The organism is Parvibacter caecicola, assembly GCF_003725335.1.
Classification (GTDB): domain Bacteria; phylum Actinomycetota; class Coriobacteriia; order Coriobacteriales; family Eggerthellaceae; genus Parvibacter; species Parvibacter caecicola.
This window is the reverse complement of record NZ_QIBY01000018.1, coordinates 1-44063: the sequence shown is the minus strand read 5'-3', so window position 1 is coordinate 44063 and position 44063 is coordinate 1. Positions and strand designations below refer to the sequence as shown.

Annotated in this window: 33 protein-coding genes and 1 tRNA gene; 21 read left to right on the top strand and 13 right to left on the bottom strand. The window is 63.6% G+C overall.

All coding sequences use genetic code 11. From position 1 onward, the window contains the following. The first annotated feature begins 500 nt into the window (after window positions 1-500). The gene (locus tag DMP11_RS08755) at window positions 501-1865 is read left to right on the top strand and encodes a CCA tRNA nucleotidyltransferase (protein ID WP_123186111.1); all 1365 of its coding nucleotides are present in this window, start codon (window positions 501-503) and stop codon (window positions 1863-1865) included. Between the two features lie 19 nt (window positions 1866-1884). Here the strand turns inward: DMP11_RS08755 and DMP11_RS08750 are convergent, their stop codons facing one another. Beyond that, window positions 1885-2247: a histidine triad nucleotide-binding protein gene (locus tag DMP11_RS08750; RefSeq protein WP_123186110.1), complete on the bottom strand. Its 363-nt coding sequence runs from the start codon at window positions 2245-2247 to the stop codon at window positions 1885-1887. 119 nt (window positions 2248-2366) lie between these two features. Here DMP11_RS08750 and DMP11_RS08745 point away from each other — a divergent pair, with 119 nt between their 5' ends. Continuing rightward, window positions 2367-2675: a CxxCxxCC domain-containing protein gene (locus DMP11_RS08745; protein ID WP_123186109.1), complete on the top strand. Its 309-nt coding sequence runs from the start codon at window positions 2367-2369 to the stop codon at window positions 2673-2675. Here DMP11_RS08745 and DMP11_RS08740 read toward each other — a convergent pair. From DMP11_RS08740 to menB, 5 genes are all read right to left on the bottom strand, one after another. Continuing rightward, entirely contained in the window at window positions 2672-3472 is an 801-nt protein-coding gene (locus tag DMP11_RS08740; protein ID WP_123186108.1) for an amidohydrolase family protein, read from the bottom strand. The genes DMP11_RS08745 and DMP11_RS08740 overlap by 4 nt on opposite strands. Before the next feature lie 108 nt (window positions 3473-3580). After that, entirely contained in the window at window positions 3581-4888 is a 1308-nt protein-coding gene (locus DMP11_RS08735; protein ID WP_123186107.1) for a hemolysin family protein, read from the bottom strand. Window positions 4889-5008: 120 nt separating this feature from the next. Continuing rightward, complete coding sequence (locus DMP11_RS08730) at window positions 5009-6967, bottom strand: MDR family MFS transporter (RefSeq protein WP_123186106.1); 1959 nt, start codon at window positions 6965-6967, stop codon at window positions 5009-5011. A 193-nt stretch (window positions 6968-7160) separates the two neighbouring features. Next, window positions 7161-9890, bottom strand: a complete 2730-nt coding sequence (locus DMP11_RS08725) for an AMP-binding protein (protein ID WP_123186105.1) — start codon at window positions 9888-9890, stop codon at window positions 7161-7163. Window positions 9891-9908: 18 nt separating this feature from the next. After that, window positions 9909-10748 (bottom strand): 1,4-dihydroxy-2-naphthoyl-CoA synthase, encoded by an 840-nt coding sequence (gene menB, locus DMP11_RS08720; protein ID WP_123186104.1) that lies wholly within the window; start codon window positions 10746-10748, stop codon window positions 9909-9911. 325 nt (window positions 10749-11073) lie between these two features. Here menB and DMP11_RS08715 point away from each other — a divergent pair, with 325 nt between their 5' ends. Beyond that, window positions 11074-11352, top strand: coding sequence for a helix-turn-helix transcriptional regulator (locus tag DMP11_RS08715; RefSeq protein ID WP_161555346.1), 279 nt, complete (start codon window positions 11074-11076; stop codon window positions 11350-11352). Window positions 11353-11505: 153 nt separating this feature from the next. Here DMP11_RS08715 and DMP11_RS08710 read toward each other — a convergent pair whose 3' ends face one another. After that, window positions 11506-13074, bottom strand: a complete 1569-nt coding sequence (locus DMP11_RS08710) for an amino acid permease (RefSeq protein ID WP_214647013.1) — start codon at window positions 13072-13074, stop codon at window positions 11506-11508. Window positions 13075-13252: 178 nt separating this feature from the next. On the opposite strand from DMP11_RS08710, the gene DMP11_RS08705 reads away from it, so the two are divergent. The 6 genes from DMP11_RS08705 to DMP11_RS08680 all read left to right on the top strand — a co-directional run bounded on the left by DMP11_RS08705 (window position 13253) and on the right by DMP11_RS08680 (window position 19689). Then, window positions 13253-13528, top strand: a complete 276-nt coding sequence (locus tag DMP11_RS08705) for an ACT domain-containing protein (RefSeq protein WP_123186102.1) — start codon at window positions 13253-13255, stop codon at window positions 13526-13528. Window positions 13529-13543: 15 nt separating this feature from the next. Further along, window positions 13544-14788 (top strand): isochorismate synthase, encoded by a 1245-nt coding sequence (locus DMP11_RS08700; protein ID WP_123186101.1) that lies wholly within the window; start codon window positions 13544-13546, stop codon window positions 14786-14788. Between the two features lie 71 nt (window positions 14789-14859). Beyond that, window positions 14860-16716 carry a 2-succinyl-5-enolpyruvyl-6-hydroxy-3-cyclohexene-1-carboxylate synthase gene (gene menD, locus DMP11_RS08695; RefSeq protein WP_123186100.1) on the top strand — a complete coding sequence of 619 codons (1857 nt, stop codon included), beginning with the start codon at window positions 14860-14862 and terminating at the stop codon, window positions 16714-16716. A 3-nt stretch (window positions 16717-16719) separates the two neighbouring features. Next, window positions 16720-17640 carry an alpha/beta fold hydrolase gene (locus DMP11_RS08690; RefSeq protein WP_123186099.1) on the top strand — a complete coding sequence of 307 codons (921 nt, stop codon included), beginning with the start codon at window positions 16720-16722 and terminating at the stop codon, window positions 17638-17640. A gap of 142 nt (window positions 17641-17782) precedes the next feature. Continuing rightward, window positions 17783-18622 (top strand): deoxyribonuclease IV, encoded by an 840-nt coding sequence (locus DMP11_RS08685; RefSeq protein ID WP_123186098.1) that lies wholly within the window; start codon window positions 17783-17785, stop codon window positions 18620-18622. Window positions 18623-18903: 281 nt separating this feature from the next. Continuing rightward, entirely contained in the window at window positions 18904-19689 is a 786-nt protein-coding gene (locus DMP11_RS08680) for an exodeoxyribonuclease III (protein WP_123186097.1), read from the top strand. 80 nt (window positions 19690-19769) lie between these two features. On the opposite strand, the gene folE is transcribed toward DMP11_RS08680, so the two are convergent. The 4 genes from folE to DMP11_RS08660 form a co-directional block, all read right to left on the bottom strand. Then, on the bottom strand, window positions 19770-20336 hold the full coding sequence (gene folE / locus DMP11_RS08675; protein ID WP_123186096.1) for a GTP cyclohydrolase I FolE: 567 nt from the start codon (window positions 20334-20336) through the stop codon (window positions 19770-19772). Window positions 20337-20571: 235 nt separating this feature from the next. Continuing rightward, window positions 20572-21042 (bottom strand): 23S rRNA (pseudouridine(1915)-N(3))-methyltransferase RlmH, encoded by a 471-nt coding sequence (rlmH, locus tag DMP11_RS08670; RefSeq protein WP_123186095.1) that lies wholly within the window; start codon window positions 21040-21042, stop codon window positions 20572-20574. Between the two features lie 157 nt (window positions 21043-21199). Beyond that, window positions 21200-22810: an LCP family protein gene (locus DMP11_RS08665; protein WP_214647012.1), complete on the bottom strand. Its 1611-nt coding sequence runs from the start codon at window positions 22808-22810 to the stop codon at window positions 21200-21202. 152 nt (window positions 22811-22962) lie between these two features. Continuing rightward, the gene (locus tag DMP11_RS08660) at window positions 22963-25224 is read right to left on the bottom strand and encodes a MurT ligase domain-containing protein (protein WP_123186094.1); all 2262 of its coding nucleotides are present in this window, start codon (window positions 25222-25224) and stop codon (window positions 22963-22965) included. A 364-nt stretch (window positions 25225-25588) separates the two neighbouring features. Here DMP11_RS08660 and DMP11_RS08655 point away from each other — a divergent pair, with 364 nt between their 5' ends. From DMP11_RS08655 to DMP11_RS08625, 7 genes are all read left to right on the top strand, one after another. Then, entirely contained in the window at window positions 25589-26059 is a 471-nt protein-coding gene (locus DMP11_RS08655) for a universal stress protein (RefSeq protein ID WP_161555345.1), read from the top strand. 185 nt (window positions 26060-26244) lie between these two features. Then, a tRNA-Thr gene (locus DMP11_RS08650) sits at window positions 26245-26320 on the top strand. A gap of 459 nt (window positions 26321-26779) precedes the next feature. Then, window positions 26780-27148, top strand: coding sequence for a DUF488 domain-containing protein (locus DMP11_RS08645; protein ID WP_123186092.1), 369 nt, complete (start codon window positions 26780-26782; stop codon window positions 27146-27148). A 142-nt stretch (window positions 27149-27290) separates the two neighbouring features. After that, complete coding sequence (locus DMP11_RS08640; RefSeq protein ID WP_123186091.1) at window positions 27291-28217, top strand: SPFH domain-containing protein; 927 nt, start codon at window positions 27291-27293, stop codon at window positions 28215-28217. A 6-nt stretch (window positions 28218-28223) separates the two neighbouring features. Continuing rightward, window positions 28224-31001 (top strand): excinuclease ABC subunit UvrA, encoded by a 2778-nt coding sequence (locus DMP11_RS08635; RefSeq protein WP_161555344.1) that lies wholly within the window; start codon window positions 28224-28226, stop codon window positions 30999-31001. A gap of 4 nt (window positions 31002-31005) precedes the next feature. Then, on the top strand, window positions 31006-31887 hold the full coding sequence (locus tag DMP11_RS08630) for an energy-coupling factor transporter transmembrane component T (RefSeq protein ID WP_123186090.1): 882 nt from the start codon (window positions 31006-31008) through the stop codon (window positions 31885-31887). Continuing rightward, window positions 31866-32582, top strand: a complete 717-nt coding sequence (locus DMP11_RS08625) for an ECF transporter S component (RefSeq protein ID WP_123186089.1) — start codon at window positions 31866-31868, stop codon at window positions 32580-32582. Before DMP11_RS08630 ends, DMP11_RS08625 begins: the two co-directional genes overlap by 22 nt. A 209-nt stretch (window positions 32583-32791) precedes the next feature. On the opposite strand, the gene DMP11_RS08620 is transcribed toward DMP11_RS08625, so the two are convergent. Further along, complete coding sequence (locus DMP11_RS08620; protein ID WP_123186088.1) at window positions 32792-34444, bottom strand: ABC1 kinase family protein; 1653 nt, start codon at window positions 34442-34444, stop codon at window positions 32792-32794. 399 nt (window positions 34445-34843) lie between these two features. After that, a complete protein-coding gene (locus DMP11_RS08615; RefSeq protein ID WP_123186087.1) occupies window positions 34844-35380 on the bottom strand; it encodes a GNAT family N-acetyltransferase in 537 nt (178 codons plus the stop codon). Between the two features lie 999 nt (window positions 35381-36379). Between DMP11_RS08615 and DMP11_RS08610 the strand changes: the two genes are divergently transcribed. From DMP11_RS08610 to pknB, 5 genes are all read left to right on the top strand, one after another. Next, a complete protein-coding gene (locus DMP11_RS08610) occupies window positions 36380-37246 on the top strand; it encodes an FHA domain-containing protein (RefSeq protein WP_123186086.1) in 867 nt (288 codons plus the stop codon). A 54-nt stretch (window positions 37247-37300) separates the two neighbouring features. Beyond that, window positions 37301-37714 (top strand): FHA domain-containing protein, encoded by a 414-nt coding sequence (locus DMP11_RS08605; RefSeq protein ID WP_123186085.1) that lies wholly within the window; start codon window positions 37301-37303, stop codon window positions 37712-37714. Continuing rightward, window positions 37714-39018, top strand: a complete 1305-nt coding sequence (locus tag DMP11_RS08600) for a Stp1/IreP family PP2C-type Ser/Thr phosphatase (protein ID WP_211329097.1) — start codon at window positions 37714-37716, stop codon at window positions 39016-39018. Before DMP11_RS08605 ends, DMP11_RS08600 begins: the two co-directional genes overlap by 1 nt. Beyond that, the gene (locus DMP11_RS08595) at window positions 39015-41777 is read left to right on the top strand and encodes an FtsW/RodA/SpoVE family cell cycle protein (protein WP_123186084.1); all 2763 of its coding nucleotides are present in this window, start codon (window positions 39015-39017) and stop codon (window positions 41775-41777) included. The genes DMP11_RS08600 and DMP11_RS08595 overlap by 4 nt, the downstream gene beginning before the upstream one ends. Window positions 41778-41903: 126 nt before the next feature. Continuing rightward, the gene (pknB, locus tag DMP11_RS08590; protein ID WP_214647077.1) at window positions 41904-43970 is read left to right on the top strand and encodes a Stk1 family PASTA domain-containing Ser/Thr kinase; all 2067 of its coding nucleotides are present in this window, start codon (window positions 41904-41906) and stop codon (window positions 43968-43970) included. The last annotated feature ends 93 nt before the right edge of the window (window positions 43971-44063 follow it).

Sequence of the window (44063 nt, the reverse complement as noted above, 5' to 3'; positions counted from 1 at the left end):
ATTGGAAAGCCGATTGGCTTTCATAAGTTGTCTCTCAAATGGAATCTGCCCTGCCCTCTCGGGCGGGCGGGTCTTCCTAAATCGAAAGTGATGTCACTCTGACTTCTCTCGCGCTCCCCCTCTCGGGAAAGCGCTCTGCAGTATCCGGTTCTCAAGGTGCCGCGGGATGCTCCCGCCGCGCTGCTCTCGCGAGCGGCGCAAGGAATAATATTACTCTGTTTACCTCTTGTGTTCAAGTGATTCACAGAATCTCAACAATTCTTTTTTCCATCCCATTTACCGTTGCCGGCTGTAGTGCGATTTCCAAGAGAGCTGTTGGCTGTCCCTTCCTTCAAAGACAGCTTGTCTATAATACTCCCCTCAACCGCCATTGCAAGAACTATTTGAGCGCAACACATTTTTACCAGTAAGCGGCGCCTGAGAAAGATGAACGGCAAAACCCCTGGTAAACAGTGGGGGCAAAATGCCCTACACTGGTGCAAACAGCCAAAGGAGCGCCCATGATCACCCCTCTGCCCGCCATAGACGTGCCCTCTCCCGCCCGCACAGTTATCCAGCTTTTGGAAGACGCCGGCTTCGAGGCCTGGTGCGTGGGGGGGTTTGTGCGCGACGCGGTTATGGGGCGGCCCGCCCACGATGTGGATCTGGCCTCCAACGCCTCCTGGCAGCAGCTGAAAGCCCTCTGCGACAGCGCCCGCATTCCCGTGCGCGAGATTGGCGTGAAGCACGGCACCCTTACGGTACTTCTGGAGGGCGAAGCGCTGGAGGTGACCACCTATCGCATCGACGGCGCCTACAGCGACGGACGCCATCCCGACCAGGTGAGCGCCGCCCGCAACATAGAGGAAGATCTGAAGCGCCGCGATTTCACCATCAACGCCATGGCCTATCACCCCGAGCGCGGGCTTTTAGACCCGTTCGGCGGCCAGCGCGACATCGAAGCCGGCGTCATCCGCACAGTGGGCAATCCGCGGGAGCGGTTCAAGGAAGACGCGCTGCGCATTCTGCGCGCCTGCCGGTTCGTTTCGCAACTGGGATTTCAGATGGACGAGGCCACCTTCCAAGCAACGCTGTCTCAGAAAAGCCTGCTGGGGGGCGTGGCGGTGGAACGGGTGCGCGACGAGATGGAGCGCTTCTTGCTAGGAGCCCACGTACACGATGCTCTTTTGGGCACGGTGGACATCCTGGCCTTTCCCTTCCCGGAGCTGGTGGCCATGAAGGGATGCCAACAGCACACCCCCTATCATATATATGACGTACTTGAGCACACCGCCTGGGCGGTACAGAACATAGCGGCCGATCCCATCCTGCGCTGGACCATGCTGTTCCACGACATGGGCAAGCCGGGGGCCAAGTTCGAAGGGCCCGACGGCATCAGCCATTTCTACGGCCATGCGAAGATAAGCGTGACGCTGGCGGCGGCCGTCATGGAACGGCTAGGGTTCTCGAACCATCGGCAGGCGCAGATCCTGGCGCTGGTAAAGCGCCACGACGACGTGATAGAACCGCAGCGACGGCCGGTGCGCCGCGCCCTTTCGCGACTGGAGGGCAACCCGGAGCTGTTCCGCAAGCTGTGCGCCGTGAAAAAGGCGGATGCCAGCGCCCAGGCTCCCCAGTGCGCCCCCCGCATGCAGCTGGCCGACCAGCTGGTGCAGGTGATGGAGGCGGTGCTAGCGGAAGGCGAGGCGTTTTCCCTGAAGTCGCTGGCGGCAAACGGCCGCGACGCCATGGACGCCGGCATACCCCAGGGGCCGGCGGTGGGTGAAGCCCTGAGTGCGGCGCTGGAGGCGGTAATAGAAGGAGCCCTCCCCAACCAACGGGAAGAGCTCCTGGCATTTTTGCAGAATTGGGCGATTGGCCGTTAAGCGGCTCCGCTGCGCCGCGCTATTCGCAGCGCTGGGAATTCTCGAAGGTGAAGCGGCCCATCTTGGTGCCCCCCAAGATGTGGATGTGCAGATGGCCCACCGTGGCGGCCGAATCGGGGCCGGTGTTGATAACGGTGCGATAGCCGCTCTCCCCCACGCCCTTCAGCTTTGCCACCTCGGGCACCACCGACAGCATGTGCCCCAGCACCTCCGCCGGCACTCCGTCCTGCAGGTTGTCGTAGTGCACCTTCGGCACCAGCAGCGTGTGCACCGGCGCCTCCGGCTCGATGTCGTCGAAAGCGTAGCAGATATCGTCTTCGTACACCTTGGCCGAGGGAATCTCGCCGGAAACCAGTTTGCAGAACAGGCAATCTTGCGCCATGGGGGCTCCTTTCCTACCTATATATAATAGTTGCAGAATACCACAGGAACCCGGCCCGCGCCGCGCACCCGCGCCAAGGCGGCGGGCCGGCACAGCATGCCGTTTGGGAAGGGGCCGCCGTGGGGCTTTGGGCCGTTTGGAAAAAGTACCGGGAAGTGAAGCCCCGGTGGGAGCAGCTGTGCCATGGCTGCGGCCAGTGCTGCTACGAGCGCACCCCCGCCAAGGGCGGCCGCTTCACGCCCATCCGCCCCTGTGAGTTCTTAGACGAGGAAACCCTGCGCTGCGTGGTGTACCCGCACCGCTTCGAGGCCTGCCCCTATTGCCGCAAAGTGACGCTGCGCCACGCCCTCTCCCGCCGCTACCTGCCGGACAGCTGCGGCTACGTGCAAACCTTCCGCCCTCTGCTGCGCAGCGGGAAGCGCCCCTAGGCAGGCAGCTGGTTGGCCAGGAAGCGCTCGGCGTTGCCGCTGGTCATGGCGGCGAATTCCTGGTCTGAAAACGGCAGCGCCCAGAAGGCGTCCAGCTCTTCCACCGGGTTCCACATGGGGAAATCCGAACCGAACATGATGCGATGGGTGCCGTGGATGCGCACCAGCTCGGCGGTGCGGCGCGGCCCCAGAAACGCCTGGGCGCTGGACATGTCCATGTAGCAGTTCTCGTTTTCCAGGTACTCCACCGCCAAATCGAAAATGGACCAGCCGCCGAAATGGGCGGCGTCCACCACCAGCCGGGGAAAACGGCGCAGCACCTGCTGCATGCGGCGCGGATGCGAGAAATCGTAGCGGTAGTCGCCGCAGTGCATGATCACCGGGAAGCGTCCCTCCGCCATTTCCAGTATGGCCATGATGCGGGGGTCGTCCATGTTCACCTGCTGCGAATCCGGGTGCAGTTTCAGCCCCACCAGCCCCAGAGAAAGCGCCCGCTCGATTTCCGCCTCGGGATTCGGGAAATCTTGATGGAGGGTGAAAAAGCCGGTGAACTGGGGATGCGCGACGCACTGGGCGGCGATGAAATCGTTGATGGAGGTAACCTGGTGGGGGCTGAGGGCCACCGAATGCACCACCTGGCGCTCGATGGGCGAACCGGCGCATACCGCCAGCAGCGCCTCGCCCGATCCGTCGGCCACATCCATGGGGATGTTGTAAAAGCGCCCCACGCTCTGAACCGCCTTCTCTTTGATGGCGTCGGGGTAAATATGGCAATGGACATCAATAACCGGGCTCACGGCAAACCTTTCATCGCGCGGGGATTCTCTCCCACACCATAGCAAATGCCCGGCTCTTGCGGGCCGGGCATTCGGTGGTCACAAATATGAGGGGTGCTCGCGCGCGGCCTACTCTTCGGGCCGCTGCACCACCATGCGGATGCGGTCGATGCGCAATCGGTCCATGGCAATGACGGTGAAGCTCACCTTCGTGCCCTTGTGCTCCAGCACCACCATGTCCCCCTCGTCGGGAATGCGGTCGAACAGCGCCAGCAGCAGGCCTCCGGCAGTTTCCACCTCTTCCGCCTCTTCGGGGGTAAAGCCCAGGATGTCCTCCAGATCGCCGATGGCCAGAGCGCCGTCGATGAGGTATGACCCGTCCGGCTCTTTCACCACGTCGTCGTCGGTGTCGTGCACGTACTCGTCGTCGATGCGGCCCACGATCTGCTCCATCACGTCCGACATGGTAACGATGCCGGCCGTGCCGCCGTGCTCGTCGATCACCACGCAAATCTCGGTGTGGCGCTGTTGCAGGGTTTCCAGCAGCCGCGCGATGGCCAGCCCTTCCGGCACCGCGGGCATCTCGCGAATCTTCCACTGGGACAGCGGCGTGTCGGGGGCCATGCCGTAGAGGTCCTTCACGTGCACGAAGCCCACCACGTGGTCTTTCGAACCGCGCACCACCGGGTAACGGGTGTACTTGTAGCGATGGATGGTGTCCAAGTTCTCCTGCAGCGAATCTTCCAAATCGATGCACACCACATCGGTGCGGGGGGTCATGATGGCCTCGGCATCCTTCTCGCCCAGGTCGAAGATGTTGTCCACGAACTCGTTTTGCTCCGGCTCGATGAGGCCGCTTTCGGTGGACTCGTCGATGAGCAGCTTGATCTCGTCGCCAGTGTACACCTCGTGCTCGTCGGCGGCGTCATGGCCGAACAGCCGCATCACGCCGTTGGTGATGCCGTTGAACACCACCATGATGGGATAGGTGACCTTGTAAAACACCCGCAGCGGCCCCGCCGTGTGCAGGGCGTACTTCTCGGTGGAGAAGATGGCGAATGATTTGGGAATCAGCTCGCCCACAATGACGTGCAGCGCCGTGATGAGCACGAAGCCCACCGCCACGCAGATGGGGGCCACCGCCCCTTCCGGCAAACCGGCCGCCAGAAGCGGCGCCTCTAGCACGGCCGACACCGCCGGCTCGCCCAACCAACCGATGGCCAGCGATGCCAGGGTGATGCCCAGCTGGCAGGCGGACAGGTAGGCGTTGATGTGGGTGGTAACCTCCTGGGCCGCCTCGGCGCCGCGGCGCTTCTCCGCCACCGCCACCTCCACTTGGCTCTTTCGCACGCGCACCAACGCAAACTCGGCCACTACGAAAAAGGCGTTCATGGCAAGGAAGAACACCACCAGCAGCAGACATATAACAGTTGTCATTAAAATCAGCTTCCTTGTTTTCGGCGCCGTCTGCAACGGCGCGCGGGTACAGACCCTCCTATTTTGCCGCATTTTGCAGCGGCATTCACCGTGAATCGGCTAGTTATACAGGGTTGTTTCTTAGCGCGACGGCGATGCCGAGGCCGCCGCAGCGGCCTCCAAGTCGGCCACAGCGGCGGCCGCTTCCTCGGAAGGCTGGCCGCTCAGATAGGCCTGCATGGAGTACTGGGTGATGTCGCTGCGGTTGATGATGCCCACCAGCTTGCCGTTGTCCACCACCGGCACCTTCTTCAGGTGGCTCTCCGCCAGCACGCGGCACACCTGCGGCAAATCGGCGTGCACGCTGACGTTGATGGAACGAGGGGCGCCAATTTCGCACACGTTGGCGCTCATCAGGTTCTGCAGCCGCTCGTCGTAGGTGCGGCCGTCACGGGCCGAGCTCATGATAAGCACGATGGGGTCGATGAACGAGCCTTGGCGTGGCGAAAGACGCTTCAGGATATCGCCATCGGAGATGAAACCCACCGCTTCCCCTTTATCGTTCACAATGGGGGCCGCAGAGATGTGCTTGGTAACGAACAATCGCATGGCATCTTCTACCGTGGCGGTGCGAGGCAGCGAGTACACATCAGTTTTCATGATGGACTCCAGCAGGGTGCGGTGGCTGCCGTCCGTATCGCGCTGGGCGTCCTCTCCCTTCCTATCGCGCACCAGCGCGATGGTGAGAATGAGGCCGACCAGACACAGGGCCGTGCACACGCCGAAGGCCACATTGATGCCATAAAGGGTGGCTGAGGCGGTATCCATGGTGCCGGTGAGGCTGTTGGTGATGATGGTGGACACCGAGATGATCACCGCAGTACCCAGCGATCCCGCCACCTGACGCAGCGTATTGTTCACCGAGGTACCGTGGTTCATGAGGTCGTTGGGCAGTGCGTTCATGCCCCAAGTGGTGATGGGCATGTTCACCAGCGCCGTCGAGAACATGCGCACCGTATAGAGCGCCGTCAGCCACATGATGGGGGTGCTTAAGGTAAGCACGGCGAAGCCTGCAGTGGTAAGGGTAAGCAGCCCCATGCCGATGATGGCCAGCTTACGGGGGCCCGAGCGGTCGAACCACTTGCCGGCCACCGGGTTCATGATGCCCATGAGGATGGCGCCGGGCATCAGCACCAGACCCGAAACCGTAGCGGATTGCCCCAGCAGCGTTTGCAGGTAGATGGGCATGAGGATGCCGGCCGCCAACAGCGCCCCCTGCACCAGCATGCCGATGATGGTGGCCACCAAGAAACGGCGGTTCTCCAGAACTCGCACCTGCAGCATGGGTTCTTCCAAATGGGTTTGGCGGATGAAGAACCACACCACGCCGGCGATGCCCAGCGCGATGGCCGCCGCCGTGAGCAGGGTGAGCCCCGCCGAACCCACTGCCGAGAAGCCGTACAGCATAAGGCCGAAACCCAGCGTGGACAGCACCAGCGAAAGCGGGTCGAGCTTTGCCGTGCCGTCCCCGGTGCCCAAGTGACGCTCCATGAAGAACAGCGATGCCAGCACGATGAGCGCCGAGAGCACCGTAATGGCCATGAACATGATGTGCCAGTCGAACTGGTCGATGACGAAGCCGGCAACGGTGGGGCCAATGGCGGGCGCGAAGGCGATGACCAGGCCGAAGATGCCCATGGCCGAACCGCGCTTGTCCACTGGGAAGGTGATCAGCAGCACCGTCATGGTCATGGGCATGAGGATGCCGGCGCCCGCCGCTTGGATAAGGCGGCCGGCTAGGATAACCGGGAAGCTGAGGGCCAAGCCACACATGGCCGAACCGGCGGCGAACAGCGACATGGAAACCACGAACAGGCCTTTGGTGGTAAAGCGGTCTTGCAGGTAGGCGGTAATGGGGATCATGATGGCGTTCACCAGGGTAAAGCCGGTGGTAAGCCACTGGGCCGTGGCTGCGTCCACTCCCATCTCCTCCATGATGGAGGGCAGGGCCGGGGTCACCACCGTCTGATTGAGCACCGTTACAAACGCCCCGAACACCAGAACGCCGATTACCATCCACTGCCGTCGCGCCAAATTCATTACTCTTCGCCTCTTTCCGCTTGCCCCAATGGCCCGAAAACGCACGTTTACCGGACGGCACAACCGCCTGCTAAGGATTATGCTGCTTGAAAGCAACGTTCTTACACTAGCGTTACCCAGCCATTAAGCAAGGGAATTTCCGCGAAGCAAACCGACTGTTTCATAACCGGGTGCGCCAAGCTTGGGGCGGCCCTCAGCCCAGCAGCTCCTCGTTCAGAACGCAGCCAAGGCCCGCCGGGTAATCGGGCGGGTTCAGCGTGACGCGAGAGCCAGAGAATTCATACGGGGGAATGGTGATGTCGGCTGGGAAAAACTGGGTGACCGACCCCACGTCGCCCGGCGTGCCCAGCCCCGGAAGCACCTCGAAGGCGGCCAGCACCCGGCGGGAAACGCCGGTGTCGTACATGCCACTCATCCACACCAACGCGCCAACACGCTGGGCAGCGATCGCGAACTCCAGGCTGGACTGAATGCCGCCGAACTTCCCCGGCTTCAAAGCAAACACCCGCAACTGCGGGAAGCGAAGGGCCAAATAACCGTCGGCCGCGCAGGTGACGGACTCGTCCAGGCACACGGGGCAGCCGATCTGCTGTTGCAACGCCGATAGCTGCCGGTACATCTCGGCCGGGTTTTCCTTCTGGCGATCAGCGAAGGCCAGGGGCTCTTCAATCCAAGCCACCGGCAACGCGCACAGGGCCAAAAGCTCGCCCATGTCGGCGGCCGAAAAGCTCTGGTTGGCGTCGAGAGTAACCATGAGCTGGGGAAACTGTGCGTGCACCGCCTGCACCACCGTCAGCGCACCGCTGCGCGGCGCTACCTTCAGCTTCACCCGCTTGCAGCCTTCCTCCACCAGAAGGCGCACCTTCAACAATGTGTCTTCCACCGAAGAAATACCCAGCACCGCGCCGGCCCCCACATAAGCGCTCGGGTAGTCGGTAAGGGCCCCGGCAACGCGGGGGATGCGCAGCACCGTCCCCTCGTGGCCCGGCTGCAAGTTAGCCCGGCTCGGCAACGACGCGCCGGCCGCTCCCAGCCGCTGGTGCTCCGCCTTCATGGCAGCCCAAAGCGGCGTGCCGGTAATTTTGCCCTGCAAGTCCCACAGGGCCTCCTCCACCGCGGCGCAGGCCATAGGGGCGCCGGCCGCCGCCGGCACCGTGGCGCACCAGCGGCTAAATTCGCGAGGATGCACCATAACCTCAGAGGTGACCATGGGGGCCAGCACTTCGCGGATGATTCGCTGGTCGTGGGAGATAATCTCGGGCAGATACCACGGAGTGGAAAACGCGTTGCACTCTCCCAGACCAACACGACCCTGATGGTCCTCAACCTCCACCAGAAGCAAATCGCGGTACTTCAGCACCCCTTTGGCAGTGCGGAAAGGATGCTTGAAGGGAATGCGCACCGAGCGCAGCCGAACGTCTTTGACCTGCAACCGCGATTGCCATAACTGGCCTGCGGCCCTTCGGTCTATTTTGCCGATTCCTTGGCGCGGCAGCTGGTCCACCGCCGCAATGTACTGGGGCATGGCCACTCGCGAAAGCACCGAAGCCAACTTGGAACGCATCTCCCACGGGGTGGGCAGCTGCCGCCCCGCCTGGGCTTCCACCAATGCCACCGGACGCCGGCCCCACTTTTCATCACGGATGCCGAACACGTGGGCCTCTGCCACTCCCGGCAGGCCCTGCAAAGCCCGGGCCACCTCGGCAGGATAGATGTTCTCGCCGCCGGAAACGAACATGTCCACCGTGCGCTCCCGCACGTGGATTTTCTGGCCGCGCAGAGCCGCCACGTCACCGGTGAGGAAAAACCCGTCCACCGTACGGGGAGCGCGGGCGTTCATGTAGCCGTCGAACACTCCCGGCCCCTGCACCGCTAGCGCCCCAAAGCCCATAGGGTCGGGGTCTACGATACGGGCCACATAGCCCTGAAGCAGCTGCAGGTTGCCATCAAAACCGGAGCGTACCCGACTGGCTGCCATCAAGCTGGAGGTTTCCGTCATGCCGTAGCTGGTGTACAGCGCAATGCCCCGCTGACAGGCCCGCTGCAGTGTGGCTTGATTAGGGGCCGCACCACCCAACAAAATGCACTGGTAGCGAGAGAGCGCGTCTTCCTTGTCAGCATCCAGCAGGTCTTGCAACATCTTGTCCACCACCGAAACGTGGCTGATGCGGCACTGGCGCACATCTCGCAGCACCTGGGCGGGGTCGAACTTCTGGTAAACCACCAGCGGCGTACCGGCGCATATGCTGCGCACCAGCACCTGGAACCCCCCGATGTGGAAAAACGGCAGCACCGCCTGCCATTGGGATCCACGGCCGAAATCTAACGCCTGGTTGGCAGCGTGGGCTGCCGTCTCCAGCATGCGCCAGGTTAAGGGCACCGCCTTCGGGCGCCCCGTGGTGCCAGAGGTAAACATGATGATGGCTCGGGCGTCTTTGTCGAACAGGTGAGCCGCACGCTCGGCAAAGTGGATGGCGTCGTCGTGCACGTCTTGCTTCTCGCCCATAATGGAGCGGTGGCTCAGCTGGTAATTGCCGGTAGCCAGCGCCTTTTCCGCGAACGATAGCATCTGGGCGGCCCGCGTGCTGTCCACCATAGCGGCAACCCGAACCCCCAACGCGCCCAGCTCGTGCACGCGGGCCTTTTTCTCGAGCGGGGTAAGCCGCTGGTTAATGCAGGCCAGCGTGAAGCCGCCGTAGGCGGCTGCCAGCGCCAGACACACGAAAGCCGGGCCATTGGGCAAATCCACCGCCACCGCATCGCCCGGCTGCACCCCTTTTTCCTGCAGATGGAACGCAAGGAAAGCCGAGAGCATCCGCACCCGGCGGTAGGAGAAAAGCTCCTTGTGCCGGGAGGCGTCCACGAAGGTGAGAAAATCCTTCGCCGGGGCTATGCGTGCGGTGCGCTCGAAAAGCTCAATCATAGGCTAGCAGGCAGGATATCAGGGGAATTTCGGGAACTGGGTGAAGTCGGGCACCCGCTTCTCCTTGAAGGCGTCGCGCCCTTCCTTTGCCTCGTCGGAGGTGTAGTAGAGCAGCGTGGCGTCGCCCCCCAGCTGCGCGATGCCGGCCAGACCATCGGTGGCGGCGTTGAAGGAAGCCTTCATCAGCCGCAGCGCCGTGGGGGAAAGGGCCAGCATCTCATCGGCCCAGCTGCAGCACTCTTCTTCCAGCTGCTCGAAGGGCACCACTTTGTTCACCAGGCCCATTTCCAGCGCCTCGGCGGCACTGTATTGGCGGCACAGGTACCAGATTTCCCGCGCCTTCTTCTGGCCCACGATGGCGGCCAGATACCCGGCGCCGTAACCGGCGTCGAACGAGCCCACCCGCGGCCCGGTTTGGCCGAACTTGGCGGTTTCGGCGGCGATGGACAGGTCGCACAGGATGTGCAGTACATGGCCCCCACCGATGGCATAGCCGTTCACCATGGCGATGACCGGCTTAGGCACGATGCGAATGAGCCGCTGCAGATCCAGCACATTCAGGCGCGGAATGTTGTCCTCGCCCACATAACCGCCGTTGCCGCGGATTTTCTGGTCGCCACCAGAGCAGAACGCCTCGTCCTCGTAGCGGCCACCGTGGTTTTTGCCGGTGAGGATGATGACGCCGATGGAGGCATCGTCGCGCGCCACGGTGAAAGCGTCGTACAACTCGTTCACCGTGAGGGGGGTGAAGGCGTTGCGGCGCTCGGGGCGATTGATGGTTATCTTCGCAATGCCGTTAGAGGTTTCGTAAATTATCTCGCGGTAGGCCTTGCCCACCTGCCATACACGTTCGGACATGGGTCTCCAATTCCCTAGGGAAATAACAATATGCTGCGTTGAGAGTGGGTTTAAGCTACGAAATAAGCGCATCTATCATATTAGCGCGGGACGGGCCCCTACGCGGGAAAAACCCAAGAGAAATATCGCAAAAACAGCGAGCGGAAGCGGGCAGCAGCCGAAGCGAAACCAGCACGATGGTTACGGCAAAGTTGGCACGACGGACGAAAGGGGCCCAATAATGCGACCTCCGCAATACGGCACTGTGTAGAAGTGACAAGTGTGACGTATATGACACTATGTCTGAGGACGGCCGCCTTACGCTCTTCCCATGGGAGAGACGAAGGTGAAAATAGGCGACCAAATACGACGGCTGAGAATACAGTCGGGGCTCACCCAGCAGCAACTGGCGCACATGGTGGGTCTAAGCCGCGAACAGGTGAACCGACTGGAAAACGGCATGGGAAACCCGGGCCTCAGCCAGTTGGACAAAGTGCTGGGCGGGCTGGGGTGCCCCGTCGAAAAGCTGTTCGATGAACGCAGCTGGTACGAGATGGGCCTCACGGCCGTACCCCCCGACGATTACCCCCGCGAGCAATTCCGCATAAACTACCGCGTAATGTAGCAGTGAGACAAAGGGACAACCCTAATGTCTCATTCCTAACATCTCCCTCGCGGCATGACAGGGGAACGGGGGGGATAATGCCGCAGCTGGCGAATAAGCCATCAGAATGAGACATTAGGGTTGTCCCTTTGTCTCACTTTGTCTCAGCGGAGGCTAGATGGTCACGATTCCAAGCGCCAGCAGCAGCACTGCCACCACGCCTACTACCAGAAAGAAGGCAAAACCGGCTTTGTCGGCGAAGGCGGGCAGGGGCACGCGGCCGCGCTTATGCCGCTGCCACAGGTACAGGGGCAGCCCCACCAGGTACAGGGCGAACATGAGCGCCAGGCCGTTGTTGCCGGCGGCGAAACCCAGAAACAGGCTGTAAATCACCCCCAGCACCGCCACGGTGCGCCACAGGATGATGGGCCCGCCCAGATGCTCGGCGAACAGCGCCTTCTCTCGCAAAGTGACCACGGCGAAAAACGCCGCCGAGAGCAAGTAGGGCACCAAAATCATGGCGGCGCAAATGACGTAGAAGAACTGATATGCCTCGCCTGTAAGCACCCAGAAGCACAGGCACACCTGTACCACGGCGGTGGTGGCCAAAATGGTAACCACCGGCGCCCCCCGCTTGTTGGTGCGCGAAAACTCTGGCGGGAAGATGCCCTGCAGCGCTGCCGAATACGGCGCCTCGGTGGCCAGGATGGTGTAGCCCAGCATGGCTCCCACCAGCGACAGCGACACCGCGAAGTTGATGAAGCCGGCGCCCCACGGCCCCACCACCGCCTCCATCACGTAAGCCAGGCTGGGGTTTTGCAGGTTCGCCAAATCGGAAAGCGGCATGATGCCCATGGACAACATGGAAACCGCCAGGTAGATGGCCATTACACCGCAAAATGCGATGAGGGTGGCCTTGCCCACGTCCGACTGGCGCTTGGCGCGGCCGGAAACCGCCACCGCGCCCTCGATGCCCACGAACACCCACATGGTAAGCATGAGGGCCGACTTGATTTGATCGAAGAAGGCCAGGTTGGGGTCGGCGCCGGTGTGGAAGTTCTGCCAGAACAGATCGGGGCTGAACTTCCCCAGCAAAATGATGAGGATGATGGAAAACAGGATGGGCACGATCTTCGATACGGTGATTACGGCATTCACCAGGGAAATTTCCCCGATGCCGCGGGCGGCCAGCGCTGCGTAGCCCCACACCAGCACCGTGGCCCCCGCCAAGCACCACAGGTTGTCCCCCTCCCCCAGGATGGGGAAGAAAAACGCCAACGACTCGAACAACAGCGCGCAGAAGGTTACCGTGGTGAGCAACGAGGCCCACCAGTAACCCCAGGCGCTGGCGAAGCCCAGAAACTCGCCGAAGCCTTTGCGGGCGTACACGAAGATACCGCCGGTGATGTGGGGCTTCAGCCTTGACAGCGCAAAGAAGGTGAGCACCAGGCACAGCACCCCCACGCCGGAAATGCCCCAAGCGGTGGCGATGGCGGCGCCGCTGGCCCCGCCGGCCGCCTGGTCGCCCGACATGGTGAACACGCCGGCTCCCACGATGAGGGTAATGACCGTGGTGGACAGGCGAAACAGCCCCATGCCCTGGGGGTTCTCTTTGCCGAACAACTGCGCCCCCACCGGCACGGGCGGCCTGTCGATGGCCGGGGGCGCAGAAGCCTTGGCGGTGGGCTTGGAGTTGGGTGATGCCGTTTTCTTGAAGCTTCGCTTTTTGTTGAAGGTTCCCATCAGCTGACCTTTCCCGGCGCAGACAAATCGCGCTTATGGGATTCGCATTTTCTCCATGATAGTGCCGATGGGGTCTGGAGGGATTTTCGGCCCGAAGCTGTTAGCCGAATGATGAACAGCGGGGGCCTTGGACTACAATAGCCCAACAAACGCAACCCCTCATATACAGGAGGCTTTCATGAAGTGCGTCATCTCGGTTCTGGGCAAAGACCGCAGCGGCATCGTGGCGGCGGTGGCCACTACCCTGGCCCAATGCAACGCCAACATCGACGACATCTCCCAAACCATCCTAGGCGACGACGAGATTTTCTCCATGACCATGCTGGTTACGCTGGACCCTGAAACCGCCGGCTTCAACGAAGTGCAGCAGCAGCTGGAACAATGCGGGCAGGCGCTGGGGGTGCAAGTGATCATCCAGCGGGAGGACGTGTTCCAGTTCATGTACAAAATCTAGCAGCGGGCCCCTGCCATGACCAGGATTTACTCCTACACCCAGGCCATCGACGCCGACATTGTGGACGCGTTCTGCCTGCTGCAAAAGGGCTTCACCGACCAATTCGTCTACTACCGCAAAGAGGCGCCGGTGCGTTTCATGGGGCTAGGCCGTTGCGTGGCGCTGCCCACCCTCGATGAGGCGGAAATAACTTTGGAAGGGCCCGTTCACGCCCAGCCGGTGTTCTTCTCGTTCAACCGCTTCGACGGCGCCAACCCCGCGCTGGCCGACGAGCTGTTCTCATCGTTCCCGCGGCTTAGGCTGATGCTGCCGGAAGTGGTGCTAATCGAGAACGAACGCGGGACGTTTCTGCAGGTGAACTCGCTGGGGCCGGTGTACGCCGGCCGCGTGCAGCGTTTCTCCCGCGACTGCGAGCGAGCCCCCGAGCGCAGCGCCGCCCCCATCCCGTACCAGTTGGAAATGGACTCCCGCGAGCAATGGCAAGAGGCCATGGCGCAGGCGGGCGAGGCTCTGAGCGAAGGGCGCGTGCGGAAGGTGGTGCTGTCGCGGCGGCTGCGGCTGCAAGCGGGCCATCCCTTCTCGTCGAAAGACGTGCTGGTGAACCTCATCGACGGCGACGCGGTGGGCACAGTGCTGCTATACCGCTACGCCGACGTGTTCTTCTGCGGTTGCACCCCCGAGCTTTTGGTGCGCAAGAACGGCTGCACGGTGGAATCGATGTGCCTGGCGGGCACCTGTCCTGCCGACGCGGACGGCGAAGAGAGCGCAGTACTGGCCCGCCAGCTGATGGCCGACCGCAAGAATCGCGAAGAGCACCAGTTCGTGGTGGACTTCATACGCACCGTGTTCGAGCGCATCTGCTACAACGTGGAGATTCCCGCCGAGCCGCGCATCATGCGGCTGGCCCACGTGCAGCACCTGTTCACGCCGGTGAAGGCCCAGGTGCTTGAAGGGGTGAGCCTGTGGCAGCTGGCGGAAGATTTGCACCCCACCCCCGCCACCGCCGGCGCGCCGGTGGGCGAGGCCACCATGCTCATCCGCCGCATTGAGCCCTACAACCGCGGTTTTTACGCCGGCGCTTGCGGCTATGTGGACGGCGCGGGCGATGGCGAGTTTTCCGTGGCGCTGCGCACCGGCGTGTTCGACGGCGAAATGGGGTATGTGTACGGCGGCTGCGGCATCGTGGAGGAAAGCGACGCCCAGGCGGAATACGAGGAAATCAACCTGAAACTGCGCACCATCCTTTCGGCTTTCGGATGATGACGTTGCCGGATTGAGCCGCAACCCCTCCCCGACCCGTTTCGGAGAACCAAGAAGATAGGACGCACCGCATGGCTGCTACGCACGCGCAAACTACCGCCCTGTACTTGGGGGCGTTTTTCGATGAGCTGATGAAGTGGGGGGTGCACGATGTGGTGGTGAGCCCCGGCTCCCGCTCCACCGGCCTTGCCATGACCGCGCTGGAGCTGGCCGCCCGCCGCTCCTCGCAGCTGCGGGTGCTGGTGGATGTGGACGAGCGCGGCGCGGCGTTTCTGGCGCTGGGGATGGCGAAGGCACACGGCCGGCCGGTGGCGGCCGTGTGCACCTCCGGCACAGCGGTGGCCAACTATCTGCCGGCGGTGGTGGAGGCGGAAACCTCCCGCGTGCCATTGCTGCTGCTCACCGGCGACCGCCCGCTGCGGCTGCAGCAGCTGGGGGCGCCCCAAACCACCGATCAACTGAAGATCTTCGGCCACCATGTGCGCCAGTTCCGCCAAATGCCCGAGCCCTCGGCCCAGCCGCAGCTGCTGGCCTTTGCACGCCAAGCAGCCCGCGAGGCGGTACTGGCGGCGGTGGGGCCGCAAGGGCGCCAAGGGGCAACCGGGCCCGCGGCGCAGGCGGACCCCTTCGCCTTGCCCGCCCATGACGGCAACTTCCCCGTAGCGGCCCAGGGCTGCAGCGGCGGGGCCGGCCCGGTGCACCTGAACTTTCCTCTGGAAGAACCGCTGAAGCCGGACTTCTCGGTGCTAGATTTGAGCGACGATGCCAGCGATACGCGCGAGACCCGGGCGCCGCTGGTGCCCGTGACCAGCCAGCTCACCCCCGCCGCCGCGCAACAGCTGCAACAGCTAATTGCCGGCAACCGCACGGTGGTGTTCGCCGGCGAAGGCAGCTGCGACACCTTGCAGCAAGCCAACGACCTGACCCAATGGGCCCAAAAGTGGCAGCTGCCGCTTTTGGCCGACCCCCTGTCGGGGCTGCGAAGCCAGGTGGCCGATGCCGTGATCGACAACTACGACAACCTGTTCCCCCTGCCCGACGAGCTGAAGCCTCAACTGGTAATTCGCTTCGGCCGTTGGCCCGTTTCCAAGGGGGCTTCGCTTTCGGTGCCCGGCTGGGAAGACGGCCGGCCGCTGCAGCTTGTGGTGGATGAGCAGCAAACCCGCGACTTCAACTCCGCCACCGACTTCTTCGCCGCCCTTGCGCCGCAGGATTTCATCGCCTCCTTCCAGCCCCCGGCCGCCACCAATGAGCAACAGCGGTTTTTCCGCACGTGGGTTGAAGCCAACAACGCCCAACGGGAAGCCGTAGCGGCCGCCTCCAGCGCCAAGGCCGAAGAGGGCGCGGTGCACGAGGGAGCGCTCGCCCGCGAGCTGCTGGCCCTCATCCCCGCCTACAGCTGCCTGTTCAGCGCCAACTCCATGGCCATCCGCTGCCTGGACACCTTCTGCACGAAAACGGACAAACCGCTGGCGCTGCTGGCCAACCGCGGCCAAAACGGCATCGACGGCACGCTATCCTCCGCCATCGGCGCCGCCATCGCGTTCGGGCAAGCCACTTTCTTCACTGGCGACCTTACCTTGCTGCACGATGTGAACGCTTTGGCGCTGCAGCGGGAACTGCTGGCTATGGAGCGGCCGCCCAGCCTGGCAGTGGTGCTGATGAACAACAACGGCGGCGCCATCTTCGACATGCTGCCGCAGCGCTCGAACGAGCCCTACTTTCAGCGGCTGTTCCTCACTCCCCAGGATGTGGATTTCCAGGCGGCGGCCGCGGCCTTCGCCGTACCGGCAGTGCGGGCGCGCTGCCTGGAGCAGTTCCGCAGCGCTTACCTCGAAGCGCTGGAGCGGCCCGGCATCAGCCTGATCGAAGTGCCCACCGCGCTGCGGGACGTGCGGAGGCGTTATGCCCCCTACCAGGGGAAATAGCCCATGGACGCGGCGCCTCTGCTGCTGATTCACGGCTTTGCCCAAACCGCCGATTCCTGGGAAGAGGTGGCCCGCCTGAAGGGTTGGCCCTTTTTCCGCATGCCCCTGTTCGGCTTTGAAGGGGCGCTGGAGGCGCTGCCGAATGCATCGGGAGAACCCTTTGCCATCGCGGTAGACGTTCCCGGCAATGCCCAGCGCGCCGCCGCCAGCCGAGGGCCCCTCAAATCGGCAACGGCGCCGGACGCAACCCCGCAGCTGAACCCTGCCCATTTCCAGCTGGACGCGGCTGCCGCCCAACTGCGGGCGCTGGCCCGCGCGCTGGAGAAGGCAGCAGGGAACGCCCCCGTGACCGTGGGCTATTCCCAAGGAGGCCGGCTGCTGCTGCACGCCCTGGCCACCCAACAGCCGGCCGCAGGCGATCAACTGCCCCTTTCCGCCTGCGTGCTGGAAAGCGCCGGGCTGGGGCCTGAAACCGACGGGCAACGGGCCGCCTTCGCCCAGCGCAGCCAGCAGTGGGCCGCCCGCGCCCGCACTCAGGGGACGGAGCTTTTCATGGACTGGTGGGCAGGGCTTCCCCTCTTCGCCAGTCAACGGCAACTGCCCCCCGAACGCCAACAGCTGCTGAGGAAAGGGCGCCTGTCCCATACGCCGGAAGAGCTGGCGTTTTCCCTTGAGGGTATGGGGCAGCACCGGCAAGCAGCCAAAGCCGAAACACTTGCGGCTCTGGAACAACTCATGGAGGGTAGCGGCGTTCCCGTGACCTACATCGCCGGAGCGCTCGACGAGAAATACTCCGCCATCGGCCGCAATCTGGCGCAGCGCTTCGCCGACCAGCCGCTGTTTTCCCTGCGCAGCATCCCCGGCGCCGGCCACAACACCCACTTCGAGCAACCCGCCCGCTTCGCCGACGCGTGTCAAAAGTGAACGTCCCCCTGACACGCGGCAACAATTGCTCGACAGGCGCCGCAAGCCCAAGGGGGCATCTCTCGCTCGGAACTACCATCAAGGGCAACTGCCCGCCCCGGCCGCAGCCCTGTGCCTGCGCGCCCTCACGTTAGGAGCCCCCATGCTCACCATCGGTTGCCATCTTTCCCGCCGCAAAGGCTTTTTGGAAATGGCGGAAGAAGCCGTTTCGGTAAAGGCCAACACCTTCCAGTATTTCACCCGCAATCCCCGCGGAGGCGCCCAAGCACAAGAAAGCGAGAAAGACCTGGCCGCCTACCAGGCCTTTGCGGCCCAGCACGGCATAACCACCGCCCTGGCTTACGCCCCCTATTCGGCCGACCCTGCCACCGACCACCAGGCCACGCGCGACTTCGCCATCATGGTGTACACCGAAGACTTGGCGCGGCTGGAGCAACTGCCGGGCCACAACTACCTCATTCGCCCCGGCAGCGCTCTGGAAGAAACGCCCGGTGCGGCCATGGCCCAGTGCGCCGCCGCCTTGAACGAGGTGATTACACCGCAGCAATCCACCCGCGTGCTGCTGGACACCATGGCCGGCGAGGGCACGCAAATTGGCCGCAGCTTCCAGCAGCTGGCCCAGATTATCGGCCAGGTGAAGCACCCCGACCACATGGGAGTGTGCCTGGATACCGCCGCGGTTTGGGCTGAAGGTTACGACATTGCGGGGCACCTGGACGATGTGCTGCAGCAGTTCGACAAGGCGCTAGGGCTTGACAAGCTGCTGGCGGTGCACCTGAACGACAGCAAGTACCCCTGCGGCTCCCACGTGGACCGGCATGCCCGCATTGGCGAAGGCGCCATCGGCTTTAATGCCCTGGCGGCGCTGATGAACCACCCCAAGCTGGCCGGCGTGCCCTTCTACCTGGAAGAGCCCGACTACACCTTGGTAATTTACGAGCACGACATCGCCCGCTTCCAAGCGGCTTATACGGGCAAGTAGCCGCAGTACGCTAGGGGTCACCGCCACCCCGCGCCACGTCGTTCCCGCCCACGCGCCGCCTGCGACACGCCGCCCCACTCCGCCGCGCACCATTCGTTCTTCGTAGGGCAGAGATTCTATCTCTGCCTAAGGCGCTACCCGCAACCGCGCCCTCGGCAGATGTAAAACACCTGCCCCACGAAACGGCTAAGACGGCTGGGCACAACTGCCCCGGACAGACAAAACCGCCCGCCCAAGGATGTACAATTAGCTCCGCTCATCTGCACGCAGAAAGGACCAGCATGCGCTTTATCTCCTGGAACGTAAACGGCCTGCGCGCCGTTCTGAAGAAAAACTTTTACGAGGTGTTCGAGGCCTTCGATGCTGACATCTTCGCCATCCAGGAAACAAAGTGCAGCCCCGACCAGGTAGAACTGGCGCTGCCCGGCTACCACCAGTTTTGGTCCAGCGCCGAGAAGAAGGGCTATTCCGGCACGGCGGTGTTCACGCGCGAAGAGCCGCTGCGGGAACTGCACGGGCTGGGCATCGATTACCTGGACCACGAGGGGCGCATCGTGGCGCTGGAGTTCCCCCAGTTCTGGTTTGTGGACGTGTACACCCCCAACTCCCAAAACGAGCTGGCGCGCATCGATTTCCGCATGCAGTGGGACGACGCCTTCCGTGAGTTCTGCAAGGGGCTTGAAGAGGGCATTCTACCCAGCGGCGAAGCCAGCACCCCCAAGCCGGTGGTGATGTGCGGCGATTTCAACGTGGCCCACAACGAAATCGACCTGAAGAACGCCGCCGCCAACCGCGGCGCCTCCGGCTTTTCGGACGAAGAGCGAGGCAAGCTGACGGAGCTGATCGACGCCGGCTTCACCGACACTTTCCGTCATCTGCACCCCGCCCAGGCGGGCATCTACACCTGGTGGAGCTACCGGTTCCGCGCCCGCAGCACTAATGCCGGATGGCGCATCGACTACTTCTTGGTCAGCAACCAGCTGGCGCCGGCCATCGAAGCCGCCAGCATCTACGACGACGTGGAAGGCAGCGACCACTGCCCCGTGGGCCTGGACCTGAACATATAAAAAGGGCGAAGCTGCACTCCGCCCCGTAAAGCCCCAAAACGGCCGCCAGCTTTAAGGCCGACAGCAACCGATTCCGGTTGTTAGACCGGCCGGAAGATAAGACTCATCACTTCCGCTTTTACGGCGGGGTCGCTCTCGAACAGGCCGCGCACCACGCTGGTGGTGGTTTTGCTGCCGGGCTTCTTCACGCCGCGCATAGACATGCACATGTGCTCTGCCTCCATCACCACCGCCACGCCGCGGGGGTTCAGCTGCTCCATCAGGGTGTCGGCCACTTGCGCCGTAAGCCGCTCTTGCACCTGCGGCCGCTTGGCGAACACATCCACCAGCCGCGCCAACTTGGAAATGCCGCACAGGCGCCCCTCCTCGGAAGGAAGGTAGGCCACGTGGGCCGTACCGAAAAACGGCACCAGATGATGTTCGCACATAGAATAAAAGGGGATGTCGCGCACCAGCACGATGCCGTCGTGGTGCTCGTCAAAAGTAACCTGGAAATGCTTGGCGGGATTTTCCTCCAGCCCCGCGAACACCTCGTTGTACATGCGGGCCACCCGCGCCGGCGTGTCCAGCAGCCCTTCGCGGTTGGGGTCCTCCCCCACCCCTTCCAGAATCAGCCGAACGCCCTCTTCTATTTTTGCGTTATCCATATACGAACTCCTTGAGCAAACTATCGAACCCACAAATCCTACCATAGCCCCATTGCGTCAATCTGGCCAAAAACCCCAACATTGTCAGAGCAAAACCGCCTCAAAACTCCCGATTTCGCCATCGTCGCAGGACAAAACGGCGCAAAGCAGCCGAGAAACGCCCCTGGAGTCGCCCGCAGGGCACCAACGGCTCTGACAAAAGCGCAGTTTTGGCCAGAAACAGGCGCCAGGCCGGCTACTTGTGATAGGGCTCATGGCGACTTATCTTGAAGGCGCGGTAGATCTGCTCCACCAGCACCACGCGAGCCAAGTTGTGGGGCAGCGTGATGGAGCCGAACGAAAGGGTTTCCTTGGCGCGCGCTCGAACTTCGGGGGAAACCCCGCAGCTGCCGCCGATGATGAAGGCAATGCTGCTCTCCCCCTGCAGCGCCAACTGGTCCAGCCGCTGCGCCAGCCCCTCACTGGAGCGTTGCTTACCGTCGATGGCCAGCAAAATGGCATGGCAGCGCTCAGGCACGGCGGCGCAAATGGCCTGCCCCTCTCGCCGCATTGCCGCCTCTTCGCCGCCGGCCTTTGCGGGGTCCACATCGGCCACCTCGCGAATGTCCAGCCGGCAAAAAGCCCCCAGGCGCTTGGCGTACTCCGCCACCGCTTGGGCCCAAAACTTCTCTTTCAGCTTGCCCACGCAAACAATGGTTATGTTCATGGATGTCTCCCGAAATGGCTTTTGGCCATAAAAGAAGCCGGGCCGCCAGCCAAAACGCACCCGGCTTAAACTGAAACCGATGCTGCCCGGTAAGGCGGAGCACCGACTGCTTGGATTATAGCGCCGGCGCAGGCCCGCCGTCAGCAACCGTCACAAACTATTTATCGTAGTCGGTGCCCAGCACCACCAGCAGATCACCGTCGAACAGGTACTTCGAGTTGTTCTTCTCCACTACGCCTACGCCCAGCTCGTCCACGATGTCCTGCGCGTCCCGCTTGCGGTCGTCGTCGTTGTACACCACCACGGTCTCATCGTAATCGGTGCTGTTAGCGTTGCCGGTGTTCACCTGGAAGCCCAGGTCGCTGATCACCGCATCGGCCTTGCTGGCCAGGCCCGCTACGGTGGTGCCGTTGCGCACCGCCACCTTGCCGCTGTGGTTGCGCTTGCGGGCGTTGGCGGCATTTTCCTCCTGGGCCTCATCGCCCATAGCACCGCCGCCGGCGTTCGCAATCACAATACCCGTGGCCTCATCTACCTGATCCTCCGCTGTGGGCGGCAGGCCCTGATCGATGCGCTCCATCATCTCTTCCCACTGATGACGCTGCAAAAGCTCCCACCAAACGCCGTTGGAGTAGTCGGAAACGGTGGGGCAGATGGCGGTGTAGAAATCCGTCTCCATGTTCATGCCGCGCATCGACTGGGCCAGCGCCAGAATGTCTTGCACCGACATATCGGTGGTGACGTACTGGGACAGCGCCTCGATGCTGGCCATCATGGTGGGCAGATCGGCGGACAGCACCTTCTTGGCAATCGCGCCGATAACCATGCGCTGGTTGGCCGCGCGCAGGGCGTCGCCCACTCCCAGGCCGTCGTAGGTGTGGCGCGAGCGGCACAGGCTGAGCGCCTGCACGCCGTTCAGGGTTTGCAAGCCCGGCTCCAGCGCGGCGTCCACGTGGCTGTCGTTAATGGCGATGGGCACGTTCACCTCAATGCCGCCCAGGGCGTCCACGATCTTCTCAAAGCCGTCGAAGTCAATTTCGGCGAAGTGGGCGATGGGCACTCCGGCCAGCTCGGAAACCGTTTTGATGGCCAGCTCGGTACCGCCGAATACATGGGCGGCGTTGATTTTCTGCAGGCCATAGCCTTCCAGATTCACCTGAGTGTCGCGCATGATGGACACGCACGTTACCTTCTTCTGCGGCGGATCGACCCGCAAAAGCATCATGGTGTCGGTGCGGAAGGAATCGCCGAAGTCACCCGATTGCTGACGCGCCTCCGAGCCATCAGTGCCCATGAGCAACATGTAGAAGGGCTCGCCGGCGGCCACGTTGTCAAGCGTGGCCAAGGTATCGGCGGAAACGCTGCCGCTCATGTTGGACTGAATCTTGTTGATGTAGGCAAACGCGAAACCGATGCCCACCACGGCCACCACCAGCACGGCCGCCAGAACGCCGAGGGCAATCTTCTTCGCCTTGCCCCGCTTGCGCTTGCTGGCCGGCATCGCCTGGTTTTCCAACACCGCGTTGGAAACATGACCGCCGCTTTGGCCCATCACCGGAAGCGCCTGACCGCGGCTGGCGGAAGAGGCGCGGCCCTGAGAGGCGTTCGCCCGAGGATTGTTACGGCCCGCCGCCGCATTGGCCCGCGGGTTGTTGGCACCCGCAGCAGCCCCCGAAGAGTGGGCTGTGTGGCGTCCGTGAGATTGCGCCCGCGGATTGCCGGCCTCGGGGCGCCGGTTGCGCGGGTTGTTGTTTCCTGAAGTATTCATAGGGGGTAGTTTCCCTTACCAACTTGGCATTGGCAACAGAAGAGCAACGTTCTTAAGCAAAAAGTCACGACTTGCGACCGCTCACTCCATAACTTCTCCCTATTTCCCCATTCCCAGACCGCGCGCCGCACATTTCCCACGGGCATCAGGGGCTACAGCCCCAAGCGGGTTTGCATCACGTGGTTGGCTTGCAGCTCTTCGGCATCGTTCAGCGGGGCCAGCGGCGCGGCCGGGGTACCGGTGCGCTGGGCGCGGCGCTCAAGAGCGCGGGACAGCAGCCAGTCGGCCACTTCCGGGTTCTTGGACAGCAGCGGCCCATGGGAATACGTGCCCACCACGTTGCGGTAACGCACGCCGTCGGCCTGGTCTTGCTCGTTGTTGCCAGCGCCGGTTTGGGAAATCACCTTGCCGAAGGGCGGCACTCCTTCGCCCAGATACGTGTGGCCGGCGTGGTTCTCGTAGCCCACCACCGGGGTTTGGGCCAGGGGGCTTTCCAGCACCAGGTTGTCCACCAAGCGATCGGCCGAAGTGCCGGGGCGGCGCGTTTCCAAATCCACGATGGAAAGGCCCTCCACCAGCTCGTCGCCCCACAGCCAGCGATGGCCCAGGATTTGGTAACCGCCGCAAATGGCCAGCAGCGGGCCGTCGGCCTCCACGTAGGCAGCCAGGTTGTCGCGCATGGCCAGCAGCTCTTCGCTGGCCAGCTTCTGCTCGCGGTCGGGGCCGCCGCCCATGAACACCAGGTCTACATCGGCCAAATCGACAGACTGGCCGTGCTCAACCCGCCGCACTTCAGAGGGAACGCCGCGCCATGCCAGCCGCTGCTGCAAAATGCGCACGTTGCCGCCATCGCCGTAAAGGTTCAGCAGATCGGGGAACAGGTGCGCAATCACCACCGGGGGTTGGGCGGCGTCGGCTTGCTGCGGGGCGGCGTCGGTCGAAGCGGCGCTCGCGGCCGCCCCCGCCTCGCCGTCTGCAGAACCGGCAGCTGTGCTTGCAGCCGCAGGGGCGCCCGGCGCATCAGCCGCGCCCCCTTCTGCACCAGCCGCAGCCTTCGCCCCCGCCGCCTCTTGCGCCGCCATCGCGTCAAGCGCCTGGTGCACCACCGGCAGCGCCGTGTAGTTGGCAATGGCGTACATCCCGGCATCAGCCGGCAATTGGCCATCGGCGCTCACCTGGGAAAACACCTCTTCGATGCCCTCCACCAGCTGCGCGCGCAAGCCAGCATACTTCAGCCGCACCTGCAAGTCGTTCTTGCGGGAACCGCCGGCGAACACCGCCGTGCCCGGCTGGCCCGCCAGCTCCTCGAAGTCGATGTCCCAAATCCACGAGATGTCACGACCATCCACAATCTGGTCGTTGATGAAAAACGCCACCGCCTTCGGCCCGGCGTCCTGGGTGATTATCTTCAGATTCTGGTTGAAGCCAGTTGGGTTCTTCGCCAGGTTAAGCAGCACCGGGCGCCCCTGCAGCTGGTAGGACTGCAATCGCCCGTTGCCGGGATTGAATTGGCTGATGGCCTGCTGCAGCCGCCCGGTTTTCACCCCCGCCTGGGAGAGCAGGGCGAAAATGGCCAGGTAGTTGTACACCAGATAAGGCGTGCCGGCGGCGGCGCTCAGCGGCATGCAGCAGCCGCGGGCCTCGTCGCACGCCTCGAACGATACCCCCTTGGCGGAGAACTCCACCGCGCGGGCCTGGCAGGCAAGCTGCGGCCGCGAGAACCCGCACTGCGGGCAAAAGTAGTCTCCCAGCTGGCCGTACTGCCGGTAGCGGTACTGCACCATCGCGCCGCAGTGCTGGCACATCTGGGCATCGGCCACCGTGTTCTGGGCCAGCCCCATGCTGCCCTGCACCCCGTAGGCCACGGAGCGGTTGGGGGCTTCGGCGGCAATGCGGGCGCACAGGGGGTCGTCGCCGTTGTACACCAGCACCGTTTCCGGCGAAGACGCCAGAGCGCCGATGATGGAATCCTGGATGCGTCTTATCTCGCCGCAGCGGTCTAGCTGGTCGCGGAACAGGTTCAGCAGCAGCACGTAGCGGGCGCGGGTTTGGGGCAGCATCTCCGCCAGCCACAGCTCGTCGCACTCGAACACGCCCCACTGGCTCTTCGGCTGCTGCAGCAGCGCCGTGGCGATGCCGGAAGCCAGGTTGGCCCCCGTGCGGTTGCAGATCACCGACTTCCCCGCCAGCTGCAGCGCATCGGCCAGCAGGTTCGACACGCTGGTTTTACCGTTGGTGCCCACCACCATCACCGACGCCTCGCTCACCTTCCCCCGCAGGTGCTCCATGATGGCAGGATCTACCTTCAGCGCCACGTCGCCGGGCAAATTGGCGGCGGGGCGGTGCGCCACATGGCGAAGGCCCCAGGTAAGCACCGCACTGGTGACTTGCGCTGCACCGGTTTTCAGGCTCATAAGCTTGGCTCCTTGCAGTTGGCCCCGCGGGGCAATGAGGGTTTCGCGATAGTATAAAACAAGGGCCGCCAGCCGCCCGTGCCCCAACCAAATCAACAATGCTGTTAAAGAAACAGCCGAGCGGCGGAAGAACGGCTAAGCTTTTGCCGTAGGTTTTTCAGCAGAGGGAAATGCTCGTCCGATGCATCCTGGCTGGGCCGACCCGGTGGGTTGGAGCGAGGTCCGGCCAAGCGGAGTAGAGGGGAAATCCACTCGACCGCAGGTCGAGTTAGTTCCCCTCGCACGGAGCGTCGAGCGCAGACCTGCCGGATCGGCGCACCCTCCAGCGGCTCAAAAACCTAGAGGTTTCTGTGAGGAGGAAATCATGTACGAGAAAATTCTGGTGCCCTACGACTCGTCCGAACCGGCAGCCCACGCCCTGGCCCAGGCGCTGGAGCTAGCCTCCATGGCCCCTGGCGCCACCATTACGGTGCTGGCGGTGGTGGACTGGCACGACTACAACGCCGAAACCTTCAAGATTGCCGCCCGCATGTCCGGCGTGATGGGCGACAGCCTGCAGGCAGACTCGCTGGAGGCCATCGATCAAGAGGCCGCCCGCGAAACTACTGAAAACATTCGCGCCGCCATCGCTCCCATTGTAGGCGACCGGGATGGGGTTGAGATTGCCGTGGTGAACGGCTCGCCCCACGATGCCATCACCGGCTACGCCAACGCCGGCGGCTACGACTGCATCGCCATGGGTCATCGCGGCATGGGGGCCGTACGCAGCATGCTGGGCAGCGTGTGCTACTCGGTGCTGCAGAAAACCCAAGTCCCCGTGCTCATCGTGAAGTAAGGGGCCCGCGCGCATCCGCACAACGCTTCGCCATAAATGAGAAAAGCGCTCCGACCCCAAGCCGGGGCGCTTTTTATGCCCAGCGCCTCGGGCACGCCGGCCAAGGATGGCTGCTGGGCCTCGCCGCGTCGCAAGGTTCTTGCACGGAAAAAGGTGTTTCGGTATACTTCGTTTTTGCTTAATGCGCCAATGTGGCTCAGTTGGTAGAGCAACGCACTCGTAATGCGTAGGTCAGCGGTTCGAGTCCGCTCATTGGCTCCAGCGTTTCCGCAAGTCGGCAGTCGGTTTAGCTGCCGACTTGTTTTGTTTTTCCGGGCGAGGCTACCAAAGTTGCTAAAATCTGCAGCGGCTTACGCGTTTCAACAACTTTGGTAGCTGTGGGAGTCGATTTAAGGGTGGCGTTGTGTGTAATCTCGATTACTGCACTGCGCTGAACTGGGGAAACTCAAGGTGGGTTGTTTGGTGTCTTGCTACGGCCTACCAAAAGCGTCAAAACGTGTGGTATTTCGCTACCAAAGTCGCTGAAACGCGTATCAGGGTTGAGCGCTTCAGCAACTTTGGTAGTCGGTTAAGGGGCGGTTAGTGGGCGAACCTTGCTCGATGAGAGCGCATTGTGCCCGGGGGCTTTCGGTTGTTTAACGGTTGGCGCATGTACCAGGGCGAAGCGTTCCGGCGGTATCAGAATTGCGCAGCAGAAGCAGCAAGCAACGGAGGCGCGACATGGACATATGCGTAAAGCGAGTGTACGAGCCCTTTGAGGAAAGCGATGGCTATCGGGTGCTGGTGGACCGGCTGTGGCCACGAGGGCTCGCGAAGGAGCGGGTGCACTGCAACGAGTGGGAAAAGGCGGTGGCCCCCTCGACGGAGCTACGCCATTTCTTCGGCCATGACCCTGCCAAATGGGACGAGTTCCGGAAGCGCTACGTTGCCGAGTTGAATGCGAACCCCGAAGCAGCAGCGTTCGTTCAGCAGCTGAAAAGCCCCGAAGTGGCCGCCTACCCGCGGGTAACCCTTCTGTTCGCTGCCAAGAACGAAACCGAAAATGAAGCCGTTGTGCTGCAGCAGTGGCTCATCAACCAACTGGTGTAATTGCCCTTCCCCCGCAGCGGCATCCGAAGGCCAAACACCTCACAACTTGTTGCTTCTGAGGGTTGCAGGGGCGCACACGAATCATGGGGTGCGATGAGGGCTATAATGGGAGGCTATCGACCCTTCGCGGAAAGGAAATCCCATGCTTGTGGCCCTGCTCATTGTTGTGGCGCTGGTGGCGCTCTCGGTTTTCATCGTGCCCCAGCAGAAAGCCTACGTCATCGAACGGTTGGGCAAGTTCAACCGCATCGCCCAGGCGGGCCTGCGCTTCCGCATTCCGCTGATTGAGAACATCGTGGCCCGCATTGACCTGCGCATTCGCCAGTCATCGTTGCACATTGACGCCAAAACCCGCGACAACGTGACCATCAACATGAACGTGGACGTGCAGTACAAGGTGGACACCAACCGCGATGACGGCGTGTACCGCGCCTTCTACACCCTGGCCGATCCGGTGGCCCAGATGCAGTCCTACATCGCCGACGCGCTGCGATCATCCATCCCCAAGTACACGCTGGACGAGGTGTTCGACCGCAAAGACGACATCGCCCACGACGTGCAGGGCATCATCGCCGCCACCATGATCGACTACGGCTACGTGGTGGTGTCCACCCTCATCACCCGCATCGAGCTACCCACCGATGTGGAGCGGGCCATGAACGACATCAACGCCGCCCAACGCAAGCAGGAGGCGGCCCAGGCGCTGGCGGAGGCGGAGCGCATCCGCGTGGTGACCGAGGCGCGCGCCCAGGCGGAGGCGGCCGAGCAGGCGGGCATTGGCATTGCCAATCAGCGGCGCGCCATCGCTGAGGGCATCAACGCCTCGCTTTCGGAAATCAAGGAGAGCGGCCTCACCCAATCGGAGGCCAACCTCATGTTCTTGTTCACCCAATGGACCGACATGATGAGCGCGTTCGGGAAAGAGGGCACCTCCACCGTGGTGCTGCCCAGCGACTTCCGCGAAACCGCCGGCATGTTCGAATCGATGCTGGTGGGCAGCAGCGTGGCGAACCCCGCGAACTCCGCGAGCCCCATCGCTAAAACCCCTAAGGCCCCCACGGAGAAGTAAGCCGCCATGAGCAAACCTTTGGCTTCGCCGCCGCTCAGCCCGGACGCAGGCGCTTCCAACTGCGGAGCCCCCGCCAACCCAAGTGCCCCCACCAGTACCCCCGCCCAGTTCACCGAACCCACCGAAATCGAGGTGCGCGGCGCACGGGTGCACAACCTGAAGAACCTCACCGTGAACGTGCCGCTGCGGCAGCTGGTGGCCATCGCCGGCGTGTCAGGCAGCGGCAAAAGTTCGCTGGCGCTGGGAGTGCTATACGCCGAGGGCAGCCGCCGCTACTTGGAGGCGCTTTCCACCTACACCCGCCGCCGCATTTCCCGGGCGAGCCGCGCCACGGTGGATGAAGTGCTGCACGTGCCCGCCGCCCTGGCCCTGCGGCAACGGCCCGGCATCCCCGGCGTGCACTCCACCTTCGGCACCTCCACCGAGCTTCTGAACTACCTGCGGCTGATGTTCTCGCGCCTGGGCTGCCACCGTTGCCCCAACGGGCATCTGAACCCGCCCAGCTTAAACGTGGCGGCCGACCTGCCCATCACCTGCTGCGAATGCGGCATGGAATTCTACGGCCCCGGCGCGGAAGACCTGGCCTTCAACAGCGGCGGCGCCTGCCCCGAATGCGGCGGCACCGGCGTGGTGCGCACCGTGGACGAAAGCACCCTCATCGCCGACCCCGCCCTCACGCTGGAGGAAGGGGCCGTGGCGCCGTGGCGCAACCTCATGTGGTCGCTGATGTGGCAGGTTGCCGGCGAAATGGGCGTGCGCACCGACGTGCCCTACCAAGACCTCACCGATCGCGAAAAGGACATCGTGCTGCACGGGCCAATGGAAAAGCGCCACATCTTCTACGTGCCGAAGGACAAAAGCAGCGGCACCGAGCTGGACTTCACCTACTACAGCGCCGTGAACAGCGTGAAAAACGCCCTGGCCAAAGCCAAGGACGAGAAGGGGCTGGCCCGCGTGGCGAAGTACCTCACCGAAGAGGTGTGCCCCTGCTGCCACGGCACGCGGCTTTCCGAGAAGGCCCGCAGCAGCCTGATTGACGGGCAGAATCTGGCGCAGGTGACCGCCCTCACGCTGGACGGCCTGGGCGACTGGCTGCCCACGGTGGCCCCCTGGCTGCCGGCCGACATGCGCCCCATGGCCAACTCCATCACCGCCGAGATGGCCGAGCCCATGCAGCGACTGCAGCAGTTGGGGCTGGGATATTTGGCCCTCGACCGCGCCAGCGAAACCCTCTCCAATGGCGAACGGCAACGGGTGCAGCTCACCCGCGCGGTGCGCAGCCGCACCACCGGCGTGCTGTACGTGCTAGACGAGCCCTCCATCGGCCTGCACCCCGCCAATGTGGAAGGTCTTTTGGGAGTGATGGACGACCTTCTGGCCGACGGCAACTCGGTGGTGATGGTGGACCACGATGTGGCGGTGCTGCGCCACGCCAACCACCTGATCGAGATAGGCCCCGGCAGCGGCGAGGCGGGCGGCACCGTGATCGCCCAGGGCTCCGTGGCGCACGTGGAGGCCAACCCCGCGTCCCGCATCGGCCCCTTTTTGGCCGGCAAGGCCCACGTGGGGGGCCGCACCCCCGTGGCCGCCGCCCACGTGTTCGACGAGGGATGCATCTCACTGGAAACCGGCCCCATCCACACGGTGAAGCCGCTGAAGGCGGCCGTTCCCAAGGGACGCCTGACCGTGGTGACCGGCGTGTCCGGCAGCGGCAAAACCACCCTGGTGCTGGAAAGCCTTGTGGAGGCGCTGAAATGCCAGCTGGCGGGACGGGCGCTGCCCGGCCACGTGGTGGAAGTGTTGGCCCCCGGCATCCAGCGGGTGAACCTGGTGGACGCCACCCCCATCGGCGTGAACGTGCGCTCCACCGTGGGCACCTATTCCGGCGTGCTGGACGACCTGCGCCGCGAATTCGCCAAGCTGCCCCAAGCGAAGGCGGCGGGGCTGAAGGCGGGCGATTTCTCCTACAACACCGGCAGCCTCCGTTGCCCCACCTGCGATGGCACTGGCCAAATTTCCCTGGACGTGCAATTCCTGCCCGACGTGGACATCCCCTGTCCCGCCTGCCACGGCAGCCGCTACGGCCGCGACGCCTACGGAATCCAGATGATGGTGGAGGGCGATGTGCATCCGAGCGCCGAGGCGCAACAGGGACGCGGCGAGGCCCACCAGCACCTGGACGATTTCGCCACCGTGCACACGCTTTCGCTTCCGGAAATCCTGGCGCTCACCGTTGACCAGGCCCTTTGCGCGCTGCCCCACCTGAAAAAGGTGCATGAAAAGTTGCAAACCCTAAGCAGCCTGGGGCTGGGATACCTCACGTTGGGGGAAGCCACCCCGGCGCTTTCCGGCGGCGAAGCGCAGCGGCTGAAGTTGGCCAGCGAAATGCGGCGAGACCAAACGGATGCCCTGTTCGTGTTCGACGAGCCTACCATCGGGCTGCATCCGCTGGACGTGGAAACCCTGATTGAAGTGCTGCAGCAGCTGATTGAAAACGGTGCCACGGTAGTGGTGATCGAGCACGACCTGGACATGATGGCCAACGCCGATTACCTGATAGACATGGGGCCCGGCGGCGGCGAGCAAGGGGGCACCATCGTGTGCGAAGGCACGCCCGTCCAGGTGGCTGCCTGCACGGACAGCATTACCGGCGCCTACCTGGCCCCGCTGGTTTGCGACGGCTCGACAGCGCCGGGCGCGGGCGCGCCAAGGCCGGCAGCTGCGGACGCGCAAACCGCGGCGGCCTCCCCCTGCCCGGCCATGGCCCCCGAACCGGCGAAGTAGCCCCATGGCGCCCAAACCCTTCCAGCGGCTGCACCCCGCCGTTGCCTTCGCCTTTTTCGCCGCCGCCCTGCTGCTCACAGTGCTGGTGGCCCACCCGGCGTTCCAGGTGGTGGGTCTGGCGGGCGCCATCATAAGCTATCTCAGCTTCACTGGCCGCTCGGGCCTGCGCTCCTTGGCGGCGCTGGCCGCGGCCTTCTGCCTGCTTACCCTGGCAAACCCCCTATTCATCCCCCAAGGGCAAACGGTGCTGTTCACCTATCTGGGCCAACGCCCCTACACGCTGCAGGGGCTGGCCATGGGCGCCTCCACCGCCGCCATGCTGGTCACGGCCCTGCTGTGGTTCGGCTGCTTCAACCGCGTAGTCACGAGCGAAAAACTGACTTTCCTGTTTGGGAGACTGGCACCGTCGCTTACGCTGATGCTCACCATGGTGCTGCGGTTGGTGCCCCTGTACCAGCGCAAAGCCCGGCAGATTTCCGCAGCCCGCCGCTGCGTGGGGCTGTCTGCTTGGGAGGGCCCCGCCACCGCGCGCATCCGCAGCGGCGCCGCCGAGCTTTCCGCCCTCACCACCTGGGGACTGGAGGGCGCCATCGTCACCGCCGACTCCATGCGCAGCCGCGGTTTTGGCAGCGGGCCGCGCACCCCTTTCGCCACCTACCCCTTCACCGGCCGCGACATTGCCCTGGCCGCGCTTCTTACGGTGCTGCTGGTGGCCGCCGGGGCAGCTGCCGCAACGGTCGGAGAGACGCGGTTCTTGCCCGCATTCGCCTTCGCCCCGCTTTCGCCCGTGCAAACGGTTGGGCTTCTGGCCTGGGGCTTGTTCTCCCTGATGCCGGCCCTGGTAAACGGAAGGGAGGCCCTGCAATGGCGCATCATCTCCCGGTAGCCGCATGGGGCATCTCGCTTTTGGGGGCCGCCTTGAGCGTGGTGGCCGGCGCCCTTATGGGGGGCCGCGCCTATGTGGCCACCAGCGTGCTGGTGATCGCCTTCGCCATGCTGCCGTTTTTCGCCTCGTTCGAGCGCCAACGGCCCCAAGCGCGCCAACTAGCGGTGCTCGCAGTGCTGTGCGCGCTGGGGGTGGCGGCGCGAGCGCTGTTCATCTGGGTGCCCCACTTCAAGCCCATGGCCGCCATCATCATCATTGCCGCCGTGGCCTTTGGGCGCACATCCGGCTTTCTGGTGGGAGCCCTTACCGTGGCCGCCAGCAACCTCATCTTCGGCCAAGGCCCCTGGACCCCCTGGCAAATGCTGGCCTTCGGACTATGCGGCTACGCGTTCGGGCTGCTGGCAGAGCGGGGCGTCTTCGGGAGTCGCACGCACTTAGCCCCAGGGCGCCTTGCCGCGCTAGGGCTGGGGGGCGGTGCTTTCATCGTGCTGGTGGCGGGCCCTCTTTTGGATACCAGTTCGCTGTTCTACTTCGCCGCCCTGCCAACCCCGGAAGCGGCGCTGGCGGTGTACCTGGCCGGTTTCCCCGTGAACTGCATCCACGGCGCCTCGGTGGCCATCGCGCTCTTCCTGCTGGCCAATCCCCTGCTGGGCAAACTGGCCCGCCTGCGCTCCAAATACGGCGTTTTGCAGTAATAGGGCACCTTGGGCCGCGCGACGCCCCGCAGCAGCAGATGCAAGCAGATGCAAGCGGAACAAGGCTACGTCCCCTGTTCCGGGCCCCTGGTGGTGATGGCCGTCGTGGCCACCCTGGCCATCTAGCCGCCGAAAGCCCACTTTAGGCCGGGGCGCCCTCCAGCCCCGACTTCCCGCGCCCCGATGCCGCGACGGTTTCGGGGCGTTCTTTATTCCAGCGATTGGCCATTCACGTAGCGATGACGGGTGCGCAGGGTTTTCCACAGCACATACAGGCTGAGCACGAACGCCCCCACAAACCCCAGCACTCCCAAAAACGGCACCCCTAAAAGCTTCGGCGCCATGTCGGTGGTGCACAGAATGGCCGACCCCAGAAACAGCCCCGCCGCCATCACCGCCAGCGACAGTCGCCCCGCCGCCACGTACACGGTGGCCAGGGCGTCTTCCGGCACCGTGAGGTTTCCCTTCACCGACACCTGGCCGCGGGTGAGCATGGCCAGCGCGTGGGACAGCTGCGTGGGCAGCCGCGCCGCCGACCCCACCGCCTCGGCGCTGTTGTACATGAACGTGGTGGCCTTCTCCCCCACGTAACGCGGGTCGAACAGCTGCTTCATCACATGCTGCGACACCACGTCGATCACGCTGGTATCCGGCGCGATTTCCGTCAGCAGCCCCTCAAGCGTCACGAAGCCGCGGGCCAGCATGGTAACGCTGGGCGACATGATGAGGCTCTGGCGCCGCAGCACCTCGATCACTTCCTGGAACGCTTCGCCGATATTGATGTTGGCCATGTCCGCCTGGCCGTATTCCGCCAGCAGGTGGTCCATCTTCGCCAGCAGCAGCCCCTCGTCCACCGGCCCGTTGGCGCTGCACAGCCCCAGCACCGCCTCCATCAGCTCGTAGGCGTTGTTGAACGCCACCGACCGGAACATGCGGTTCACCAGCATGCGTTCCGAACCCGAAAGCGTGCCCACCATGCCAAGATCGATCCACACCAGCTGCTTGCCGCGCACAATCAGGTTGCCGGAGTGGGGGTCGGCGTGGAAGAACCCGTTGTCCAGCACCTGGGTCACGTAGCTTTGGATGAGCTGCTTCGACAGCGCCTTCACGTCCACCCCTTGCTGCTTCAGCGCGGCCACGTCGCTTATCTCGGTGCCGGTAACGTACTCTTCCACCAGCACCGCGTCGGTAGAGAACTGCGGGTAAGGCACCGGGCAGGTGACGCCCGGTTGGGTTTTCAGCTCTTTGCGGAAGCGCAGCAGGTTGTTCAGTTCGATGGTGAAGTCCACTTCGTCGGCGGTGGTGCGCTCCAGCTCGTCCACAAAGCCGCCGAGGTTCAAGATGATGTCTTTGTGGGCCGTGGTGGCGAAGTCGCCAAGGGCCAGCAGCCGCTTCATCATGGCAATGTCGTCGGCCATCTGCTCCACCACGCCCGGGCGCCGCACCTTCACCGCCACCACCGTGCCGTCCAGCAGCTTCGCCTTATGCACCTGCGCGATGGAGGCGGCCCCCAGCGGCACCGGGTCGATTTCGGCGAACACCTCGCGATACGAGTGGCCATAGCTCTTGTCGATGCAGGCCAGCACCTCATCGAAGCCCATGGGCGACACGTTATCGTGCAGTTTTTCAAGGGCCTCGCAGTAGTCCTTGGGCAGGATGTCCGAGCGGTTCGACGCCAGCTGGCCGATCTTCACGTAGGTGGGCCCCAGCGCCTCCAGCACCGCCACCGCCTTCTGCGGCGTCATGCCCTGGGCCACGTGGTACTGGCGCATGATGCGCATGATTTCCTTCATGCGAGGCGAGAAGGTTTTGTCCTTCGCGGACAGCTCCTTATAGCGCAGGAATTCGCGAAACGTTGCCATGGCCAGCCCTCTCCTCTCGCACCCGATGCTCGTTCGGGGATTTCATGCTACCAGCAAGCCCAGGCCACGCCCCCAACCGCGCCCCCGATGACAACGACTTGATACCCCTCCGCCCAGCCCGCAAAACCTCCCAGAATGAGCCAATGAGACAAAGGAGACAAAGGGACGTCCCTAATGACTCATTTGCAAGCAGCCATAGATGCCCTCTAGACCAGTCCGCGAAATACCCTGGCCGGGCCGGCTGACCGGGGCGGAGCGAGGCAGGGAAAAGCCAAAGGCGATGCCGAGGCTACAGGCTGGGCAGCGCCGGTGCGTCGAGCGCAGTTCCGTCCAGCCTGCCCACCCGCAAGTTAAGCGAAGGCGAAGGGAGGCCAGCCTTTCGCCCCCTGCCCCTGGTGGCTACAGCAGCTTTTCGAAGGCCACGCGCTGGGGAGTGGCGTTGGGAACGTTGCCGGCCTCGTGCACAAAGATGATGCCGCATTCGGTAAAACCGCAGCTCAAAGCCAGCGAGCGCATGGGCGCGTTGCCCGGATGGGTGTCAACCCGCACGCTTTCGCAATCATGCTGCCGCGCCAGCTGCTCGGCCGACGCCATGAGAAACTTCGCCAGACCGCGCCCTTTGGCATCCGCCGCCACCGCCACCCGGTGGATTGCGGCATAGCGGGGCTCTTCCGAAGTGGAGTCGGTAAGCCACGCGCCGTCGATGGCATCGTAATTGCGATCGCCGCGCACGCTCACCATGCAGGTGGCCAGAAGCTGGCCGTCCACCTCGGCCACATAGGACTCGCCCCATTCCACGTCCGCCTCAATGGCTTCGCGGTGCGGATACCCCTGCTGCCACTGGTCGATGCCCAGCGCTGCCAGCGCATCCCGGCCGTCGGCCAAAATTTCCATCACGCGGTCAATTTCAGCGGGAGCAGTGGGGCGAAACTCCATGGGCGCAACCTCCTCGGGAACGCGGCGAACACAAACCGGGGCAAACCTGCCAGGCGTCTCTTGCAATAATCTCCTAAGCAAAATGTGAGGAAATCATTAAACCAGACTTGCCCCCGCTCTGGGGGACATTTTTCCCGCATCGCAGATACTCCACCCCGAAGGCCCCGCAAGCGCAGGGTGCAAAGACGTGGCGCAACACGGGTGCAGGAGGTGCTGCGGGGGCAGCGCGGACGCAGGGGCAAGGCGCGACACGCACGCGACACGCGATGCGGCCGCGAGGGCACCCAGGACGCGGGGGCGCCACAAGGCACAGCTAGGATGCGGAGCGCCGCGGGGCGCAGTCGGGCTGCGGAGGCGCAAACCAAGCCGCGGGGTAACGGCCGGACGATCCCGGCCAAAGGGCCCTGGCCGGACTAGACGCCTACTCCGGCCACGGGACCGCTCAAAAACCTCGTAAGCAAAGCTTTGGCCGGATTAGCGCCCAAATCCAGCCAGCACCTCTCAAGGCTCTGACCTGGTATTTTCTGTCATTTTTATCCGTTTTCCCAGTTCAGACCCATGGCAGGATTAAGCGCCTAGTCCGGCCACGGAGATGGTCGAAGGACTGCGAACGAGATGGTTGCCCGGACTAGCGCCCTAATCCGGGCAATGGTCGAAAAGGGGGAAAGGGGCAGGGCCAGGAGGCAGGGGCGACGGACGGGGCGGGGGGCCGTGGGGAGACATTCGCGCGGACGGGGCAAAAGATCCTAGCGCGAGGCTGCGGGCCAGGGGCCCTAGCGCGGGGCCGTGGGCCAGGGGCAACGCGCGGGCCGCGGCAGCCATCAACCTTAAATAATCGTAAGAAATGCCAATTGAGTAAAGGAAACCGCAGCGCACGGGCCGCAGGTCATTTATTATGGGAACATGACAATAGGAAAATAATGCCCGCCGTGGGCCCAGCCCCGTTTCAGGCTGAGCGCAGGCGGCTCGTGTACGGAAACAGCAGCGCAAGGAGAACTCATGGGCCTTCTTTCGAAATTCGAAGGAAAAATGGAAGACACGGTGGAAGGCGCCGCCAACAAAATGGGGGGCACGCCCCTCTCCCCCGTTCAAATTGCGAAGCGGGCCGAGAAGCAGATGCGCCGCGAGCGCATGGTGGGCGCCGGCAAGGAGTACGCCCCCACGCTGTACACGGTGTTCGTGAACGCCGATGACGACGCCCGCCTGTTCGGCTACTACCCCACGCTGGCGGGCGAAACCGAAACCTACCTCTCCGCCAAAGCCGCCGAGCACGGGTTGATCATGGACGGCCAGCCGCTGGTGCGCTTTATGGTGGATGACGAGCTGAAGCACGGCAAGTTCACCATTCAGTCGGAAATGGTGGCCGCACCCCTGGTGGCGAAGCTGCGCCAAGAGGAGATGGAGCGCTATGGCCTGGCGGGCGCCCCCGCCCCGGCCCCCGCGCCCGCACCGGCCCCCGGTTACGTGCCCGTGCGCCCCACTGGCGCCAACCCCTACGGCCAACAACCGGCCTACGAAGGCGCCCCTGACGCCACCGAGAACTTCCAGATGGGCACCGGCCCCCAGTCCAACCTGGGCCAGCTGACCCCCTATCTCTACGACATCACCCACGACCAGGCCTTCCTGCTGGATTCCGATAGCATGACCATCGGCCGCGAGAACAACAACGACATCGTTTTGCAAGACATCAACATCTCGCGCCACCACGCCGAAATCCGCAACATGGGCAACAACCACTGGACCCTCACCGACCTGGGTTCCATGAACGGCACCTTCGTGAACGGGCGCAAGATAAAATCCACCGCTCTCAACGACGCCGACCGCATAACCTTAGGCATTACCGACATAGAGTTCCAACTGATTTAACCCCGCCTCACCCGCCCACATGCAGCACTTAACCAAGACAAGGGAGACCAACCGGTGATCGATGTAGTTCTGCTAATTGCCCGACTTCTGTTCGTGGCGCTGCTGTACCTGTTCCTGTTCGCCATCATGCGCACCGGCATTGGTCTGGTGAAGGGGCAGCGGAAGAAAGAGCGCACCTGGACGCTTTCGGTGGAGCGCGGCCCCAAAGAGCTGCGCGGCCTTTCCATCAACGTGCGCGGCGAGGTGATTGTGGGCCGCACTCCCGGGGCCGACATCGTAATCGGTGCCGGCTACGTGTCCGGGCGCCATGCGAAGTTCCAGCTGATGGGCCAAAACCTGTTCGTGGAAGACCTGGGGTCGAAAAACGGCACCTATGTTAACGGCCAGCGCATCGAAGGACCCACCGTGCTGCACGATCGCGACGTGGTTACCGTGGGCGACGTGGCCATCCGCGTGAGGTACCAATAATGGCTTCCCTGAAACGCAAAATTGCCGCCACTACGTTTGGCAGCCGCACCGACGTGGGCTGCGTGCGCGACCACAACGAGGATTCGCTGGTGGTGGCGCCCCCGCTGTACGTGGTGTGCGACGGCATGGGCGGCCATGCGGCCGGCGAGGTGGCCAGCGAAATAGCCGTGCGCGTAATTGAGAACCGCGCACCGGCCCATGCCGACGTGGAAGAGCTGGGGCGCGCCGTGGAAGAGGCGAACCTGGCCATCATCCGGGCCGCCAAAGAGGGCCGCGGCCGCGAGGGCATGGGCACCACCTGCACCGCCGCAATTCTGGAGGGCGAGCGGTTGGTGCTGGCCCAGGTGGGCGATTCCCGCGCTTACCTGCTGTCGAAGGGGCGGTTGCAGCAGCTCACCCGCGACCATTCCCTGATGGCCGACCTCATCGAGGCGGGCCATATCACCAAAGAAGAAGCGAAGGTGCACCCGCAGCGCTCAGTGATCACCCGCGCCCTGGGCAGCGACCCTCGCATGCTGCCGGACTTGTTCGAGCTGGACGTGAACCCGGGCGACCGGCTGCTCATCTGTTCGGACGGCCTTACCACCATGCTTTCCGACGAGGAAATTGCCCAGCTTCTGGCCCGCACCCCCGACCCGCAACTGTGCGCGCGGCAGCTGGTGAACGCCGCCATCGCCGCCGGCGGCTACGACAACGTGACCGTGATCGTGGCCGATGTCACCGGCTTCACCGAAGTGCGCCGCCGCAAGCTCACCCGCCGCACCCGCATCACCGCCATCTTCATCCTGGCGCTGCTGGCGGCCATCATCGCCGCAGCGGTGTACGGCTTCTCGTTTGCGAACAACCATTCCGCCTACCTGGTGGAGCAAGACGGCCGCGTGGCCATCTACCAGGGGCTCCAGGGGGAAATGTTCGGCATTTCCGCCTCCCATCTGTACGACTTGACCGACGTGAACGTAGGCGATCTGCAGCCAGGGGTGGCCAACCGTCTGCGCACCGACGGCATTAAAGCCGACGGCGTGGAGGCGGCCGAAGCGCTGGTGCAGTCGTACCGAGACGAGATTGCCGCCCAGCAACAGCAGCAGGTCGACCAGCAAAGCGCGGCCGAAGCGGCGAAGGCGGCAAAGGCCCAGGGCGACAAAGCCAGTGGCGGCGAAGGCGACGAAAACGAGAACGGCGGAGCCAGCGCAGGCGCAAGCCAAAACGAGGGCGCCGCACCCGCAGACACCGCTGACGACGGCACTTCTTCCAACAGCGGCGCATCTGCCGGCCCCGCCCCCGCTGAAGGCGGCGATGCCCAGTGACCCGCCGCAACCTTGAACTACTGCTGCTGGTTATCGCAGCGCCCCTGGTAATTGTGCTGTTCGCCATGCTGCTCATTCACGACGGCATGGTGGTGACGGTGGAAAACCTCGCAGTGCCCCTGGGTATTTTCGGGGCATTCCTGGTGGCCCACATCGCCGTGCGCATCTTCGCTCCGGCGGCCGACCCGGCCATCCTGCCCATCACCTTCGCGCTTTCCACCATCGGCATCGCATTTGTAACCCGCATCGTGCCCGACATGGCGGTGCGTCAGTTGATGTGGCTGTACGCCGGCATTGCCTGCATGGTGCTGGTGCTAGTGTTCCTGAAAAACATCGACCGGCTGGCCCAATATAAATATGTACTGGTGCTGCTGGGCATCTTGCTGCTGCTCTCCCCCATGCTGCCGGTTGTCGGCACCGAAATCAACGGCAGCCGCCTGTGGCTGCGGGTGGGCAGCTTCTCCTTCCAGCCGGGCGAGCTGGCGAAAATCTGCATCGTGCTGTTTTTGGCAGGCTACCTGGCCCTAAACCGCGAGCTGCTGTCGGTGTTCACCTGGCGGGTGGGCCCCTTCTGGCTACCCGATCTGCGCACCCTGATGCCCATGGTGGTCATGTGGCTTTTGGCCTTCATGGTGGTAGTGCTGGAGAAAGACCTGGGGCTGGCGCTGGTGCTGTTCGCGGTATTTTTGGTGATGCTGTACTGCGCCACCGGCAAGAAGCTGTACGTGGTTACCGGGCTTTTGATGGCTGCCGTGGCCGCCGTTGCCCTGTACGGGCTGTTCTCCCACGTGCAGCTGCGCGTGAGCATTTGGATGGACCCCTTCGCCGATGCCCAGAACACTAGCTACCAGCTGGCTCAGTGCCTGTTCTCCATCGCCGACGGCGGCATGTTCGGCACCGGTATCGGCCGCGGGCTGGGGGCCGACATCCCCATCCCCTACGCCTACAACGACGCCATCTTCGCCGTCATCGCCGAGGAATCGGGGCTTTTGGGGGCCGCCGGCATCCTGCTTTTGTACCTGTCATTCGCCATCCGCGGCATGGTGGTGGCGGCGCGGGCGAAAAGCGACGTCAGCTCGCTGATCGCCGTAGGCCTCACCTCGGTCATCGTGCTGCAGGCCTTCATCATCGTGGGCGGCATCACCGACCTCATCCCCCTCACCGGCATCACCTTGCCCTTCATCGCCCAAGGCGGCTCTTCGCTGCTCTCCAGCTTCATCATCGTGGGCATCCTGCTGCGCTGCGGCGACGAGGGCCCCGGCAGTACGCAGGAGCTGATGCAAACCACCGGCAGCATTTCCTCCAACAGCGTACTGGGACGCGTGGCGCTGGGCAAGCGGCTCACTGCCACCATGATTTTCCTGTCGCTTCTCTTCGTGGCACTGGTGGCCAACCTCACTTGGTGGATGGTAATCAACGCCGACAACATTCAGCAGATGCCCGGCAACGGCCATACCCTGGCCAAGCAAGCGGAAGCGGAACGGGGCACCATTTCCACCTACGACGGCGTGGTGCTGGCACAATCCATCGAGGAGAACGGCCACTTCCAGCGGGTGTACCCGGCTGGCACGCTGGCATCCCACATCGTAGGCTACGCATCGCAGCAGTACGGCACCGCCGGCATCGAGGCTGCCTACAACGAAACCCTGCAGGGCAACCAAGACTTCGCCACCTGGAGCGACGCCCTGAACATGCTGGCGGGCGTGGGCAACCCCGGCAACGACGTAACCCTCACCATCAACTCGAAAATCCAGCAAGCGGCCCAAGACGCCCTGGAAGGCAACGTGGGCGCCTGTGTGGTGATAGACCCGAAAACCGGTGCGATGCTGGGGCTTGCCAGCGCCCCCACCTACGACGCCGCCGACTTCGAGAGGTTGCTCTCCGATGCGGCCACCAACAGCTCCGATTCGTCGGCCCTGTTCAACCGCGCAACCCAGGCGCTGTACGCCCCCGGCTCCACCTTCAAGATAGTTTCGCTCACCGCCGCGCTGGAAGACGGCGTGGCCACCCTGGACAGCACCTACGACAGCCCCGCCTCCATCGACATCGGCAACGCTGACGTAACCAATGCCCGCGACATCGCCTACGGCAACATCACGTTGGCCCGGGCGTTGGAGGTATCCTCCAACACGGTGTTTGGCCAGGTGGGCGAGCAGTTGGGGGCCGAGCGGCTAGTAACCGCCGCCGAAAGCTTCGGCTTCAACGGCAACCCCAACTTCACCTTGCCGCTGGCGAAATCGCTGATGCCGGTGCCTTCCGAAATGACCACCTGGGAAACCGCCTGGGCCGCCTGCGGCGAGCCGGTGGGCGAGCACGAAAGCCCCGCCGGGCCCCAGGCGACCGTGCTGGAAATGGCCTTGACCGGATGTGCCATCGCCAACAACGGCACCATCATGACCCCGTATCTGGTGGACGGCATTTACAACGCCAACGGCGAGCGCAGCTTCTCCCCCACCCCCACGGTGTTCAAACAGGCCACTTCCGCCCAAACGGCGCAGCAGGTGCGCGACGCCATGCTGGGCGTGGTAACCAACGGCACCGGCTACCCAGCGGCCATCAACGGCGTTGAAGTGGCGGGCAAAACCGGCACGGCGGAAAACGGTGACGGCACCACCAACATGTGGTTCGTGGGGATGGCACCGGCCGACAACCCGCAAGTGGTGGTGGCCATCGTCATCGAGAAGGGCGAAAACTCCATCGCCGCCTACAAGGCGAAGGACGTTCTGGAAACCTCGCTGGCCCTTTACGGGCTTCTGTAGGGCGTTGGGGTTACATGTTGATGAGGAACTGGACAAAAACCGACAGGCATCTAGTACAATTCGGATACTTGTCTACATTGAAAATGCAGCAGCAAAACGAACTAGCTATGTGGCAAAGGAGCTAAAGTGACCGCGCAGGACATTATGACTGGAAGAACCTTTAGCGGCCGGTACGAGATCAAAGATCGCATCGGCATCGGAGGTATGGCCGAGGTATACCGGGCCGTTGATAACGTGCTGGGGCGCGTGGTGGCCGTTAAGGTGATGCTGCCCCAATACGCTGCCGACGTCGACTTCACCCGTCGCTTCCGCCAGGAGGCGGCTTCGGCTGCCAACCTGCAGAGCCCCTACATTGTGAACGTGTACGACTGGGGCCAGGACGGCCAAACCTACTTCATCGTGATGGAGTTCGTGCGCGGATCCGACCTTAAAACCGCTATTCAACAGCGCGGCGCCATCAACCAGCGCAAGGTTGCAGAAATCGGTGCCCAGGTGTGCCAGGCGCTCACTGTTGCCCACAACCAGGACATCATCCACCGCGACATCAAGCCGCAAAATATTATGGTGCAGCCGGACGGCAACGTGAAGGTGATGGACTTCGGCATCGCCCGCGCCAAGAACTCCGTGGAACAGAAAACCTCCTCGGTGCTGGGCACCGCCCACTACATCTCCCCCGAGCAGGCCCAAGGCAAAGAGCTCACCTCCGCCAGCGACATCTACTCGCTGGGCATCGTGCTATACGAAGCCGCCACCGGCAAGCTGCCCTTCGACGGGCCCGATGCCGTTTCCGTGGCACTGATGCAGGTGAAAGACATGCCGGTGCCGCCGCGGGACATCAACCCCAAAATCGATCCTGGCCTGGAGAGCATCATCATGTGCGCCCTGGCGAAGAACCCCGCCGAGCGCTTCGCCACCGCCAACGATATGCGCCTGGCGCTGAACGACTATTTGGCCGGCCGCCCCGTGAACCTGGCTGCCGTAGCCGGCATGGGGGCCGCTGCCACCGCCATGCTGGGAGGCGCTGCCGCCACCAACCTCATGAACCGCATGCCGGAAAACGGCACCCAGGTGATGCCCGCCGTAGAGGGCGCTGCCGGAAACCCCGGCACCCAAACCATGAAGCCGGTGGATGCCGGTCGCAATCGCAACAGCTATCGCGCCGACAGCTCTGAAGGCCCCAAAAAAGGCCCCATCATCGCACTAGCCATCGTGGCAGCGCTGGTGGTTATCGGTGTCATTGTGTTCATCGTTTCCAACGGCAGCGCCAAGCAAGTGGATGTTCCCGATGTGACCGGCCAATCGCTGGCCGCGGCCACCAAAGCGCTGGAAGACGCCGGCCTCGAGGTGGGCAACGTGAATCGCGTGACCGACGACACCCAGGAGCCCAACACCGTAACCGGCCAAGATCCCGAGGGAGGCAAGCAAGCGCCCGAAGGCAGCCGCGTGAACCTTACGGTAACCCAAGCCACCGAAACCTTCGAGCTGCCCACCATCACCGACATGACACCCGACCAGGCCCAGAACCTGGCCGCCCAGTACGGCTTCGTGCTGCAGGCCAACGGCGAGAAAGCCTCCGACGACATCGCCGAAGGCATGATTTGCGTGCAGTCCCCCGAGGCGGGCACCCCCATCAAGAAGGGCGACACCGTCACCTACATCGTTTCTTCGGGCCCCGACAGCGTTACTGTGCCCAACGTGATTGACGACGACGAAGCCACCGCCACTAGCAAGCTGGAGAAGCTGGGTTTCCAAGTGAAAACTCAAACCGCCTCTTCCACCAACACCGATGAGGGCTGCGTGATGATCCAGTCCCCCACCGACGGCGAAAAGGTGAAAAAGGGCTCCACTGTCACCATCACCATCTCCACTGGCCCCGACAAACCCGAAACCAAGAACGTGCCCGATGTTAAGGGCTACTCCGAGGGCGACGCCGCTGTGGCGCTAGAGAACGCCGAGTTCAAGTATTCGGTAACGTACGAGAACAGTGATACCGTGCCCGGTGGGTCGGTCATTCGCCAGTACCCCGATGCGGGCACCGCGCTCGAACCGGGCAAGACGGTGAACCTCACCATCAGCAGCGGTCCGGCCCAGCAGCCCGACCCCTCTGGCGACAACAATGGCAACGGTAACGGCAATGGCAACGACGGCGAAGGTGGCGAAGGCGATGGAGGCCAAGATCCTCAATCGGAATAGGCGCCGCTTCTGAATGCTCTGCCCGACAAAGCCCGCTCGCCCCTCGCGAGCGGGCTTTTTTGTGGGTGGGGAGGCAGAAGGGGGGTGGCAGGG

Bases quoted from the DNA above. Each gene is read 5' to 3' on its own strand.
- DMP11_RS08660 (WP_123186094.1), bottom strand. From the start codon at position 25,224: ATGAGCCTGAAAACCGGTGCAGCGCAAGTCACCAGTGCGGTGCTTACC.
- DMP11_RS08730 (WP_123186106.1), bottom strand. From the start codon at position 6,967: ATGAATTTGGCGCGACGGCAGTGGATGGTAATCGGCGTTCTGGTGTTC.
- DMP11_RS08705 (WP_123186102.1), top strand. From the start codon at position 13,253: ATGAAGTGCGTCATCTCGGTTCTGGGCAAAGACCGCAGCGGCATCGTG.
- folE (WP_123186096.1), bottom strand. From the start codon at position 20,336: ATGGATAACGCAAAAATAGAAGAGGGCGTTCGGCTGATTCTGGAAGGG.
- DMP11_RS08700 (WP_123186101.1), top strand. From the start codon at position 13,544: ATGACCAGGATTTACTCCTACACCCAGGCCATCGACGCCGACATTGTG.
- DMP11_RS08725 (WP_123186105.1), bottom strand. From the start codon at position 9,890: ATGATTGAGCTTTTCGAGCGCACCGCACGCATAGCCCCGGCGAAGGAT.
- DMP11_RS08655 (WP_161555345.1), top strand. From the start codon at position 25,589: ATGTACGAGAAAATTCTGGTGCCCTACGACTCGTCCGAACCGGCAGCC.
- DMP11_RS08685 (WP_123186098.1), top strand. From the start codon at position 17,783: ATGCTCACCATCGGTTGCCATCTTTCCCGCCGCAAAGGCTTTTTGGAA.
- DMP11_RS08750 (WP_123186110.1), bottom strand. From the start codon at position 2,247: ATGGCGCAAGATTGCCTGTTCTGCAAACTGGTTTCCGGCGAGATTCCC.
- DMP11_RS08735 (WP_123186107.1), bottom strand. From the start codon at position 4,888: ATGACAACTGTTATATGTCTGCTGCTGGTGGTGTTCTTCCTTGCCATG.
- DMP11_RS08640 (WP_123186091.1), top strand. From the start codon at position 27,291: ATGCTTGTGGCCCTGCTCATTGTTGTGGCGCTGGTGGCGCTCTCGGTT.
- DMP11_RS08710 (WP_214647013.1), bottom strand. From the start codon at position 13,074: ATGGGAACCTTCAACAAAAAGCGAAGCTTCAAGAAAACGGCATCACCC.
- DMP11_RS08610 (WP_123186086.1), top strand. From the start codon at position 36,380: ATGGGCCTTCTTTCGAAATTCGAAGGAAAAATGGAAGACACGGTGGAA.
- DMP11_RS08600 (WP_211329097.1), top strand. From the start codon at position 37,714: ATGGCTTCCCTGAAACGCAAAATTGCCGCCACTACGTTTGGCAGCCGC.
- menD (WP_123186100.1), top strand. From the start codon at position 14,860: ATGGCTGCTACGCACGCGCAAACTACCGCCCTGTACTTGGGGGCGTTT.
- DMP11_RS08635 (WP_161555344.1), top strand. From the start codon at position 28,224: ATGAGCAAACCTTTGGCTTCGCCGCCGCTCAGCCCGGACGCAGGCGCT.
- DMP11_RS08615 (WP_123186087.1), bottom strand. From the start codon at position 35,380: ATGGAGTTTCGCCCCACTGCTCCCGCTGAAATTGACCGCGTGATGGAA.
- DMP11_RS08620 (WP_123186088.1), bottom strand. From the start codon at position 34,444: ATGGCAACGTTTCGCGAATTCCTGCGCTATAAGGAGCTGTCCGCGAAG.
- DMP11_RS08625 (WP_123186089.1), top strand. From the start codon at position 31,866: ATGGCGCATCATCTCCCGGTAGCCGCATGGGGCATCTCGCTTTTGGGG.
- DMP11_RS08680 (WP_123186097.1), top strand. From the start codon at position 18,904: ATGCGCTTTATCTCCTGGAACGTAAACGGCCTGCGCGCCGTTCTGAAG.
- DMP11_RS08645 (WP_123186092.1), top strand. From the start codon at position 26,780: ATGGACATATGCGTAAAGCGAGTGTACGAGCCCTTTGAGGAAAGCGAT.
- menB (WP_123186104.1), bottom strand. From the start codon at position 10,748: ATGTCCGAACGTGTATGGCAGGTGGGCAAGGCCTACCGCGAGATAATT.
- DMP11_RS08665 (WP_214647012.1), bottom strand. From the start codon at position 22,810: ATGAATACTTCAGGAAACAACAACCCGCGCAACCGGCGCCCCGAGGCC.
- DMP11_RS08690 (WP_123186099.1), top strand. From the start codon at position 16,720: ATGGACGCGGCGCCTCTGCTGCTGATTCACGGCTTTGCCCAAACCGCC.
- DMP11_RS08630 (WP_123186090.1), top strand. From the start codon at position 31,006: ATGGCGCCCAAACCCTTCCAGCGGCTGCACCCCGCCGTTGCCTTCGCC.
- DMP11_RS08755 (WP_123186111.1), top strand. From the start codon at position 501: ATGATCACCCCTCTGCCCGCCATAGACGTGCCCTCTCCCGCCCGCACA.
- rlmH (WP_123186095.1), bottom strand. From the start codon at position 21,042: ATGAACATAACCATTGTTTGCGTGGGCAAGCTGAAAGAGAAGTTTTGG.